A 57,671-nucleotide genomic window follows, 5' to 3' on the forward strand; every position below is an offset into this window, starting at 1 on the left:
ACCTTGGCCAATCTGGCCTACAACTTCGACCGCCTCGTCTTCCACGAAAAGCGCGCAACCGCGCCATGAGTCTGCCCGGATGACCGGGAAACGCCGTCAATGGGCACCGCCGATCGCCAAACGCCGCGCCAAATCTGCTCAAACACGGAAATCAGACGACCACAATCGCAGCCGCAGGCTCAGCGAGCCAGTTCTTGCGGGTCTTCAGCTGATAGGTCTGCCCGAAATGGTGCAGACGATGGGTTGGAAGACCAGCGACATCTCATTGCGTTCAAGGGCGACCGCTAGGTCGGTCTCTAGTCGTGCGTGTCGGACCCGAGTTTCGTCCAACTGCGGAAGATAGAAGCTGATTTGACCGCGTCCGTCAGCTTTGGCTTGGTATAGCGCCACATCGGCGCGTCGGATCAATTCCTCGGACGAAATCGGAGATCGCTTAGACCAAGTCGCTATGCCAATGCTGACGCCAACACGTAAAGAGTTCGTCCCGATAAGGTAGGGGCGGGAGAGCTGGTCAATCAGCCATACACTAAAGCCCTGGTGGTCTTTGGCCTTGCCTAATGTGCTCATCACCGCGAACTCGTCGCCGCCAAACCGCGCGGGGAAGTACCCGTCTGGAAGGGCGGCGAGCATGCGGGCGGCGACAGCGCGCAATAGGTCATCACCAACTTGGTGACCGAGCGTGTCGTTGATGTCTTTGAATTTGTCGAGGTCGAGGAAGAAGAAGGCCATATGGCTGTCCTTCTCATCCTTCTGGCCCAACACATGCTCGAGGCGCTGGCGGAAGTGCGCGCGATTGGGCAGACCGGTCAATGAGTCATGCAGTGCCATATGGGTGATCCGCGCCTCGGCTGCGCGGACGCCAGAGATATCCTCAAAGGTTGCGAGCCATCCCCCATTTGCCATCGGCGTTTGGTTGACGGCATAGCTGTGTTTGTTGGGCAGATCGGTAATAACGAGCTGGGGGCGGCGCTTGATGACGGAGGGGGCAATAGCGTCATACAGATATTGAGAGGTGCGGTTGCCTTTCTTGCGCAGGGCGTTGATGGAAAGCCCTTCTAATTCGCTCTCGTCAATGCACGTTAAAGCGCTGAAACGGCTGTTGTAGACGGCGAGTTTTCGGTGCTTATCAAACATGCAGAGCGCGTGGCTCATATTGTTGAGTGCGGCGTCAAACCGTTCGTTCTGGACGGTCACGGACTGCATTGTGCGTGTGAGTTCGGCCGTCAGGTCGCGGAGTTTGACTTGTGTTCGATCAAGTAGCCGTAGCTTGAGTGTGAGGACGCCGACGAGGAGCGCGCCGCACCCGATGAGAATGGCTTTGAGGATTTCTGAGAAGCTTGCGATATCCTGCAATTCACGCTTGTCACCGGCATAGAGCTGAGCGGAATAGCTGGACGCTTGCGCCGCAAAACTCGCCATTTTGCTGTCTAGTCGATTGAGCGCGCGAAGGCTGGTGTGGACCAGCGCCATGTTTGGGGTGTCGCCAGAGTTTAGGGCGATATCGGCGATGTCGAGCGCTTTTTTGACCTCCGTCATGGTCTCGCCATAGCCCGGATTTGTGTGCATGAAGTGCACGACGAGGCGCTCTTCCCCGACATGATCGGTGCTGCGCTCGAACTGCTGCAAGCGGCCAATAATGATATCGAGACGGAGCCGCACATCGTCTATCGACAGCTGGCTTCCGGGCAGAGAGTACATCGCCAAGGTTTGCTCGAACCGCAGAAATTCGTTCACGGTCTGGGCGACTGCAAAGGCTACTTCATAGGGTGAGAACGTGTCGTGTGCATGCTGACGTTCAGCCTCAATTGAGCTGACGTAGTAGGTCGCTGCGGCAAACAGGACTACTGTGCCAACGAGAAGCCAATTGAGCAGTCTAATAATGCCGAGCTGGTTGGCCTCATTCGATGACAAGTTTTGCAACCTGCCAAGCTGACCGTGAATAATAGTGGTGCGTGCGTAGCTCTGGCTTGAAGTCGTACGCGTAGATTATGAACAGCGGGCCTTTGTCGCGAACGCTCATAAACTCACCATCCCGCTTGAGGGCTAGGATCGGCTTGTTGGCCTTGATGTCGTCGAACGGAATCTCGGTCATGTAATCATTGAGTGCGATGGCGGTGATCTTGGTGGCGCCCGCATTCAGCTCGCCGATTAGCTCTTCGAGGGGTATGCCCTCAAAAACGGAGGTGCCATCGAACCACGGCGTACTTGTGGTGATCGATGCAGTCATCATCGCTTCTAAGCTGGCCTGATCATAAGTGATCTCGTCCGCCTCAGACGTTGCGCCGCTGTGCCCTGATATCGTGAGAATTGGGCGGGTGTTTTCGGCAGCAAAGTTTGGGGTGATGAACAATAGTGTTGCTATTAAAGCTTGGCAGGAGGTTCGTAATACTGTTTTTGCATGGCATTAACCAGTTGCTGTTGCTTGTAGTATGTCTCTATCTTCCTAACTCGAGATTAAATATGGCGGGGTAATGCGTTGTCTGTGCTTGAGATTCTATTGGTGGATTAGTTTGTTTTAATTGTCGGAATTTGTATCAGCTAGAGCGGTTTAAGGCTCTGGCTTCCGCCTAAAACGAAAACGCCCGGACAGTCTGGGACCATCCGGGCGGTAAGGTTCAGCGATCTACGGCTTTTCAGCTCTGAAAGAACGGCTGAGTGCCATGCGCTTCAATGGCGGTCGAGATGCGGCTCAGTGCAGTCACATAGGCGGCCGTACGGACGCTGATGTTCTTGTCCTTTGCCACCTGCCAGATAGCAGCGCCTTCGCGTTCCATGATGACGCGCAGGCGTTCATGGATTTCGTCGAGTGGCCAGTAGAAGCCCTGACGGTTCTGAACCCACTCGAAGTAGGAAACAGTCACGCCGCCAGCGTTCGCCAGAATATCTGGGAGGACAATGACGCCCTTCTTGTTGAGGATCGCATCTGCCTGCGCGGTGACAGGGCCGTTTGCGAGTTCAACAACGAGCTTGGCCTTGACCTGATCGGCATTGTCGATGGTGATCATGTCTTCCATCGCCGATGGAACAAGCACGTCACAGTCAACACCGACGACGTCGTCGATTGCCGTTGCCTGGCCGTCGGCGACCAAGGAAGCGACCGACTTGCCGTTCTTCTTGGCTTCGAACAGCTTTTCGATGTCGAGGCCGTTGGCGTTGTAAACGGTGCCACCGGTGTCCGAGACAGCAACGATGATGTGGCCATCGGACGCCATAAGGCGAGCCATGTGCTGGCCGGCGTTACCAAAGCCCTGGATCGCTACGCGCAACTTGTCGGCGAGACCTAGGTCGTTGGCGAGGCGACGGACGAGATAGAAGCCGCCTCGTGCAGTCGCGTCGTCACGGCCCAGCGAACCGCCGAGAGCGATTGGCTTACCGGTGATAACGGCTGGAGTAACGGCGTCGACGATCTGGTTATATTCGTCAGCCATCCAACCCATGATCATGGAGTTGGTGTAAACGTCTGGAGCCGGAATGTCGCGATCTGGACCGATGACGCGGGAGAAAGCCTGCATGTAAGCGCGGGAGAGGCGCTCTAGCTCAGACTTGGAAAGGTCGCGTGGGTTCACCTGAACCGCACCCTTACCACCGCCGTAAGGCAGGTTCATAACCGCGCACTTGAAGGTCATCCAAAACGCCAAGGTTTCGGTTTCGTCTTCAGTGGAGTGCGGGTGGAAACGAATGCCGCCTTTGGTTGGGCCACGGGTGTCATCGTAGCGGCAACGCCAGGACAGGAAAGACTTACGCGAACCATCATCCATACGGATCATGAGGCGCATCTTATGCGTTTCACGCGGGAATTTCAGCTTTTCAAGCACGTCGGCGTCGACATCGATATGCGACGCAGCCTCATCGAGACGAACAAGGGCGCGGGACAGTAGTGTATCCGTCATGTTCTTAGCTTCCTCCTAGAACACTGCAGGTAAATGGAGTGTCACAACCCCGAAAGTCCAACTCGCAATGGACTTTGAAACGAAACCCTCGGCGGCGAAGGCGGCAGGCTGAGCACCGTGCGTCTCGCGCTTAGGGCGTCGCTGGGTTTGCGACGGATCAAGACATAGAAATTCAGCTATGGCTTGGTGATGAAGGATCATGATGGACAATTCGGTGGTCGCCGTGCCGGGGCTGTGTTCGACGTGCTTTGTGAGACCGTGTTGTGGAGGGAAATACTAACCTGACCCGCGCGCCGTGCTATTCAGCGCGGCCGCGGGCTGTAATCCTTCGACGGGGATACCCCGCAAAGGCTCCACAATGATCTCTGCCATATGAGCCAACATGGCGCGAACATGTCTAAAGTATGAGACGCTGTCAACGATCAACGTACCGGCGGGTACGGAGAATTCTTAATACTATCGAGGGGTTAGGATGGCTTCACGCCGAAGAATTGAAATGACAGAAGTACTTACCTATCTTTGTTCAAGTGCAGGGGGCGACGATGGGTCGCTAAGAATATTTTTGGATTGAGGTCTGAAGCGCGGCTCCTTGCCCGACTTTGGCCGATTTGACTCCAGACTCAGGGACAATCCTTCCCTCACGTGATTGCACAGCGCTTGCGTGTCGCGCCCGAGAATGGCAACGAAAGCGACATGACAAAGATTGGTTTTCTCGGCGCGATGAATCGCGATTTGGTGGCAAAACTTTCCGGCGCGGATTTGATAAAACAAATCGGCGTTGAGGCCGTGCCATTGGTCGAGACTGCGGTCAGCGATGAGGCGGCCAACAGTGGTGCTGAAGCGTTGGCGCGGCTTGGCGCAAAAACCTTTTTGGGCGGATCTGCATTTAATGTTGCCCGCGTCGTCGGTCTGCTGAACGAAACAAACCGAAAAATCGACGGGCAATTTATCGGGATCGCTGGCGCGATTGATGGCGGTTGGCCGCATGTCGAAACCTTGGCCGCACTCGGGATTGCTCCGCGCCAGATCGCAATGCTCGAGCTGCCCCCGGCCACATGTCTCGCCATGGTTGAGCCGGGCGGACGCACGTTGCTGACGGCATTGGGCGCCAATGCGAAGGTGCGCGAATATCTGACTGCGGAGCGCGCGCGCATCGTGTCTGCCGTCGCCGAGTGTGACGTGGTGCATATCACCTCGTTTCTCGATGCCGAGGTTCCTGCGTTGCTGGCGGGCATTGTGGCCGATGCCAAGGCGGTCAATCCGGAGCTGAAGCTCTCGCTTGATCCGGGCGCTGCTTGGGTGTTCCCGGGCGGGGATGGCTTTGCGCAGATCCTCAAACAGACCGACATTTTGCACCTCAATCATGAAGAGCTTGAGCATCTCATGAAATCAAGCGCCGGGGATATTCGCGGCGTCGGTGTGCGATTGGCGCAGTCTGGCTGGATGATTGTATCCCGGCACCACGAATGGGTAGGTGTCTACCAAGGGCAGGGGGGCGAGGTTTCAGCCCAGTACGAATTGCCGAAGACGAACGATGTTGTCAGCGTCGTTGATGCAAATGGGGCGGGTGACACTTTCTGCGGGGCGTTCTTGTGGGCTTGGCTCACGGGAAGTGCTGCCATCGATGCCGCACGGTTCGGCTTTGTGTGTGCGCGCGCTAAAGTCAGTGTGTCGGGGCCGCTAACACCGGACACTCTACCGCAAGAGGCCTTCGCGTTCGAACTCGGCCCAACCCGCTAGTTTTGCTGCTTTCGTGTCCTTCAGGGTCTCGGAAGGTTTGGCTTTCTCTTCACGCGCGAGGCGGCGTTTCCAAGCGGCCTGTCGACGGTTTTCGGCTGCGGTGAGCTTATCCTGTTCGCGCCATTCACTCATTTTATCGTCGTTGAGCATGTCTTCGACGACCTTAGGCTCAAACACGTGAAAGGTGATTTTGCGGGCACGGCCGTGGAGCTTGACGGTACGGGTTCCTGCGCTTGGGAGCCGGCCATCTTTGAGCCAGCGATGGCGTTCGCTGGTGGTGATCGTGAGAATGTCCTGAATTTCGCGTGGAATTATAGCGAGTTTCTCGATGCCCACGAGATTGCGCTCAATCGTTTCTGAGGCGCGAGCGAACTCTTGTTCGTGGCCTTCCGGCATTCCCAAAATGAGAGTGCCGGGTCGTACATCCAGAAATTTGCGGAGCGTTGTGGGCAGTTTGGCGCGCATCTCCAGCATGATGCCTTTGGTGCGTACGGCAGAACCCAGTGTCGCCGCTGTTGGCAGTGACCACTCCGCGATATGGACTGCTGGTTCAGGAGATTTTCGTTTGCTGGCCATGTGGCATAGATAGGCTTTTGCGCACCTAAAACAACAGTGCCGCAGTGCGCAGATTTGTGAAGGTAGGCCTATCGCGAGCGCCAGAGCTCACGAAAGCGTTTTAATGGCTTTTGATTATCAGCTTGCCAGTCGGGATTACCCCAAGAGGCCTTCGGGGAGGGTGCCCGCGCTGAACAGTACTTTAGGCTCGTCGTATGTGTCCGCTTCCACGTCGACATCGGCGGAGTAGGCCCAGACCCCAGCGCGCGTTGGAGCGATCCGTTCGGCGGCGGCAATGGCCGCCTCGGCAGTCTTCTTTGCCTGGGGCACATCAGGTTCCAGCTTGCGGCCTTTAGCGCGGAAGCCCTGAACGTAATAGAGTGTTGGCATATTGGTCCTCGTGGTTGGCTAAGGCCTTACCACGTGTCGGCAGAGATTCCGCGCAGCATTTTCTCGGCGTCAAAAACCGCGAAGCTGGGCAAGAATAGAGCGCGTGAGGTGAGGAGATTTGGTGGGCCCACCAGGACTCGAACCTGGAACCAGACCGTTATGAGCGGTCGGCTCTAACCATTGAGCTATAGGCCCCCATGTGCGTCGCACGGGGATTTTCCTAGTTTGTGTCGGCCTGCGCGGTCAAGGGTGATTGTAGACTTGGCGCGAACTTGTGGGAATAAGTTGGGCAGCAAAGCACGGCCGCCAAAGAGTTTAGTGCTGTAGGACCACAAGTGTTGCTGCGCCCGCCAGCATGGCACCAGCGGTTTTATTGAGACGGCGCAAGGCTTTTTCGCTGCGGAACATGTCGCGTGCAGCTGATGCCAAGGCAGCATAGGCACTGCACACGAGGAGCAGGCAGACGATAACCAGAACGGTCAACTCTACGATGGCGAGGGCGTTGATCTGGCCGAGAGGGACCACTGTGGGCAGAATTGCGAGGTAGAAAATAATGGTTTTGGGATTACCCATGGTGAGCGAGAAGCCGGCCAAAAAGGTCTTCATGGCGTCTTCTTTTTTCGGACGCATCTGTTCGGAGCCAGGCTTGGCTGTCCAGAATTGATAAGCGATATAAAGCAGATAGGCCGCGCCAACCCAGCGGATGATGACAAAGATGGGCGCGAAATAGGTGGCGAGCGCGGCGAGGCCAAAGATGGCGAAGAAGAAATAGACGAGGTCACCGGCGAGGATGCCTAGGGTCATCGGGATGGCATTTTTGAATCCGCCACCGAGCGCTCTGGCGACCACTGCTGCGATGCCCGGCCCCGGAACAATCAGGGCAATCAAATAGGCAATGGTGAAAGCAAAAAGCGTAAACAGATCCATGGCGGTCATCCAATTATCCAAACATCTCTAGCGCTAGACTTTGGCCTTGCCTAGGGGGAGTTGACGTTTGGCTTGAAGGGGTTATGGTCAGAACGTCGCAACTGGACCGGTAGGTGCCCAATGGAATTTGTCCCGCAAACACGAGTTTTCCCGTTTGCTTTTGAGGACTGTTCCAACCATGCCTTCCGCTATTACCATCTCTCAGCTGAGCTATTCTGCGCCTGACGGCCGCCAGCTTTTCAATAAAATCGACCTCAGTTTCAACGCCGGCAGGACTGGCATCGTTGGGCGTAATGGTGGCGGGAAGTCCACACTTTTGGGCCTCACGATGGGCACGCTTGTGGCATCCAGTGGCACTGTTGCCGTGCACGGCCGGGTTGCCATGTTGCGGCAGGATGTCGGCGCGTCCGATGGTGAAACCATCATGGATTTGTTTGATGTCCGCGCACCGTGGCTGGCGATGCAGAGAGCCATTGCGGGCGATGCTGCGCTTGAGGACTTCGACACGATAGACTGGACGCTTGAAGCCAGGATTGAGGAAGCGTTGAGCAGCTTTGGTCTCGTGGCTACGGCTGAAACTGTGCTGGCCGAGTTGTCGGGAGGGCAACGCGTCAGGGCGGCTTTGGCTGCACTCGAGTTTGCGCAGCCCGACATCATTCTCCTCGATGAGCCGACTAACAATCTGGACCGCGAGGGACGGGCGGCTGTGTTGCATCTGCTTAAGCGCTGGCGCGGCACGGCCATTGTGGTGAGCCACGACCGCGAATTGCTCGAGGAGATGGACACGATCGTTGAGCTGACGGGACTGGGCGCCCGCAGTTACGGCGGCAATTACAGTTTTTATCGGGAGCGGAAGGCGCTGGAGCTGGCGGCGGCGCAGCATGATCTGGATGTGGCGCAGCAGCAGAAAAACGATGCCGCGCGGTCGGCACAGCAGGCTAAGGAGCGGCAAGATCGGCGCAATGCCAGTGGGCGCAAGAGTGCTGCACGGGGCGGCGCACCCAAGATCCTTCTTGGCGGGCTCAAGCGGCAGGCGGAAGGTACGTCCGGTTCTATCGATAAGCTTGGTCAGCGGCTGGCTGCGGCGGCCGATGACGCCATTAGGGCTGCTCGCGAGCAGATCGAAGTATTGACGCCGTTTGCGGTCAAACTGGCGCCGACCGGTCTGCATGCGGGCAAGGTTGTGTTGCGCGCAAGTGGATCGACGGGGGGCTATGTTCCCGATGCGCCGGTGATCCGTGGCATTGATTTTGAGATCATGGGGCCGGAACGGGTGGCGCTCGTTGGTCGCAACGGGGCGGGGAAGTCGACGGCACTGAAATTGTTGACCGGGACGCTGCCTTCAACAGCTGGGCGGGTGGAGGCTTTTGGGGCTGTGGCTATGCTCGACCAACATGTTGGTCTGCTCAATCGGGACGAGACGGTGCTGGAGAATTTTCAAAGGCTCAACCCGGACAGTACGATCAATGATGGTCGAGCAGTGTTGGCCGCGTTCAAGTTCCGCAATGATGCTGCGCTGCAAACCGTGGGGACGCTCAGTGGCGGTGAGCTTTTGCGGGCGGGACTGGCCTGTGTGCTCGGAGGGGTAGCAACGCCGATGCTACTGGTGCTGGATGAGCCGACGAACCATCTCGATATTGAAGCGATAGAGGTGGTGGAGGCGGGGCTGCGCGCGTTTGACGGGGCACTGTTGGTGGTGAGCCATGACACGGCGTTTTTGGAGAATATTGGGGTGACCCGGTGGGTGGAGATTGGTGGGTAGAGGGTGGGAGGTTTTTACCCGCACGCTCGGTCCCCCCATTCAAGCGGAATGGAGGCGACGGGGGTTTGCTCGGCATAAAAAAAGACCCCGATAGAGTGAACTATCGGGGTCTTCATCATGAATGCGAGGCCGATTAGGGCAGGCGGGATAGGCGTTCGGTGAGGAGCGCGTAGAAGCCTTCGGCATTGCCCGAGCGCAGGTAGAGCGCGTTGCGGGGCTTGTCGGTGACGTGCCAATAGTCGGCGACGGTCATGCCGACGGTTAGCTCGGATGCTGTTTCGATCGAGACGTTGCAGACGCGACCTTCGAACAGCTCTGGCTTCAAGAGGTAGGCGATGACGGTTGGGTCGTGTAGCGGAGCGCCTTCCCAGCCGTATTTCTTGAGATCGAACTGTTCTGAGAACGTCAGCATGGCGTGAACGGCTGCACCCGACTTATTGCCCAGCGCCTTAATGGCGTTGAGGCGGGCAGGGGTGGCCTGGATCATGTGCGTGACGTCGAGCGGCTGGATGGTGATCTTGGCACCGCACTTCATCACCAGATCTGCGGCTTCCGGGTCAACATAGATGTTGAACTCGGCGGCAGGGGTGATGTTGCCCACTTCAAAGTAAGCGCCGCCCATCAGGACGATTTCCTGAATGCGCTCAGCGATGGCTGGCTCTTTGACCAGCGCCATGCCGATGTTGGTCAGTGGGCCAAGCGTTGCCAAGGTGATGGTCTTTGGCGGGTTGTTCATGATGGTGTCGATGATGAAATCGACGCCGTGCTGCTCCTGCAGCGGAATGGTCGGATCGGGCAGAACCGGGCCGTTCATGCCGGTGTCGCCGTGAACATGTTCGGCAGTGACGAGGGTGCGGCGCATCGGGCGCGAGCAACCAGCGTAGACTGGGACGTCGGTGCGGCCGGAGAGTTCCACGACTTTGCGCGCGTTGATGGCGTTCTGCTTGAGACCGATGTTACCGGCAACAGCGACAATACCCAGAACGTCGAGTTCCTCTGGGGATGCCAGCGCCAACAGAATGGCAACGGCATCGTCTTGGCCGGGATCGGTGTCGATAATAATCTTACGGGACATAGATGGCTTCTCTGAACAAACCGCAGTTTGAGGTCACTTTATCGGATCGCATTGGCGGGGTCGACACACCTCAGAGGGGCGAAGACGGCTTTGACTAAGGTGTTTGCTTAGCGAGAAAAAGCTGTCGAGAGCGCGTGTAATTTCCTCCCGATTTCTGTGGTCCAATGGCGTTCGCGACTGTATTTGGCCGCTTTTTGAGCGGTGACGGCTGCACTAGAGAGGCAGAGTTTGCGACCTCTTTTTAGATTGAGGAACGAGAATGGCAGGTGAACTGGCCGGTCACGCAGGCGATGCGGCGAATCATGGGATTGATCTGATCCCAATCGTTGCTCTGTTGGCAGCTGCCGCGATTGCTGTGCCGATCTTCAAGCGATTAGGGCTTGGATCGGTATTGGGGTATCTGGCGGCAGGTCTATTGCTCGGGCCATCGGGCATTGCTCTGATTGCTGATCCAAGTTCGGTCTTGGCCGCCTCGGAACTCGGGGTGGTGCTCTTCCTGTTCATTATTGGCCTTGAGATGGAGCCGTCCAAGCTCTGGGCATTGCGCAAGCAGATTTTTGGGCTCGGCGTGATCCAAGTCGGGTTGTGCGGCGCGCTGCTTACGGGCGTTGGTATTTTGCTCGGCTTTGCGCCCGTCGTGGCCTTTGTGTTCGGCATGGGCTTCGTTCTGACCTCGACTGCGATTGTCATGCAGATTTTGGGGGAGCGAGGCGAACTCAACAGTCCGAGCGGCCAGAAGATGGTTTCCGTTCTGCTGCTCGAGGATCTGGCGATTGTGCCGCTTCTTGGCGTTGTCGCTTTGTTGGCACCACACGAAGAGATCTCGCTGACGACGCGACTGATTTCGGTTGGCGTGGCGGTTGGCGCGATTGTGCTGCTGATTTTCCTTGGTCGTCGCATCATGAACCCGTTCTTCGGCATCCTCTCGCGCGCTAAAGTGCGTGAAGTCATGACGGCTGGGGCGCTGCTTGTGGTGCTCGGCGCGGGGCTTTTGTTCCAACTGAGCGGCTTGTCCATGGCCATGGGCGCGTTCATGGCGGGCGTGTTGCTTTCAACCTCAACCTTTAGGCATCAGCTTGAAGCAGACGTGGAGCCTTTCCGTGGTCTGCTGCTTGGCCTCTTTTTCCTTGCGGTTGGGATGTCGCTCGATCTTGGGATCGTGGGTGAGAACTGGCAGATCATCGCGCTGAGCGTCGTGGCCTATATGCTGGTCAAAGCCGTGGCGATCTATGTCATCGCGCGTGTTTTGAAGTCGGATCATGCCGAAGCGCTAGAGCGCGCGGTGCTGGTGGGGCAGGGCGGTGAATTCGCCTTCGTGCTCTATACGACAGCGGTAACGGCAGGGATTATTGACGGTCCGACGAATGCCATTTTCACCGCGACCGTAATCGTCTCGATGGTGCTCACGCCATTTGCCATCATTGCTATGCAGAAGCTGATGCCCAAGCGCGTGCAGTCGCTCGATGGTGTCGAGTTGGCGGATGGCCTTAACGGCAGCGTTCTGATGATCGGTTTTGGTCGATTTGGACAGATCGCCAGTCAATCGCTGCTGGGCAAGGGGCACAAAGTGTCCATCATCGATAATGATGTCGAGATGATCCAGGCGGCGCAGCCGTTTGGCTTTAAGATCTATTACGGTGACGGAACGCGTCTTGATGTGCTGCATGCGGCAGGGGCGGGTAATGCCGATCTTGTGCTGGTGTGCGTCAACAAGAAGGACGATGCGACCAAGATTGCGCAGCTTTTGCGTCATGAATTCCCGCTGGTGAAGGTCATGGTGCGCTCCTACGACCGTGGCCATGCGATCGAGTTGCGCGAGATTGGCGTCGACTTCGAGCTGCGTGAGACGTTTGAATCGGCATTGCAATTCGGCGCTCATGCGATCCGCGTGATGGGTGCGGACGAGATCGAAATCGAAGAGATGATCGAGGGCGTGCGGGTCCGCGACCGTGCTCGATTTGAGGCTCAGGTGTTGGGCGGCGTGACGGCGGGAACGGGCTTGCTGTTGTCGAATGCCGAAGATCAGGCACGAGAAAGCGGAATAGCACCAACAGTTAAGCTGGTCGCTGCAGAGGAGAAAGAAGAGAGGGCCAACTAGCCCTCTCTAGGCAGGCGTTATTAGGGCTTTTCGTGTTGAAAAATAAGTGCAACAGTCAGTGCAGTTCTGAGGGGAACATCGCAATGAATATTGGACTGCGTCATGCCGCAAAAGCCTATTGTTTACGATGCCCCTACGCCGGAGCCACGTGCCACTACTGTTGAAGCGATACAGGCGGAAATCCTTGAGAGGCTGATTTACTCAGTCGGTAAGGACCCGATTGTTGCTCGTCCACATGACTGGTTGCGCGCTACTATCTTGGCGGTGCGCGACCGCGTTATGGATCGTTGGATGGAGAGCTCACGCGAGACGTGGCGGACCTCCAATAAGCGCGTCTATTATCTCAGCCTAGAGTTCCTCATTGGTCGCCTGATGCGCGACGCGATGAGCAATGTGGGGCTGATGGAGCCTGTGCAAGAGGCGCTTAAGAACCTCAATGTTGACCTCGGCGAGTTGATCAATCTCGAACCTGACGCCGCGCTGGGCAATGGTGGTCTCGGTCGTCTTGCGGCGTGTTTTCTGGAGTCCATGTCGTCGGTCGATATTCCGGCGTATGGCTATGGCATTCGCTATGTCCACGGCCTGTTCCGTCAGGAGATGAGTGAAGGCTGGCAGGTGGAACTGCCGGAAGACTGGCTGACGCACGGCAATCCATGGGAATTCGAGCGCCGGGAAAGCGCCTATGAGGTTGGCTTTGGCGGCAAGGTCGAACCGGTTATGGACCCCGATGGGGAAGTGCGCCAGGAATGGCACCCCAATGAACATTTGCTGGCTGTCGCCTATGATACGCCCATCGTTGGGTGGCGCGGGCAGCGCGTGAATACGCTGCGCCTTTGGAGCGCGCAGCCCATAGACCCGATCCTTCTCGATCGGTTCAATTCGGGCGATCATATTGGTGCGCTGGAAGAGAGTGGGAAGGCGAGTGCGATTACTCGCGTGCTTTATCCTGCGGACTCGACGGCAGCGGGGCAGGAGCTGCGCCTGCGCCAAGAGTTCTTCTTCTCGTCGGCGTCTTTGCAGGACATTGTGCGCCGCCATCGCCAGCAATTTGGGGATTTGGGCTCGCTACCGGATAAGGTTGCGATCCAGCTCAATGATACCCATCCGGCGATCTCCGTTGCCGAATTGATGCGCATTCTGGTCGATGAGAATGGGCTTAAATGGGCTGAAGCTTGGCGCCTGACCAAGGGCACATTTGGCTACACCAATCATACGCTGCTCCCCGAAGCGCTAGAGAGCTGGCCGGTGGCGCTGCTGGAGCGGCTGCTGCCGCGCCACATGCAGATCATCTATCAGATCAACGCCGACGTATTGTCGGAAGCGCGGACACGGGCCAAGTTTACCGATCAGCAGATTGCTGCTGTGTCGCTGATTGACGAGCATGGTGGCCGTCGCGTGCGCATGGGGCAACTGGCGTTCGTGGGTTCGCACTCGATCAATGGCGTGTCGGCGCTGCATACCGATCTGATGAAGCAGACCGTGTTTGCGGACCTGCATAAGCTTTATCCCGAGCGCATCAATAACAAGACCAATGGGATCACCCCGCGCCGCTGGTTGATGCAGTGTAATCCGGCGCTGACCAAGCTGTTGTCGGATCGGATCGGGCCTGAGTTTTTGGATCGTATCGATGCGCTTAAGGCGCTCATCCCGCATTCTGAGGACCCTGGGTTCCAAACCCAGTTTGCGGCGGTCAAACGCGCCAATAAGGAGCGGCTGGCCAAGGTCATCAAGGACCGGATGAATATTGTGGTGTCGCCGGACGCGATGTTCGACGTGCAGATCAAGCGTATTCACGAATATAAGCGCCAGCTGTTGAACATCATTCATGCGGTGGCGCTGTATGATGAAATCCGGGCGCATCCGGAGCGGGAATATGTGCCGCGCGTCAAGATTTTCGCCGGTAAGGCGGCGCCGAGCTATTGGAACGCCAAGCTGATCATCAAGCTGATCAATGACGTGGCGCGGGTGATCAACCATGATCCGGCGGTGCGCGGGCTGCTCAAGGTCGTGTTTATGCCGAACTACAACGTCAGCTTGGCTGAAGTGATCGTCCCGGCAGCGGATTTGTCCGAGCAGATCTCGACGGCGGGGATGGAGGCATCGGGCACCGGCAATATGAAGTTCATGGCCAATGGTGCGCTCACCATCGGGACCATGGACGGCGCCAATGTCGAGATGCACAAGGAAGTTGGCGACGACAATATCGTCATCTTCGGCATGACGGCGGATGAGGTGGCTGAGAAGCGCTCGCGGGCGGAAGTGCCTCGGTCGGCGATTGTCAAATCTCACGCGCTCAAGGAAGCGCTGGAGTCGATCTCATCCGGCGTGTTCTCGCCTGATGATCCGCATCGCTATCGTGACCTGATCGGCGGGCTTTACGACCATGACTGGTTCATGGTGGCGCGCGACTTCGATGCCTATGTGGCGGCGCAGGCGGAAGTCGATGCGATCTGGAAGGATCGTGCGCGTTGGAATGCTATCGCCATTCGCAATACGGCCAGTGTTGGTTTCTTCTCCTCGGACCGAACCATTCGGCAGTACGCGTCGGAGATTTGGGGAGTGCCAACGAAATAAATGCTGGCTTGGCGTCAGTAAGAATGAACACATAGCACTATTCAGCGTTAGGCTCGGGTCGGATTGGACGGTCGTGATGAGGGGAAGCGCGTGAGCTTGGGTAAGGAAGTCTGGCAAGCCGAGACACATGAAGTCGAAGCCATTGTTGCCGGTCGGCACAGTGACGCTTTCGGCTTTCTCGGCCTGCATCAGATCGAAGGTGCGTGGGTATTGCGTGCCTTTGTGCCCAATGCGGAAACGCTGACCGCCTATACGCTGGATGGGGCTGAGCTTGGTCATTTGATCCCACGTCATGGTGCGGGGTTCTTTGAGGGCAAGGTTGCGATCGATACCCCGCAACCAGTGCGTTATCGGGCCAAGAACGCGGGCGGAGAGTGGGACGTCTACGACCCCTATACGTTCGGGCCAGTGCTTGGGCCAATGGACGATTACTATATCGGAGAAGGCACGCATTTGCGGCTCTTCGATAAGCTCGGCGCGCATGAGATGGCGTTTGAGGGCATTCATGGAACGCATTTTGCGGTCTGGGCGCCCAATGCATTGCGCGTTTCGGTCGTTGGTCCGTTCAATGAATGGGATGGGCGGCGCAACCCCATGCGCAACCGTGGGGGCATTTGGGAAGTGTTCATCCCGGTGCTCGGTACGGGGACGATCTATAAGTATGAGATCGTTGGGCCAGAGGGCCAAATCTTGCCCCTCAAGGCAGATCCGTTTGCGCGGCAGGCCGAGATGCGCCCCAAAAGTGCATCGGTTGTGCCCGACCCGACGCCGTTCGTTTGGACGGACGCGCAGTTTATGGAAGAGCGCAAGGCCAAGGATTGGCGGCGCGCACCGATGTCGATTTACGAGGTGCACCTAGGCTCGTGGCGACGGCGGCCGGATGGCGGCTTTTTGAGCTATGACCAATTGGCCGAACAGCTTGTGCCTTATGTGGCGGACATGGGTTACACCCATATCGAAGTGCTGCCGATCTCCGAGCATCCCTATGATCCAAGCTGGGGTTATCAGCCGACGGGGCTCTATGCGCCAACGGCGCGTTTTGGCGATCCGGCAGGGTTTGCGCGCTTTGTGAATGCGGCGCATGAGGCGGGACTTGGGGTGATCCTCGATTGGGTGCCAGCCCATTTTCCGACCGATGAATTCGGCCTCGCCAATTTCGATGGCACGGCGCTGTACGAACATGCCGATCCGCGCCAAGGGTTTCACCCTGATTGGAACACCGCGATCTATAATCTGGGGCGCAAAGAGGTTTCGGCTTTCCTCACCAATAATGCGCTTTATTGGTTTGATCAGTTCCATATCGACGGTCTGCGGGTCGATGCGGTGGCTTCGATGCTTTACCTCGATTACTCGCGGGAGCCGGGGGAATGGGTGCCCAATGAGCATGGGGGCAATCAGAACCTTGAGACGGTCGCGTTTCTGCAGCGGGTGAATGCCGAGGTCTATCGGCAGTTTCCCGGTGGGTTCATGATCGCCGAGGAAAGCACCAGCTGGCCGGGCGTGACGGCGCCGACCTATGCCAATGGGCTGGGCTTCGGCTTCAAATGGAACATGGGCTTCATGAACGACACGCTGCGCTATATGAGCCGCAGCCCGGTGCATCGTAAGTTCCACCACGCCGATATGACCTTTGGCATGGTCTATGCCTTTAGCGAGAATTTCGTTTTGCCGCTGAGCCATGATGAGGTGGTGCATGGCAAAGGGACATTGCTCGAGAAGATGCCGGGTGATGACTGGCAACAATTTGCCAATCTGCGTGCTTATCTGGCGTTCATGTGGGGTCATCCGGGCAAGAAGCTTTTGTTCATGGGCCAAGAATTTGCCCAGCGCGCCGAGTGGAATGAAAGCAAGGCGCTAGACTGGTATCTGCTCGATCAGCCCAACCATGAGGGGATGCGCCGGCTGATTGCCGATTTGAATGCGGCCTATCGGAGCCTGCCCGCATTGCATGAGCGCGACTGCGAGCCCGAGGGGTTCAATTGGGTGATCGGCAATGATCAGCAGAATTCGGTTCTGGCCTGGGTGCGTAAGGCGCCGGGTGCGGACCCGGTTTTGGTGATCACCAATCTCACTCCCGTACCGCGCACCGGATACAAGGTGCCGCTGCCAGCTGCAGGCAGATGGGTCGAACGGATCAACACCGATGCTGGCTGGTACGCTGGCAGCAATACGGGAAATCATGGCGGCGTTGAAGCGCGGGCCGTGAAGGGGCAACACTGGCCTGCGGAGGCCGAACTTTATCTGCCCCCGCTGGCGACGCTTTTCTTAAAATTCGAGCCCGAATGAAGGGCTGTGTTTGAGTAGCGCCCGGTGGCGTTTGCCGGGCTTGAGGAGGGAGACTACTATGGCTGAATATCGGGTCCCGTCGCCTTTAGCTCGTGAGGCGATGGCCTATGTGCTGGCTGGGGGGCGAGGCACGCGGCTTATGGAATTGACGGATCGCCGCGCTAAGCCAGCTGTGTACTTTGGCGGCAAGTCGCGCATCATCGATTTCGCGCTGAGCAATGCGATCAACTCCGGCATCCGACGCATTTCGGTGGCAACGCAATATCAGGCGCATAGCTTGATCCGCCACTTGTCGCGCGGCTGGAACTTCTTGCGCACGGAGCGTAACGAGAGCTTTGACGTGCTGCCCGCATCGCAGCGCGTGGCGGAGGACATGTGGTACGCTGGCACGGCCGACGCCGTGTATCAGAACATGGACATCATCGAGGATTATGGCGCGCGCTATATCGTCATTCTGGCGGGCGACCATATCTACAAGATGGACTATGAAATCATGCTCCGTCAGCACGTCGATACCGGCGCTGATGTGACCATTGGTTGCCTCGAAGTGCCGCGTATGGAAGCCCAGGGCTTCGGCGTGATGCGCGTTGATGGGCGCGACCGCGTGGTCGATTTCGTCGAAAAGCCGAAGGACCCGCCGGGCATTCCTGATCGCCCAGACATGGCGCTGGCCTCCATGGGGATTTACGTGTTTGAGACGCGTTTCCTAATGGAGCAATTGCGTCGCGATGCGGCGACGGAAGGCTCAAGCCGCGACTTCGGCAAGGATATCATTCCTTACATCGTCAAGAACGGTACGGCATGGGCGCATCGGTTCAATCGCTCCTGCGTCCGCTCGAGCAATGAGAAGGTCGCTTACTGGCGTGACGTGGGCACGGTCGACGCCTATTGGAAGGCCAATATCGATCTGACCGACATCACCCCGCAGCTTGATCTTTATGATCGTGACTGGCCGATCTGGACCCACGCCGAAATCACCCCGCCCGCTAAGTTCGTGCATGATTATGACGGGCGTCGGGGCTCGGCGGTGAATTCTCTGGTGTCAGGGGATTGCATTATTTCAGGCGGGCATGTGCAGCGCACGCTGTTGTCCACCGGGGCGCGCGTCCATTCCTATTCGGTGCTTGATGAGGCGGTGGTGCTGCCCTATTGCGAAATCGGGCGGAATGCTCGCTTGCGCAAGGTGGTTATCGACCGCGGCGTGAGTGTTCCCGAAGGACTTGTCGTGGGCGAAGACCCGGAATTCGACGCCAAGTATTTCAGGCGAACTGAAGAAGGGGTCACGCTCGTGACGCAGGCCATGATCAACAAATATCTGGCGGATAGATGATCGAAGTTCTCTCGGTCACGGCGGAGATTTATCCGCTGATCAAAACGGGCGGGCTGGCGGACGTCGCCGGCGCGCTCCCTGCCGCTTTGGCTGAACAGGGCGTGACCATGCGCACGCTGGTGCCGGGTTATCCCGCCATTATGGCCAAGATGACCGATGGTCGGGTCGTGGCCAGTTTCGACGATTTGTTTGGCGTCAAGGCCAAGCTCATCGCCGGGCAAGCGGCAGGGCTCGATCTCATCGTTCTCGATGCGCCAGCGCTCTATGACCGACCGGGGAACCCCTATCTCGGGCCTGAAGGCTGGGATTGGCCGGATAATTGGAAACGCTTTGCGGCCCTGTCTTGGGTCGCGTCGGAGCTGGGCGCGGGGCTGGTTGAGGCCTATCGCCCGCAGGTCATCCATTGCCATGATTGGCAGGCAGGTCTTGTTCCGGCCTATGTAAAATTCGGTCCGGCATCGTCCGTTAAGACGGTTATGACCGTTCATAACATGGCGTTTCAGGGCAATTTCGGTGGTGAAATTTTTGGCCAGTTGCGCCTGCCGCCTCATGCCTTCGCCGTCGATGGCGTCGAATATTATGGCGGCGTGAGCTATCTCAAAGCGGGCATTGAATGCGCTGACTTTGTGACCACTGTTAGCCCGAGCTATGCCGCTGAAATCCGTACCCATGAGTTTGGCATGGGGCTTGAGGGCATTCTCAACAATCGCCCATCGACGGTGGACGGCGTGCTCAATGGCATTGACCTTGGGGCTTGGAACCCGGCGACCGACCCGGCGCTGACGCAGAATTATTCTGCCAATACGATCCAGTATCGCAAGGCGAACAAGACCAAGTTGCAGGAGAGCTTCGGCCTCAACAAGAGCGATGGGCCGCTGTTTGCAGTGGTGTCGCGCCTGACCTGGCAGAAGGGCATCGACCTGATCGCCGCCAATATCGATATGATGGTGGCGGCGGGGGCGCAGCTGGCTGTGCTGGGCTCAGGCGAAGTGGGGCTGGAGAACGCCATTCGGGCTGCCGCGCAGCGCCACCCGGGCAAGGTCGGGCTCGTGACCGGTTACAACGAAGCGCTCAGCCATCTCATTCAGGGCGGGGCCGATGTGATGATGGTGCCCTCACGGTTTGAACCCTGCGGTCTGACGCAGCTCTATGCGCTGCGCTACGGATGTATTCCGCTAGTGGCGCGGGTGGGCGGTCTCAATGATACCGTAATCGACGCCAATGTGGCGGCGCTCTCCGCCGATGTTGCGACGGGCGTTCAGTTTTCGCCGCCGAGCGAAGGGGCATTGGCAAACGCCATCCGCCGCACGCTGGCGCTCTACGCCGATGAAAAATCTTGGAAGAAAATGCAGAAGCGCGGGATGAAGTCGGAGGTGAGCTGGCAAGCAAGCGCACGCCGCTACGCCCAACTCTACGCTTCGCTGATCGGATATAAGCTCGATGACAATTCAGACGATTAAGACAACGCCGTATCAGGATCAGAAGCCGGGGACGTCCGGGCTGCGCAAGCGGGTCACCGTCTACAGCCAACCGAACTATGTCGAGAACTACATTCAGGCGATCTTCGATAGCCTTGAAGGTTTTGCAGGGCAGACGCTGGTGATCGGTGGGGATGGTCGTTTTTTCAACGACGTCGCCATTCAGAAGGCGATCCGCATCGCGGCGGCAAATGGCTTTGGCAAGGTGCTTGTCGGGCAGGGCGGTCTGCTCTCTACCCCGGCAGCAAGCCATGTGATCCGCCACTATAAGGCGTTTGGCGGCCTCGTCTTGTCGGCGTCGCACAATCCGGGCGGGCCGGATGGTGATTTCGGCATCAAGTACAACATTGGCAATGGTGGTCCGGCGCCGGAGAAGATTACCGACGCGGTTTATGCGCGCTCGAAGGTAATCGACAGCTATAAGAGCATCGACGCGGCGGACATTGATCTCGGCACGACTGGCACCCAGAAAGTGGGTGACATGGTGGTGGAGGTGATCGATCCGGTTGCCGACTATGCCAAGCTGATGGAGAGCCTTTTCGACTTCGACGCGATCCGCGCGATGTTCAAGGGCGGCTTCCGCATGACTTTTGATGCGATGTCGGCGGTCACGGGCCCCTATGCGCACAAGATCATTGAGGACATGCTGGGTGCGCCCAAGGGCACGGTTATCAATGGTACGCCGTCGCCGTCGTTTGACGACGGGCACCCCGATCCGAACCTTGTGTACTGTAAGGACATGCATGACCTGCTGATGACCGATGCAGGGCCAGATTTTGGTGCGGCTTCAGATGGTGACGGGGACCGTAACCTCATCATCGGCAAGAAGCGGTTTGTCACGCCTTCGGACTCGCTGGCGCTGCTGGCGGCCAATGCGCATTTGGCGCCGGGCTATAAGAAGGGCATCGCGGGGATTGCTCGCTCCATGCCGACGAGTGCGGCGGCGGATCGTGTGGCCGAGAAGCTCGGCATTGAAATGCATGAGACGCCAACGGGCTGGAAGTTCTTCGGCAATCTGCTTGATGCTGGCCGCGTGACCATTTGCGGCGAGGAAAGCGCAGGAACCGGCTCGGATCATGTTCGCGAGAAGGATGGCCTTTGGGCTGTGCTGCTGTGGCTGAACATTCTTGCCGTGCGTAAGCAGGGCGTCGATGAGATCGTGCGTGAGCACTGGAAGACCTACGGCCGCAATTATTACACCCGCCACGACTATGACGAGGTTGATGCTGGGATTGCCAACACGCTGGTTGATGATCTGCGCGCCAAGCTGCCGGGTCTGGTCGGTCAGGTGTTGGGCGATGATCTGCAGGTCGCCTATGCCGATGACTTTAGCTATCTCGATCCTGTCGATGGTTCGACCAGCGCCAAGCAGGGTGTGAGGATCGGTTTTACGGACGGGTCGCGATTGGTCCTGCGTTTGTCAGGAACCGGGACCGTTGGTGCCACGTTGCGTCTCTATATTGAACGCTATGAGGCAGCCGATGGAAACCACGATCTCGACACTCAAGTCGCCCTTGCAGAACTTATCGGGATCGCAGATGCCATCGCAGGAATCCGGAGCCGAACTGGACGGGACGCTCCCACCGTTATCACCTAATCTGGCTCTCGCATCGAAGCCTGAACTGGTGCCGGGTGCTGGTCGTATCGAGCACCTGGGCGCAACCGTGACCGCTGACGGAGTGAACTTTGCCGTTTACTCCGAAAGCGCCACGGCGATCTGGGTTTGTCTGTTCAATGAACTGGACGAAGAGATCGAGCGCTTTGAGCTTGATGTTCATCAGGACAACATCAGGGCGGCATTGATCGCCAATATTGGACCCGGAGCGCGCTATGGCTTGCGCGCAGACGGGCCGTATGAGCCCGATCAGGGCTTTTTCTTTGATCCCAACAAGCTGCTCGTTGACCCCTATGCGCGGATTTTGGATCGGGTGTTTGTGCGCTCGCCAAAGCTACGTCTGGAACGTGACGAGGCGGTGGATACCGCTCCGCTGGTGCCCAAGGCGATTGTGCCGGGGGCGAGCAATGAGCCGGCCGTGCCACGCAAGAAGGCGCCGAGCCTTTATTACGAACTCAATGTTCGTGGCTTCACCATGCGCCACCCCAGCGTGCAGGGACCGTTGCGCGGCACTATTGCGGCGCTGACAACCAAGTGGGTGGTCGACCATTTCAAGCATATCGGCGTCGATACGATCCAGCTTATGCCGACAGCGGCCTGGATTGACGAGGGGCACCTTCCGGCGCTCGGGCTGACCAATGCCTGGGGCTATAATCCCGTGGCCTATTTTGCCGTTGATCCGCGCCTCGCGCCGCGTGGGCCGCAAGAGCTGCGGGTGATGACGGACACCTATCGCAAGGCCAATATCTCGGTGATCCTCGACGTGGTCTATAACCACACCGGGGAGGGCGACCAGCAAGGGCCGATCCTCTCGATGATGGGGCTTGATCCGCAGACCTATTATCGCTTCGTGGAAGTTGATGGGAAGAAGCACCTCGTCAATGACACGGGCACGGGCAATACGCTGCGCTGTGACCATCCGGCGGTGCAGCGGTTGGTGATCGACAGCCTGCGTTACTATGTCGAGGAATGCGGGGTTTCCGGCTTCCGCTTTGATCTGGCGACCGTACTCGGGCGTGATCCGGGATTTAACCCGGACGCGGAGATGCTGCGCAAGATCAAGCAAGATCCGGTGCTGTCCAAGTGCATTCTGGTGGCTGAGCCGTGGGATCCGGGTCCGGGTGGCTATGCGGTGGGTCAGTTCGGCAAGGAGTTTGCCGAGCATAACGACACTTATCGCGACGAAATCCGTGGCTTCTGGAAGGGCGAGAGCCATGCCTTGGGCGCACTTGCCGGGAAGGTTTCGGGCTCGGCTGAGATTTTTGACGTGGCAGGGCGCAAGCCGAGCCACGGGGTCAATATGCTGGCCGTGCACGACGGGTTCACCCTGAGGGATTTGGTGAGCTACCACGACAAGCACAATGAGGCGAACGGGGAAGAGAACCGCGACGGGCACAGCCATAATCTGTCGTGGAACTGCGGCGTCGAAGGCGAAACGGACGACGCGGGGATTATCGCGGCGCGGAAGCGCGATGTGCGGGCCATGCTGGCGACGCTGTTCTTCTCGCGCGGCGTGCCGCTGATCCAGCAGGGCGATGAGATGTATCGCACCCAGCATGGCAATAATAATGCTTATGCGCAGGACAATGAGATTACTTGGGTCGATTGGGACAATGTCGACGGGGACCTCGTCAACTATGTCGCCGCGCTCAATCATTTCCGCCGGGATCACGTGGCCATCCATCACGACCACTTCCTGACCGGGCACGACAAGAATGGCGTGCGCGATGTGGTGTGGATGCACCCTGATGGTCGCGAAATGAATGAGGGCGACTGGAACGACAGCAGCGCTTCGGTGCTCGGCCAGCATTTGCGCCACAAGGATGATGAGGTGATCATCTGGTACAATCGCAAGATTGAACCCGTTGTCGCCCACATTCCAGAAGGCGAGTGGGCGGTGGGTATTCAGTCCGATACGAATGCGGATGTGCCGTTTTCAGGCGCTACGGTGACCCTGCCGCCGCGTTCGGTGGTGGTGCTCGTTCGGCCCGCCGCAGGCTAATCAAGCACTTCGATCATGCCCAAGCCCGCGTAGAACTTCTGCGCGGGTTTGTTTTTGCGTTCGACCTTGAGGTCAACGTGAGAGAGGCCGCGCGCGGCGAATAGCGCGAAGGTTTCGGCCATGAGCAAGGTGCCGATGTTCTGACGGCGATACTCTGGGGCGACCACCAGGTCTTTGACGAAGCCTGAGGTCCAGCTTTGGATGTAGCCCGCGACCGTGCCGTCAGGTCCGAGCGCGAGGATCGCTAATGCGGGATCGTATTCTTCGTCGGTAGACAGCGCTGCATACCAAGCTGAGCAGGGCTTTGCGATGTCGCGGAAGGTTGCCTTGAGGAGCTTATGGACTGCTTCAGGAGGGACGTGGGACAGCGTCGCCTTTACGAGGCCTGTCGGCCAGCTGGGGGCGGGAATGGGAGCGATCAGCGCCTTACGCAATCTGAGGTAGGGCGCTGCGCTTTTCATTACTCGGCTGCCTCGGCGGCGAAGCCACCGTGCTTTTCGATAAAGCCGATGATTTGGTCGAGGCTTTCACGACGCAGCAGGTCGGTGAAGACATAGGGGCGGCCGTCGCGGATTTTTTGCGTGTCACTGTCCATTACCGCAAGGCTGGCGCCGACATAGGGCGCTAGGTCGGTGTGGGTGATGACCAGGAGGTCGGAGCGCGAAATGGCTGGCCCTCCCTTGCGCGGGATCTTTTCTCCCTGCGCGACGGAGATCACGTAGATGGTGAGATCCGCAAGATCGGGTGAGAAGGTTGCCGCGAGGTTGTCGCCGCCACTCTCGATTAGAATGATGTCGAGATCGGGGAATTTTTCGTTGAGCGCGTCGATGGCGGCGAGGTTGAGCGAGGCGTCCTCGCGGATGGCGGTGTGCGGGCAGCCACCGGTTTCAACGCCAACGATGCGATCCTCGGAGATGGCCTGAGCCCGGGCGAGGATCAGCGCGTCTTCTTGGGTGTAGATGTCATTGGTCACGACTGCCATGGAATAGCGGTCGCGCATGGCCTTGAGGAGCATCTCGCACAAGGTGGTTTTGCCCGAGCCTACCGGTCCACCAATACCAATGCGAAGGGGACCGTGTAGGCTTTTGGACATTGCGTGCTCCGAGAGACTAGATGAGGCGAAGGAGGATGAGCGAGAGGAAGCCCAGCCCAATAAACAGGCAGAGTGGCGAATATACGCGCTTGTCGTTGAGACGGAAAATGGGTTCGGCGGTTATGGCTTGCCACTTCGGCGTGTAGCCAACGATGCCGCGGGCCAGGAAGATAACGGCAATGACGCCGCCGACAAGGTTGAGATTGGTGCCGCCACCGTCATGGTCGGCCATGGCGAGGGCGATGAAGGCTGCATAGAAAGTGCCGATGGCAACGGCCAAGGTCAGCAATGGGTTTGGCATTTTCTCAACGCCAGTAAAGCCGACGACGGTTTGCGCAAGTAGTTTGCGGTTCTTCAAGGGCCAGGACAGGCCGACGCCCCAGACGAAGTGGGAGACGGAGATCGCCAAGAGGGCGATACAAACAAAAGCGGCAATCAACATGCTCATGATCGGAATATCCTCGTGCCCAGAGTCTCGTGCTGCATCTGTGCGATGTCTGCGCAATAGGCTACCGAACCGATATCGTCCAGTGTTGCTGCCAAGCAAATTTCGGCCAATTTGAGAATTCTGGGTTCGAGGCTGGCCATGATGGCGAGGCCATCGTTCTGACCGATCGGGACGAGGCGCACGGCGACAGACACTTGGCTGTGCACTGTGCTGGTGAGGAAGGCGGTAATTGTGGCTAGGGCGTCGATGCCGTGTGCACCGGCTGTTGCCCCTATCGCGATGGGATAGGGACAGGGTTTGGGCAGGGCGAGAGGGCTTTCGGTCGGCCAGGCGGCGCTCGCCAGCACGAAGGCGTTGCCGGTTAGGACCGTCTCGGCGTGGCGCTCCCGCGCTGGGGTGAGGGCCAGGCACAAGTCGGCCAAGTCGCGCAGTGTCGCCTGATCGGCATGAGAGCGATGGGCATGCGCGAGCAGGATCGCATCGGTCTTGATGCCGCCGTGATCGAGAGTGGCGGCTACCCATTCCTCTGTCGTGGCGCGATCTCCAACTGTGCCCTGCACAATGGCTGTTTCGAGACCAGCCGACCAAGCAAATGCGCCCACAGGGAAGGCCGGGGACAACCAAGTCAGGAGCTTTTGCAGGTCTGAGGTCATGAGCGTTTGGCGAGGAGGGCGTGGCCTGCATCGGCATGCGCGTGGCTGTGATAAGCGCCGTGCTCAGCGAAGAAGGGCTCGCTCACATTGGTGACTGTCGCGCCTAAGCCTTCGAGCATGGTTTTGAGGACGTGGTCGCGCTGGATCAGGATGCGTGTTTCTTCAAGTTGGGCGGGGGTATGGCGATTGCCAATATGCCAGCCCAGACGGATGAGGTGGGTGGGGTCTTTGGCCCGAATTTCGTAGAGAAGTTCCTCGGCCGGAATAATGCTGACGGTGCGGCCGTCGTCCAGCAAGAGCAGGCTGGTGTGATCAAGGGTTGTGGTTTGCGGCAGGTCAATGAGGACTTCATCGCCTCCAGAGAGGCGCAATACCTTGCGCCGCAGGCGACGCTCAGAGTGTTCGAGCTTTATGCTGTCATAGGGCGGGGTGGCTGACGGATCGGAGGGGATGATGTCGGTCACTCGGCGCATGAACTTTCCTCGTCGTGAGCTAGCCGTTGAAGTACTTGCTCATCAGATAGGCTTGATAGACGAAATGCAGCCCCACGATCGTGAGATGGAGGGCGCGATTGCTACTGTAACACGCAATCAAAGCAACAATGATGCCAGTTCCGGCCTGCACGGCATAACCATCGCCAAAGCGTGCGCTGTAGACCCCGCCTTTGATGGCGTTGTCGATAACGTCGAAGATGGCAACGACGGCGAAGAGACCGAAGAACCAACGACGGCGTTTGAGGAAGAAGTCCTCGTAGCCAGAATATTCAGAAATGTGGTCGGGCGCGAGAATGGTGGCGATGAGAACGAGCAGCATCGCATAGATGACGAGGAAACCTGTAACGCCGAAGGTCCACTCGTGAACTGAGTAGAGGGAGAGTTCCCACCACCAGAAGAGCACCAGCTCGATGATCATGGAGAACACCCAGAGCATGTGCAGGAGTGAGGATCTTGCGCGCTTGGGGTGCTGAATGATGCCAGCGACGGTCATGATCAAACGGGCGAGACCCAGGCCGATCACTGTGCCGAGAAGTACTCGGACGTGGAGGAATATTTCGGAAGACGTCAAGTGTTCCATGGTTATCCTTGCGGCATGGCTCAATGCACGAGAGCTATATACCCAAGGACCAAGCCTAATGGCTTAGTATTGAACATTTATTATTTTGTCTGAGCGCTAGATTGTTTCAATCGCGTAGAAGAAGCTCACAATGGCCAAGCCCAGCATATGCAGCGTGATAATGGTGTAATGGACACGCCTCTTCTTCGATATCCATCCAGCGAGGCCTAGAACGATAAAGACGCCGCCAACAATCAGGTCGGCCGGTTCCAACTGTTCTTTTGGCGCTAGGAAGATTGTATCCAAGATATCAAAGACTTGGCTTGCGATGAAGAAGCCAAAGAACCAGTGGCGCCGCTCAATGAAGAATTCCTGATAGCCACCATGGTCTGGTGCTCTGTCTGAGGTTAGCAGAGCGGTCTGCATATAGAGCACGATCGCATAGCCGACATAGAAGGCGAAATAGCCGAAGTTCCAATGCGGCAGCAGAACCAGTTCAATGTGGATATACCAGAATAGGGCCAGCTCAACGAGCATGGCCCCGAGCCACAGCAGGTGGAGCAGCGATCTGGTGTGGGTCTTCGGTGTTTGAATGATATTGGCGAAGGTGAGAAGGGTCCGGGTGATCCCCAGACCGATCACCATGCCAATCACGATGCGGGTATGAGCGAAGAGGTCGACAGTGTGGCTTTCTAAGTCCATCGCCTCCCCCTCCGGTTTTTATGGAGTGTTTACGACAGCGGTGCAGCTGAGGAGTGGGTCACTATCCTCATCCTGCATCAGGTCTCGCAAGGTCGCGTCATCCCCTGTGCTCCACCATTCATATGGACCGGCGACATATCGCGCCCCCGAGCCAGATAGGGTGGTGACCATCACCAGATTTGCGCCATCTACCGGCACGATTGCGAGGAAGTTCGGCGCGGCATTGATATATTGAACGGGCAGGGTGACGCCGTTCTCGCAGGCATAGCTGACCATTTTCCGGTCAATATCGCCTGCGGTATCAATCGAGATGGTCAGCGAAACGCCAGCCGTGTTGAGCGCGGGAGCTGTCGCTGCGGGAACTTCTTCAGGGGCCACAGCGTCTTGGCTGAGAACCGCGCCAGTGCTGGCCAAGATAAGGCCGATGGCCGAAATTATGCGGATCACTGTCAAGGAACTCTCCAATCACGCGGTTGATGCGAATAGCCCAATCACGGACATACAATCATGGCTATTCGTGGATTAGACAAGTTCAGTTTCGTCGGCAAATATAGACTTCGCCGGGGATTGGTTTTTCGTGTTCGAGCCGGATCGTGTGATGCTGTTGGTCCAGCACAGCGAGCCCATTGGCGGCCAAGCACGAGCGGATGTACTGAGACGAGTGGGCGAAACGCCCGCTCGACCGGATGATTATTCCTGTGTCGTCCGCGGCTTCGGTGGTGAAGACGAAGAGACCCTTTGGGCTGAGTTTTGCGGCTACGGCTTGGAACAAGTCTTCGGCGGGGCCGATGTAGATGAGTAGATCAAGTGCGGCTATGAGGTCATAGCTCGATGCCAGCTCGGCACTTGCTTTGAGCGCGTCGACGCAGTCGCCGGTGGTGAGGGTTCGGTAGAGGCCCCGTTCTGTCGCCTTCTCAATCATACGGGGCGAGAGATCGACGCCGTCGATTGCTGCATATTTGCCTTTGAGCGCCTCTGCGATGAGCCCGGTGCCGCAGCCGAGGTCGAGTACCGATGCGAAGGGGCTGTAGGGCGTTACGGCCTCGGCCACAATTTCAGGAATGCGGTAGTGCAGCGCGCCCGTTAGGTGCTGGTCGAACATGGGCGCGTAGCTGTCGAAGAGATTTGTGACATAGGTCCGATCTGGCTGGCGCGCGTCTGACAGCGCCGACAGCATATGGCGGGCATAGCTGTTGGCCGGGTTTTGCTTGGCGACCGAGCGGAAGAGCTTGAAGGCGTCGCTCGAGCGGTCTTGGGCAAGATAGGCGTCGGCCAGATCGCAGGAGATCTGCGCGTCTTTGGGGCGGAAGACGAGGGCGCGCTCAAGCGCCTTTTCAGCGGCTTTGAAATTGCCGCGAGCGATGAGCGCGGTGGCCCAAGCGTGCAGCCGCATGGCATTGACTGGCCCGAGCGCAACGGCGCGTTCAAAGCAGGTTTCAGCAATATCGAAGGCGGTTGTTTGGAAGGCGACGCGGCCCATGATGTCATGGGCCTCTGTCAGCTCTGGCGCGATGCGGGTGAGCTCAAGGCTGAGCGGGGCGGCGCGTTTCCAATCATTGGCGGCGGTAAGCTGTTGCAGCGCCGTGAGGAGTTCTTGGGCTCGCAGCGCCTGTACGGGATTCTTGGGGAATCCTTTGGACTTAGACATGGCTCACCTCCCTCGCAACGGCAGCAATGTGCGGCAGCGAGGGGGGAGTGTCAAACAGACTTAGAAGAGAAAATACCGTTGTGCCATAGGGAGTACGGTTGCGGGCTCGCAGGTGAGCAAGACGCCATTGGCCCGCACTTCATAGGTCTCAGGATGCACTTCGATGTTCGGGGTCGCGGTGTTGAGCTTCATCGCGGCTTTGCCGATGCCCCCACGCGTGTTGGAGACCGGAAGAAGCTGTTTGTCGACGCCGAGGCGGTTGCGCAGCCCAGCGTCGTGTGCGGCTTGTGAGATGAAGACGACCGAGGAACGCGACGCCAGTTTGCCGTAGGCCGCAAACATGGGGCGATAGTGCATCGGTTGCGGTGTTGGGATGGACGCGTTTGGGTCGCCCATGGGCGCTGCTGCAATCGAGCCGCCGAGCAGGATCATTTCAGGTTTGACGCCGAAGAAGGCTGGGTTCCAGAGGACGAGGTCGGCGCGCTTGCCGACTTCGATTGAGCCGATGTGCTGGCTCATGCCGTGGGCGATGGCTGGATTGATGGTGTATTTAGCGATGTAGCGGCGGACGCGATAATTGTCGTTATCGCCGGTTTCTTCCGGCAGGCGACCGCGCTGGCGCTTCATTTTATCGGCGGTTTGCCAGGTGCGGATCAGCACTTCGCCGACGCGGCCCATGGCTTGGCTGTCGGAGGAAATGATCGAGAGGGCGCCCATGTCGTGCAGAATGTCTTCGGCCGCGATGGTTTCCTTACGGATGCGGCTTTCGGCGAAGGCGACGTCTTCCGGGATCGATTGATCGAGGTGGTGACACACCATGAGCATGTCGAGATGCTCGGCAATGGTGTTGACCGTGTAGGGACGGGTCGGATTGGTCGAGGAGGGAATGACGTTGGGCAGGCCCGCGACTTTGAGAATGTCCGGAGCGTGACCGCCGCCCGCGCCTTCGGTGTGGAAGGCGTGGATGGTGCGGCCTTTGAAGGCGCCGACCGTGTCTTCGACAAAGCCAGATTCATTGAGCGTATCGGTGTGGATCATCACCTGCACGTCGTAATCGTCAGCGACTGAGAGGCAATTGTCGATGGTGGCGGGGGTGGTGCCCCAGTCTTCGTGCAGCTTGAGGCAGGAAGCGCCGGAGAGGATCATTTCTTCGAGCGGGGCGGCAACGGCCGCATTGCCCTTGCCAGCGAGAGCAAGGTTCATCGGGAAGGCGTCGAAGCTTTCGATCATGCGTTCGATGTGCCAAGCGCCAGTGCACGTCGTGGCGAGCGTGCCATGAGCCGGGCCGGAGCCGCCGCCGAGCATGGTGGTGACGCCGCTCATCAGCGCTTCTTCGATCTGCTGGGGGCAGATGAAGTGGATATGGGCGTCCATGCCCCCCGCAGTGAGGATTTTACCCTCGCCGGCGATCGCCTCTGTTGAAGGGCCGATGATGATGTCTACGCCCGGCTGGGTGTCCGGATTGCCCGCTTTGCCAATGCCGGAGATGACGCCGTTCTTGAGGCCGACATCGGCTTTATAGATGCCGGTGTGATCGACGATCAATGCGTTGGTGATGACAGTATCAACGGCGCCCTGAGCGCGGGTGCGCTGCGATTGGCCCATACCATCACGGATGACTTTACCGCCACCGAATTTGACCTCTTCGCCATAGGTGGTGAAGTCCTTCTCCACCTCAATGAAGAGTTCCGTATCCGCCAACCGGACTTTATCGCCGGTGGTCGGGCCGTACATGTCGGCATAGCTGGCGCGCGAGATACGTGCTGGCATTTTATGTCCCGTATGAGCCCGGAACAGAAGCTTCCCAAGGCTCAGATTGGCCGGTTTGGCGGCTGAAAACAAGAGAGCTGGCTTGCGCCAGCTCTGATTTAATTCACGGTCGTGTCTTTGAAGGTTTCGTAGAAGGTGATCGCTTCATCGATGATGTCGTCGAGCAAGGGCTCGCCCTGCGCGATGTGTGGGTCTTTGCGCTGGGTCGCGGCCACGAGGGCGGTGGAGAGCGTTTGGATGGCGTAGGCCTGTTTGCTCAAGCCTTCGGCATGGGCCTTTTCGCCCTGCTGCTGGAACGTCAGGAGCAAGGCGTCATATTGCTCACGAGTGCACGCGGCCTTCGCTTCGCTCCATTTTTTGTGTCCGAGACCTTCAGAGACGGTGAGCGCGAGAGAGCCAATCATGGCCATGGCTTCGCCGTCGTTGAAGCCATTTTCCTTCAAGTCCTCGATCACGGCAATGAAATGACGCTTGAAGAACGCTTCTTTATTGTTTTCGTTGATTGTTTCCTGGGTCATTTTCTTTGCCGGTCGTGTGCAGCGCACATCGAGTTAAAGGAGTTGGGCGTTTACAGGGCGCCCATGACGGATTGGCGAAAGCCATAGATTTTGCGGTCGCCGGAGATTGGCACGAGTTTGACCTCTCGCGCCTGTCCGGGTTCGAAACGCACCGCCGTGCCCGCTGGTATGTCGAGGCGCATGCCACGCGCCTGCTGACGATCAAACAGCAGCCCAGGGTTCGTTTCGTAGAAGTGATAGTGCGAGCCAACTTGGATGGGCCGATCACCCGCATTTGCAACTTCGAGGGTGATCTGCACTGCGCCACGATTGAGCTCAATCTCGCCGCTTGCAGGAATGACTTCACCGGGGATCATCACGACTCCTTATGCAAATGCAAGCCACGCACCCGCGGATGCTGTGGCTGCGCCGACCAGACGCGTCGCAAGGGGAGCAGACAGTCGCGCAAACAACTGAGCGGCCCCAATACCGACGGCGTGCAAAATAGCAGTTGCGACAATAAAGCCTAGCGCGAATTGCGAAGCGCCTGCCGCACCCAATTCCCCACCATGCGCGTGGCCGTGGAAGAAGGCGAAGAAGGCGACAAGGCCAGCCACTGCGACTGGTGGAACGGGGAGGGCCAAGGCAATGCCGAGGCCGATGAAGATCACCGAGGCAAGAATGACCGGCTCAACCATGGGGAGGGGCATGCCGAGGATAGCTGTGAGGAAGCCGAGCGCCATGGTGCCAACGAACGCGGCTGGAACAAGCCAGATGGTGCGACCTGATTGCTGTGCCGCCCACAGCCCAACGGCTACCATGGCCAGGATATGGTCAAGGCCGAGCAGAGGGTGGCTGAAGCCTGCAGCGAAGGAGCCATGAGCCTCCGGGTCGAGATGGGCGAATGCCGGGACGGTAGCGATGGTTGTGAGGGCGAGGGCAAGAAGAAGGCGTTTGAGCATGGTACAGCCTTATCGGATGGGTTGATGCACGGTGACGAGCTTGGTGCCGTCGGGGAATGTCGCTTCGACCTGAATGTCATGGATCATCTCGGGAATGCCCTCCATCACCTGATCGCGGGTGATAACGTGAGCGCCCGCTTCCATGAGCTCTGAGACGGGGCGGCCATCGCGAGCGCCTTCGACCACGAAATCGGTGATCAGGGCGATCGCTTCGGGGTGGTTGAGTTTGACCCCACGCTCAAGGCGGCGACGCGCCACGATGGCAGCCATAGCAATGAGCAACTTGTCTTTTTCGCGAGGCGTGAGGTTCATGGGCGTTTCCTAGAGATGCCAAAGGCGGGGTAGGGTCCCGGTTGCGGTGAGATTTGCGAGGATAGGAACGATGTTTCGGCGCAATTCTATGCCTGAGGGCGCGGCCGCACGCAGGACTATGCGCTCGCCATTGGCCGATATGGCAGTGCGACTGTGTGGAGCGATGATGGCGCGGAGGCGGTCAGCGATACGGTCGGCTTCATCGCTGGTCTTGGTAATGTGTACAATCGAGGCGAAGGCGCGCGCTCCGGACAAGAGGGCGTTAGCATCGCGCTCTGCAGCAGTGCCGGTCAGTTTGGTGGCTTCGGCGTGGATCAGCCGCCCACAGCGATAGATCCGCCAGTTGTCGGAGAGCTCCGCGTCGCGAGCATCTTCGCCCATCGCCTCGCGACCGAGCAATATCGCTTCAATGGCGGTGAGGGTCGCTCCTTCGGCCAGATGTATGTTGAGGCGGCGGGAGAGCTTGCTGGCCTCAAACAGGATCGTCTCTTGCGGGAGCCAATCGAGATGGGCGTTTTGACCAACTTCAAGAGTGGTCTGGATACGGGCCGTTTGGCCGGTGGAGCGATAGCTGCGTTCGCAAGCTTGGGTGGTCAGAACGAGGTGGCCATCTGCTTCGACGGACGCTTCCCACTCAATTTGATCGCCACCGGTGATGCCGCCAGCGGTGTTGATGAGTACGGCTTCCAGCGATTGTGAATGAGTTTTTGGCAGGCGGATCTTGGCGCAGCCATCTTGGTACAAGCTGGCTAAATGCGTCCGACCGCCGAATTGTTTCGTCGAAACCCGGCCAATGCCGCGAGCTCGTTGAAGGTCAGCATAGATCAGTTTTTCTGCCGTGATCGCACTCATCGGAACGTTTTGACCGCACTACCATTTATCGGACGAGCAAGAGCTCTTGTACGAAACACCATACAGGACACTAAAATGCATATGAAATCAGCAATTTCAATTTTTGCACTAACTGTTGGCATGATGGTCGTTCCAGCGATGGCGCAAGACGCCAAGACCATCTCTGGTAATCCCGTGATTGAAGGCGATGTGGCTGCTGTGCAGGCCAAATGCGATGAAATCGCTCTCGCTGCAGGGGCTTCCTCAGAAATGAACTCGACTGATAAGAATACTCTGAGCGACGCTGCCGCTGGGGCGCTGCCGAATGCAGAGCCAACCGATGGCGACAAGCCGCCTGCCGAGGGTTTAGCTCAGGCCACAACCACGATTGATCTCAGCGGGATCACGCTTGAGCAGTGCAAGGACGGTGGTTGGGTTCAGTAACCCATCACACTCCGTTAAAAACGCCCGGTTTCGACCGGGCGTTTTTATTGGCATCTGCAGTTTCACGGTTTTACGGGATGTTTAGCGCCAGCGTGGCCTTCGGAAATCTACCAATCCCCGACCCAAAATAGGCTGGCGATCTGTCGGCCTGAAGAGGGTGAAGTGAGTGAGGCTGACGCTCCTTGCTCAGTTCCCAGGAGCGCGAAGTTTCGACTTCGCGCTCTTTTACTAAGGGTATAGTGAATTGAGAATTCAATCTGAATTGCATTTGAATTAAGTTGAATTGAGTGTCGTTACTCTTTGATTTCTGTGTTTTTAGCTTAGACCTTCGTGATGCAACATAAGTATTCATGCGGATTTATCCGTATAGCGTGTTTCGCGCTTACGGGAGTTGATCATGACGAAAATGGGCATTGTCCTACTGTCTGCGGCGCTGATGGTAGGATCGGTTATTCCGGCACATTCTCAGGGACTTTTGGGAGGTCTTCTTGGTGGCGGCGGAAGTGATAGCGGTGGCGGTGGCTTGCTCAGCGGTGTCACGGACACACTGAGCTCGGTCACCGAGACTGTTACCGGCGGTTTGGGCGGAGGCGGAGGCTCCAGCTCGGATTCCGGTGGTGGCCTCAATGTTGGCGGCCTCGTTGGCGTTAGTTCTGGCGATGCGGATACGGGGGCGTTGATTGACGTCGGTCTTGGTGGTGGCGGTGGCGGTTTGCTCGACGCCAACATCGGCAATGGCGCCGTTACGGCCAATGTGAACACTAGCGGTGGCATCAATGCAAATGTTGGTCTGGGTGGAACGACGCTTGTCGACGTTGGCCTGCTAGGGCCTGACGTGGTGAGTATCGGTATCCTTCCGGGTGGACCTGGAGGCCCTGGTGGTCCTGGCGGGCCGGGTACTCCCGGTAATCCGGGCAATCCGGGCGCACCTGGTGCTGGTGGCGGGATGCAGGTCATCAACTTTGGTGCGCTTGGCGCCGGCGGTTTAAACGGCAGCGGCGGCCCCGGTGCTGCAGGGATCGTCTGCAATGGCGTTTCGAGCGGTCAGCTCGCACAGATGATGCAGGGCACTAAGTTTGACGGTTGGAACCGTGCGAGCAATGTGCAGGTGCAGAAGGTCAATGTCTGTCCAGAACTGCGCAACTGGCTGAAGTCGGCCATGGCCCAGACCGGCATGGCCCCAAATCTTCAATATGCCGTTTCGGGGGATGCTCTGCTCAATGCTTCGCTGAGCCGTACCTCGCACAAGCCAGACCGAGTGTTTGCAGTTCATCGCAATGGCTCGCAGCTGACGATGTTCGTTTATTAAAAGAGCAAAACGGCAACAAAAGAGGGTCGGCCTATGGCCGGCCCTTCTCGGTTTTGTGGTCTTCAAAAAGGCAGCACAAAGCGCAGGAAATAGGCAGCAAAAGATTTTCGCGGCGATTTTGTTTGAAAATGCTTGCACAGGTTCAGAGCCTAGGTTTTTCTGATGGCGCACTAACCTTTTGGCCAATGGCGTGCAGGGCAATGAGCATGTAGCACTTGCCTCCACTGAGTTTTCAGTTACCCGGCTCGGGTGATAAGGGCGCCCGGGCTTAACGCCCCGATTTGTTCAACGGAGGGAACGGGAACAGATCGGGGCGGGTTTTCTTGAAAACCAAAATCATCCTCACTTCTCAAACTCGCGCAGCCAGCACTTGCGTCTGCCTCGTCAGGGCATGAGAATAGCCGACCTGTTTCGGGGGAGGGTAAGTTTCGTGGCCGATACCAGTGCAATTGTGGGCGGTGGCCCCAAGAAGGTGCTCTATACGCTCTCAACCATCGGCAAGATGGGGGTGGGCAAAGCCACCAAGGCACTGACGGCCAAGAACACCTGCAAGGCTTGCGCCTATGGCATGGGTGGCCAGCACGGCGGCATGACCAACGAACTCGATGAGTTTCCATCGGTTTGCAACAAGAGTGTGCAGGCGCAGTCGACCGATATCCAGCCCGCCATTCCACATCCAATATTTGAACACAGCATTGCCGAGTTGGGCGAGCTGACCGGCAAAGAAATGGAACATCTGGGGCGTTTGGGGACGCCGTTGTTCCGTCGCGCCGGATCAGACAGGTTTGTCCCGATTGATTGGGACACTGCGCTTGAGCATGCAGCACACCGTTTGGCCGAGACCGACCCGCGGCGCACCTTCTTTTATTCGTCCGGCCGCAGCTCGAATGAGGCGGGGTTCCTGTTCCAATTGCTGGCGCGGGCCTATGGAACCAACAATGTCAACAATTGCTCCTATTATTGCCATCAGGCGACCAGCGAGGGCCTTGCGACGACAATCGGCAAGGGCACGGCAACCGTTGAATTAGAGGATTTGACCGGGACCGATTTGATCTTTGTCATCGGGGCCAATCCATCGTCTAACCACCCGCGCTTTATTCATATGCTCAAGAACTGCCGCGTGCGGGGCGGGCAGGTGATTGTGATCAACCCGGCCAAGGAGCCGGGTCTGGTCAAGTTTGCGGTGCCGAAATCGCCGATGTCCATGCTCAAGGGCGGGAGCGATATTGCGTCAGACTATTTGCAGCCGCGCATCGGCTCGGACATCGCGCTGTTCAAGGGACTGGCTAAGGCCGTGCTTGAGCAGGGGACCGAGGACGCGGATTTTATTCGAGCCCACGGTGCTGATTTCGAGGTTTTCAGGAGCGATCTTGAGGCACTGAGCTGGGACGAGATCGTTTCGGCCTGCGGGATTGCACGAGGAGAGATCGAACGTGTGGCGGCCAATTATGGGCGAGCCAAACACGCGGTTTTTGCCTGGGGCATGGGGATGACCCACCATGTTCATGGCGTTGCCAATGTTGAGGCGATTTCAAATCTTGCTCTGGTGCGCGGCATGTTGGGCAAACGCTTCGCGGGCCTGTTGCCACTGCGCGGGCACTCCAATGTGCAGGGCATCGGCACGATTGGTGTGAAGCCTGTTTTGGCCAAGGATGTGTTGGCCAAAATGGAGGAGGCTTTTGGCGTCACCTTCCCTGAGGAGAAGGGGCTCGACACCATGGCGTGCATGAAGCGCGCCGAGGCGGGGGAAATTGATGCCGCTGTGATTATGGGCGGCAATCTGTGGGCGGCGACGCCAGACACAGCGTTTTCCAGCCGGGCCATGGGCAATATTGGGTTCAAGCTGTTTCTGACTACCACGCTCAATCAGGGCCATGTTCATGGGCTGGGCGATGGTGAGGTGATGATCTTGCCGGTGACGGCGCGCGACGAAGAATGGGAACCGACAACGCAAGAGTCGATGTTCAACTTCGTTCGCCTCTCGGATGGCGGCATAGAACGCATCGAGACTGTGCGACCAGAAAGCTGGATTTTGGGGCAATTGGGACAGCGGATATTGCCCGGCAGTCCAATTGATTTTGACGGCTTTTCCAAGCACAGCAAAATTCGCGACGCCATTGCTGCCATTGTTCCGGGCATGGAGGGCTTGGCCGATATTGATGTCGCTAAGCGCGAATTCCATATCCAGAACCGGGTCATGCACACGCCTAGTTTCGGCACGGTGGATGGCAAGGCGCATTTTGTGGTGACGCCAATTCCGGCGATGAGGTCAGATCAGTTGATTCTCGCGACCGTGCGCAGCGAGGGGCAGTTCAATTCCATTATCTATGAGGAAGAGGACAGCTATCGCGGCAAGTCGGGGCGCTATTCGGTGTTTCTTAATGCGCAAGACATGGCGCGTTTTGGGGTCAGCGAAGGGGAGCGAATTGCCGTTTCTTCAGAGGCCGGCGAGATGGTGGGCTTTGCCACCAGCTTTGATCTGCCGGCAGGAAGCGCCATGGCTTATTACCCCGAGGCCAATGTGCTCGTGGGGACGGAAGTTGATCCGCGCAGTAAGACGCCCGCTTTTAAATCAGTTCCGATTAGCATTCGGCCGGTATTGTAGAGAAGTATTTTAGTAGCGCAGACAGTCTCTTGTCATCTGATGTAGATTTTTGATTTTTATTTCTAAATTTATTTACATAAGTCGGTCAGGTTAGCTCTATCGGAGGGTTTATTGAACGACGTTTCAAACAAGCAGCTGGTAGAGCTCGCCCGAGAGTGTTGGGACCATGGACGTGTTGGCCGCTCGTTCGAGGGGCTGGAGCAAGCGCGCGTGTTGCTGACACAGGCCCAAGCTGCAGGCGACCTCGAGGCTGAGGCGGAATGCAACCGGTGTATCGGATGGTTCTGCTTGCAGCTGGGCTATCCTCACGAAGGCATGCAGGCCGCGGACGCTGCCCGCAATTATTTCTCGCAGACGGAGAACGATTGGGGCCATGCCCTGTCTCTGGCAGTTTACTCGTGGCTGATTTTGGAATTGGGCCTGAGCGACATTAGCTTTGAGACCGCCAGTGAGGCTGTGGTTATCGCCTCGCGAACGGCTGATCCTGCACTTCATGCGTTCGCGCTGAATTGTAAGGCCGTAGCGCTGGTCATCTGCAATGAGAGAGCCTTGGCATCGCAGATGCTGAAAGAGGCGCTTGATCTCGCCTATGCGTCCGGCGACGAGAGCACGATTGCCCTGACGTTGGTCAACCGATCTTACGCCACCCTCTCGGCAATATTGGTCGCCGACAAGATCGATCCCGGTATGAATGGCGAGCAGGTCATCGATGATGCGACCAGAACCCTAAGGGCTGCCGCCGATGTGTCGCGGGCCGCCGGTGACCTTTGGAATTTGTCGGTGGCGCTGTGTAACAGTGCAGAACTGTTGGCGTATTGCGGCCACTTCGACCGGGCGCTGAAAGATTTAGTGGAAGCTGAGACCTTGCCTGGCAAGCATGGCCCGCGAGCGCGAACGCATATGCTCTACACAAGGGGCGAGGTGTTTCGGAATATGGGGCGCATTGACGAGGCGCTTGCCGCTTATGTCGAGTCCGAGCGGATCGCATCGCAACATTCCATCAGTGATCAGATCGTTCAAAGCTTGCAGCGCTTGGCTGATATTTGGGAGCTCAAGGGCGATTTCGCACGCGCCTTGTCGTTCCATCGCAGTTTTCATGCGGCCTATATCCGGCAGAGTGATGATCGGACGCGGCAACGCGCTGTCGTGGTCGATATGCAGTTGACGAACGACAAATTGCGCAAGCGAACGGAAGAGCTTGAGATGCAGGCGGGTGTCGATCCGCTCACGGAGATCCCGAATAGGCGTGCGTTTAACAGTGCCTTCGAGACCATCGGCCATGAGAAGTCGTCGTTAGCCATCCTCGACATCGACCACTTCAAACTCGTCAACGACCAATACTCGCATATTGTCGGGGATGAGGTTCTGCGTAGGGTCGCACAACTGCTGCGCACGATCGATCCGGCCATGCGGCCTTACCGCATCGGGGGCGAAGAGTTCGGACTGCTATTTCCAAATGTGTCGTTGGAAGCTGCGGCGCCACTTGCCTGGCAAATTACGGCCGCTGTGCGGGATACGGACTTTAGTGATCTGGCCCCGGGATTGAAGGTCACGGTGAGCATTGGCCTGGTTGAGACGGGCATTTTGAGCGGACCACAGCTGCTGGCAGAGGCGGACAGGCGGCTCTATGTTGCCAAGAAGGCCGGGCGTGATCAGGTCATTGCAGATGGCCGTTCGTCCGTCGCCGCGCTGCCGGCGGAGTAGTGCCCGCTGTTACGCGGGCACTGGGATTGTTGCTAAGCGAAGTTTTCGACGAGCTTTGTGGCCTCTTGTCTGAGGCGTGCGAGATCGTCTTCGGTGAAGCCCTCGTGTGGCTCATAATCCAAGAGGACCAGTGCGCCGAGCGGGGTGGTGCCGTTGGCGACCGTTAACGGGACTGCGGCGTAGAAGTCTATTCCATTGGTCACGAGATATGAGTTGTCGCCGATGCGTTCGTCAGGCGTAGCTGCGTGGACGATCAGTGGAGCGTTGTCGGTAACAACCAGCTGGGTGAGTTTGGCAGCATCGCCATCGTCGAGGTGACGATCATCATCGATCAGATTGATGAGCGCTGCTGGGACGCCGAAGCGCTCGGCAATCGCGTCAAGTTCCTGACCCAGAGCATCATCACCGCGACCAAGACCGGCGAAGGGTTGCGGTACTTCTTCCCAAGGCTCGATGCTTTTTGGTGTTGCGACTTCCGAGATGCCATCTACGGCGCTGTGGAAGTCGCGGTAGACGTTATCGACATGGAGCGATTCAGCGGTTTCGTCGGCGGCAAGCGCATTGGTGAGGATAGCTATGAGGCGCACATTGGGGCTCATGCGGCGAATACGGCGAGCGACATAGCGGCATTGAGCGCGCACATCGCGTCCCATGAACACCAGTACGAGGGTTTCGACCGGATCGAGGTCTAGCCGGCCAATGGATTCCTGACGGATGGCGCCGGGAGGAAGAATGGTGGCGGGAATGGTCCGCTCAGCCAGCTCTAGGCCGATGAGGCGTGCGGCTGCTTCGTCAATTTCGGTGCGGCCGCCGACGATGAGGACGGAGGCATTATCGGCAAACTCGTGCTCGAAGACGTCGGCGATGACGGTTTCAAATGAGGTGATGAGCTGGCGACGTTGGGGTAGGGACTCTGGGCGGTCTGATAGCTCGGTAGTCCCCAGACGCAGGGCCGGGAGCATGACATCGTCGATGAGCGCGGCACGGCCATTTTCTTCGAGATAGTCGTCGCTGAGATCAATCGCGTCTTCGGTGTCGCCTTTAAGCATGCGCTGGTAGAGGCGTTCGGCGGGCGAGAGCACGGGTTCACTGCCGAGAAGGGTTTCGAGGAATTGGAACTGCGGCAGGTGTCGCCCGATCACGACGAGACAGACGGTCATGGGTGTGGCGAGGATCAGGCCTACAGGACCCCAGAGCGTGGCCCAGAACATGGCGGAGAGCAGAATGGCCAGCGGGGAGACGCCCGTGCTGGTGCCATAGAGGCGCGGCTCGATGACATTGGCGGTGGTGAGGTCGATGATGAGGAAGAGGCCGACCGACATCAGCAACATGTTCCAGCCCGGATCGACCGCGAAGGCGAGGGCGAAGGGGAGCACGGCAACGATCAGCGCGCCAACGAAAGGGATGTAACGGAACAGCACGATCATCATGCCCCACAGAGGGGCGCTCGGCACGCCGATGAGCCAGAGGCCAATGCCAAAGATGACGCCGTAGGTGATGTTCACGCACAACTGGATGATGAGATAGCGGCCAACGCGACGGCTGGCGTCGGTGATGGCAAGGTTGGTGAGCGAATAGCGACCGGCGCTGACAAGGCGAATGAAGCGATCTTGCAGATCCGCACGGCCCATCAACAGGAAGATCAGGAAGACGGTGACGATGGCAATGGTCGCGACAGGGCCAACGATGGAGCCCATCACCGAGGTGACGATGCTGAGGGGGCCCAGTTCATTGGAGATGGAGACCGGGATCGGCTTCATCTGGCCGGTGACGGCTGGCGCGTCGCTACTGCCGCCGAAGCCTGCGTCGATATTGGAGATCATGCCATTGAACTGATCCAGCCAGGTCAGGCCGCTGAACTGGCTTTGCAGGCCTTCAATCTTACCTTGAATGGTCTGGCGATAGCCCGGCAGTTCTTGCGCCAGATGGGCGATTTGCGAGCCAGCGAGGAGCGCAAAACCGGCCAAAAGGGTCATGGCCAAAAGGACGGCCAAAATAACCGCGACAGGGTCGGGAAGACCCAGTCTGCGGTTGAGCATGGACACGACCGGGTTGAGGGCAAACGCGAGAAGGATCGCCAAAACCAGAGGAACAAAAATGCCTGCGCCGAAGAAAAGCAATGCGGCGATGAGGCAGAAAGTGGCGACACTTTCAAAAGCGGAGGGGCGACGTGAATGCGTCGCGGGAGGCGTTAGAAGTTCTGACATGCTGACAATCCCTAAGTGTCAGCATAACAAAGGCGTGATGACTTCGTTCCGCTTAATCTAAGTCAATTCTGGCGCGCCGAGCAGAAGTGATCGGCGCGCCAACTTGGCGTTTTACTCTGTGGCTTCTGGGCCGATAGTGAGAACTGTTGGCGTCGCGCTAAAGATGCGTTTGGCGACGGCCTGTACGCGTTCTGGGGTTACCGCCTCAATCAACTCGGTCCGAGTGTCGACGTAATCGAGGGGCAGGTTCAGCAATTGGTTGCTGACCATGGTGCCGACGAGACCGCCGGTGGACCCAAGATTGTTGATGGCGTAGGAGCCGACCAGATAGCGCTTATAGAGATCGACCTGCTCTTGGGTCGGGCCCTCTTCGGCGATCTGCTTGAAGATGTCATTGATCACCGTTTGCGCTTCGGCCGCGTTTTGTGGCTCGGTGGAGGTGCCGAAGGTGATGAGGTTGGAATAGCGGAAATTGGCAAGGCCGCCGCTCACGCCATAGGACAGGCCGCGCTTTTCACGCACTTCGGTGTTGAGGATGGAGCTGATCCCACCACCCGCCAGCATCTCAACGAGCACCTGAGCCGGGTAATAGTCCGGGTCTTCGATGGCGATGCCGGGATAGGTGATGCGCAGGCTCGTTTGAGGGAGCGGGTAAGCCACGGCGAGAGTTTCGCCAATGTTCACCTCGGCCGTTGCAACCGTCGGCAGCGTGCTCTTTTCAGGCAGTGCGCCAAAAGCCTTATCGATGATCGCGCCGGCCTCAGCTTCGGTCACGGCGCCGATGATGCCGATCTTGAGCGTGTCGCGCGAGAGACCAGCCTTGTAAAAGGCGCGCAGGTCTTCTGGCACAATCGCGGTCAGCGTTTCCTCGGTGCCGATGGTCGGGCGAGCATAGGGGTGGTCGCCATAAATGGCGGTGTTCCACAAAAGCGAAGCGCGATAGCTCGGGTCTTCGGCACTGCGTCGAATGTTTTCAATGGCGATGCGGCGCACGCGATCGAGATCGTCTTGCGCGAACCGAGGCTCGTTGAGCACTTCGGCCATGAGCGCAAAAGCCTCGTCGGCGTGGTCGCTCGTGGTGCGGGCGCTTCCCCAGAAGTAATCCTTGTCGGCAGATAGCTGGAGATCAAGCCCTACCTCTTCGACCTTGGCGGCGAGTTGGTTTGGATCAAGCTGCGCGGTAGCTTCGGTCATGACAGCGGCGGTAAGGCCGGCCACGCCCGCTTTTTCCGCAGGCTCCTTGGTCGCTCCGGCTTCAAATGCGAAGGACATGGAGATGATGGGGAAGGTCTGATCTTCCACCATCCATGCGGAGATGCCGCCAGGCGTGGTGAACTGCTTGAACTTTGATTCAGCGACAGCCGGGAGTGTGAGCGTGCCCAGCAAAACGGGGGCGAGCACGGCGGCGAGACGGACAGATTTGGGCATTGGGAAGGCGATCACTGCACTGTCTCCTCGGTTGCTGGGGCCAGGCTTGGGGCAGGCTCTGTGGGCGCAGGGGCATCACCGGTTGCAGCTGGCACCTTGGGCAGGAGATAGCCCGTGACGGAGATGTCGGGGCGCAGGTATTTGGCGGCGACAGCCTGAATATCGGCCGAGGTGACGGCGCGGATCTGGTTGGGGCGGTTGTTGATCTCGTCGATGGTCATGCCGTTGACGAGCCAAGAGCCATAGTAATTGCCCACGCCCGCAGCGCTATCGAGGCGGAAAATCATATTGCGCAGATAGCGGTTTTTGACGCGATCCAACTCGGCATCGGTGACGCCGTTCTCGATGATTTTTTCGATTTCGCCATAGGCTTTGGCTTCGAGCGCCTTGAGGTCGATGCCCTGTTGGGGCGAAGCGGTCAGGCTGAACGTGCCATAGTCAAAAGCGCCCCCATCGTAAAAGGTCGCGGCGTAAGAGGCGTCGCTGGAATTGATATAAAGTTCCTGATTGAGACGGCTGAGCGTGCCGGTGCTCAGGATGGCGCTGAGAACGTCGAGTGCCTCCGCTTCGCCCGGCTCTGCCGTGCGGTAAGAGGGCACAATCCAAGACTGAACAAAGCTTGGCGTTGCTACGCGGTCATCCAAAAGGGTCACCGTGCGCGTGGTCTCTTGGGTAGGCTCTTGCGGGCGAACGCGCTCCGGCAGGTCTGGCCCGCGCGGAACTTTGCCATAGGTCTCTTCGGCCAACTTGAGTGCTGCATCTGGGGTCACGTCTCCGGCAATCACAACGATTGCATTGTTGGGAGCATAGAACCGCTCATAGACGCCGAGGGCATCTTTTTGATCGAGCTGCGCGATCTCGTGGGCCCAGCCGATAATGGGAATGCGATAGGGGTGGTTCTGGAAGAGGGTGGCGTCGATCTCTTCGCTCAGAACACTGCCGGGATCAAAGTCGACGACCTGTCGACGCTCGTTCTCCACAACGGAGCGCTCGGAGGCGATCACCTCCTCGGGCAGAAGCAGATTGCGCATGCGGTCGGCCTCGATCTCCATGATCTGTGGCAGCACATCGGCGGGCACGGCCTGGAGATAGGCGGTGGTGTCATAGGTGGTGAAGGCGTTGTGGTCGCCGCCGGATTCGCTGACCAAACGATCGAGTGTGCCTCCGGGGAATTTCTCGGTGCCTTTGAACATCAGGTGTTCAAGGAAGTGGGCAATGCCGGACTGACCAACCGGATCATCGGCTGAGCCAACTTTGTACCAAGCCGTTTGCGTGACGACGGGAGCGCGGTGATCGGGAATCACCACCAGCTGTAGGCCATTATCCAGGGTGTAATGACTGATATCGGGAACGATCTGGAGATCTTCGGCAAATGCCGGAGACACCAGAAAAACAGAGATTAGGGGCCAGGATATGGTCCTGTTCATTGACTTATAAGCTCCGACTTCAAATTACGCCGACATTCCGAGCAAGCGCGGCATTTGGCTTTTGCTGCGGCGGTTGCTTAGCTGGTGGGTATCACTTAAATGAGGCACAAATTTCCATTCGAGGAACGCGGCGATGGCCAGACAGTTCATTTATCACATGCACGGCATGTCCAAGGCTTATGCCGGGGGCAAGAAGGTTCTGGATAACATCCACCTCTCGTTCTACCCCGATGCGAAGATCGGCATCCTTGGCCCGAACGGCTCGGGTAAGTCTACGCTTCTCAAGATCATGGCCGGTATCGACACCGAATTCACCGGTGAAGCCTGGGCTGCCGATGGCGCCAAGGTTGGCTATCTTGAGCAGGAACCACAGCTCGATCCAAACCTCGACGTTCTGGGCAATGTCATGCTCGGCGTTAAGGAGAAGAAGGCTGTCATCGATCGTTATAACGAATTGATGATGGACTATTCGGACGAGACCGCTGACGAAGCGGCCAAGCTCCAGGACGTTATCGACAGCCAGAACCTCTGGGATCTGGAAAGCCAGGTCGAAGTGGCTATGGAAGCCCTTGGTTGCCCTCCGGGCGACTCTTCGGTGGCCAATCTTTCGGGTGGTGAAAAGCGCCGCGTGGCTCTGTGCGCGCTGCTGCTCTCCAAGCCAGATCTGCTGCTGCTCGACGAACCGACCAACCACTTGGACGCTGAAACGACCGCATGGCTCGAACGTCACCTTCGTGAATTCGAAGGCGCTGTGCTGATCATCACCCACGATCGCTACTTCCTCGATAACGTGACCGGTTGGATTCTCGAACTCGACCGTGGCCGTGGCGTGCCTTACGAAGGCAATTACTCCGCTTACCTCGATGCCAAGGCCAAGCGCTTTGCGCAGGAAAAGAGCGAAGACGCGGCTCGCGCCAAGGTTCTGGAACGCGAAAAGGAATGGATGGGCATGTCGCCTCAGGCACGCCAGTCCAAGTCCAAGGCGCGTATCAAGGCCTATGACGAACTGGTCAAGATCAACGATGCGCGTACTCAGTCGCACACCGCTCAGATCATCATTCCGCCAGGCGAACGCCTTGGCCACAATGTTATCGACGTAGAAGGCATCTCCAAGTCGTTTGGCGATCGTCTGCTCATCGACAACCTTTCGTTCAAGCTGCCTCCGGGCGGTATCGTCGGGATCATCGGCCCGAACGGCGCGGGTAAGACCACGCTGTTCAAGATGCTCACCGGTCAAGAAAAGCCAGACTCGGGCACCATCACGGTCGCTGAAAACGTTGACCTTGGTTATGTCGATCAGAGCCGCGATGCGCTCGATGGCAATAAGACCGTTTGGGAAGAAATTTCTGGCGGCGACGACGTACTGATGCTCGGCAAGCGCGAAATGAACTCGCGCGCTTACACCTCCACCTTCAACTTTAAGGGTGGCGATCAGCAGCAGAAGGTTGGCAATCTTTCGGGTGGTCAGCGTAACCGCGTTCACCTTGCAAAGATGCTCAAGGCGGGCTCGAACGTTCTCCTCCTCGACGAACCGACCAACGATCTCGACACCGAAACTCTTGCAGCGCTTGAAGAAGCATTGGAAGAATTCGCAGGTTGCGCAGTGATCATCAGCCACGATCGTATGTTCCTCGATCGTCTGGCGACCCACATGCTGGCCTTTGAAGGCAATAGCCATGTTGAATGGTTTGAAGGCAACTTCCAGGACTATGAAGCGGACAAGGTCCGTCGTCTTGGCGCCGATGCCGTCAATCCAAAGCGCGCGACCTACAAGCCGCTGACCCGCTAAGTCTGTTCAAGACGAGCAACACATTCAGCCGGTCCCGAATTTCGGGGCCGGTTTTTTGTTGGATGAGCAACCCCGGCGAGACTTGGCCTCGATAAAAGGGGTGGTGAAAAGGGTGAGGTTTCCGCCTCGCCGGAGTGACAGACCATCCTCACCTCTGGGCGATCTGGCCAATGACGAGGCCCGTCATCGCAAGAAGCTGTCGCCCAATTGCGCTGCCGCATTTGGGCTTGGCTGTGGCAGCGCTGGCAGCGGCCGCCACGATCTTGGCCCTAGGGTATCACGCTGACTACCAGGTCCAGAGGTTGGATCAGCAATGGGCGACCCCATTGCATCTGCCATTGCGTCCCGTTCACTCGTCATGACCGTGCTCATGGGCACAACGGGCATGAAACTAACTTAGGTTATGTTGGCGGGGATAAGTCTAGAAAAGTTCTCCGGCCTCCACCTAGAGAAAAAAGCAGTGTTCTCTTCATTGGGCCTTAAGCAATGTGAGGGAAAGCTGCTCTTGTTTGCCGGTTTCGTATGGCAGTTCTGCTTATGGCGGGAACCAATGTTAGACGTAAACGTCTTCCGGTTTCGGACTATTTTTGTAAGGGGCTGACGCGCGCATGGATGTGACGGTCTTTTCCCGCGTCTTTGAGGCGCTCCCCAGTCCCTACCTCCTTCTCAATCGCGAGCTGCGCATTGTGGCTGTGAACGCGGCCTATTTGGAGGCCGCCGAACGCAAGCGCGAAAACGTCGTGGGGCGGATGGTGCGCGACCTGTTCCCTAATCCGGGAGAAGGGCGCGATAAACTCCAGCAATCCTATGAGCGCGTCTTGGAGACGGGGCTGCGTCAGACACTTCCTTACCTGCATTACCCCATCGCTGGCGCGGACGGCACGATCCGCGACAAGTATTGGACCGCCGTCCAAGTGCCTATTTTTGGCGAGGATGGTGAGGTGGAATACATCTTGCAGCAGGCGGTGGATGTGTCCGAGTTGGCGAGTGCCGATGGTGATGGGGCGCTGGCGGTCGCAGCGTTTCCGGCGGCCTCACAGTTGATCGAACGCACGCGTGAGACTGAAAAAACGGCCGAAGAGTTTCGCAGGCTCTTTCAGCAGGCACCGGGCTTTGTGGTGGTGGTGTCGGGCCCGAACCACGAAATCAAATTCGCCTCCGATGGGTTCGCGACGATGGTGAACAATCGCGCGACTTTGGGCATGGCTGGCGCGGACGCCCTGCCGGAAATGATTGAGCAAGGGTTCTTCCTGTTGCTCGACCGGGTCTATCACGAGGGATATTTCCATAGTGCCGAGGCGGCGAAGGTGATCATCAACAATGATCCGAGCCAGCCGCCTTTGGAGCGCTATCTCGATTTCACTTTTAACCCGATCAAGGATCGTGACGGCCATATCACCGGTGTGTTTGTGCATGGGATTGATCGAACCGAGGCCGTTAAAGCGCAGCGGCGGCAGCGCCTGCTGATCGATGAGCTGAACCATCGGGTCAAGAACACGATGGCGACGGTGCAATCGATCGCGCGGCAGACCTTGCGGACGACCGATGACCTCGACACGGCCCGATCTAATTTTGAATCTCGGCTGATTGCGCTCTCAAAGGCCCATACGATTTTGAGCCAGCGCAGTTGGCGCGACACGGAAATCGGCCAATTGGTGCGAGAGGAGCTCTCGGCGTTTGACGATGAGCGCGTGCGCTATGGCGGGCCGATCATCCCGATCAACGCCAAGTCGACGATTGCGCTGGCGTTGGTGTTGCATGAACTGGCGACCAATGCCGCCAAGCATGGCGCTCTGTCCTCGGCCGATGGTGTGTTGTCGGTCAGTTGGGAGCAGGGCGCCAACACGGAATTGATGATCAACTGGGTGGAACGCGGCGGCCCACGTGTGGCGGAGCCGACGCGAACCGGATTTGGCTCGCGCCTCTTGCGCACGGTCGTGACCGGTGAATTGGGTGGGACGCTCAACCAGCGTTATGCCGCTGAGGGATTTTCGGCACTGTTGTCGGTGCCCCCAGCAGCTTATGGCGCGCAGGAGGGCGATTTTGGCTAATCCATCCGGCAAGATTTTTGTGGTCGAGGACGAAACGCTCGTCCTCTTCAATCTCGAAGACATTTTGGAGGATTTGGGGTTCACAATCGTGGGTGAAGCGATGTGGATCGACCAAGCCCAATCGCTGGCGGCGTCGGTTGAACAGCCCGATGCTGCGATATTGGACGTCAATATCGGTGGTTCCTCGGTGTTCCCCGTGGCGAAGATTTTGGCCGACCGGGGCGTGCCGATCCTCTTTGCAACGGGGTACGGACGCGAGGGGCTGTCGGCGGAATGGCAGGACAGTCCTGTGGTTTCAAAGCCTTACACTCAGGCCGACATTTCGAACGCGCTTAACACCCTGCTCAAGCTCAATTAAGGGGCTGTTTTACCATTGCGGCAGGAGGATGCGAAAACCCTTTGAGGCCGCTGGACTTTCTACGGTAAGCTGTGCAAAACCACCGCGGTTGCGGAGCCTTGGCTTTCTGGGGGATTTGATGAAGAGGTTTTTGACGGGAGCGGCATTGCTGTTCTGCTGCGCTCTCGCAGTGCCCGCGCTGGGGGCTTCTGGGGAATGCTCTTTGACTGGCTACGACAGCTTCGCGTGTGACGTGGCAGTCGACGGTGGCGGCATTACCTTTGCTCTGCCAAACGGCGACACTTTCGTTTTCGCCCATGAGGCCGATGGCGCTGGTCTTGGTTATGTGATCGCCGCAGATAGTCAGCCCGGTCGGTCGCCCGCACAATTGGGGCGCTTTTTTCCGGTAGCGGATCGAGACGGTTGCTGGTTTGCGCCGATCAAAGAGATTACCTTCTGCGCCAGTATCGCAGAGTGAGTTCCTAAAATGACCGCAGAACCCTTTTCTATCGACATTGGTGGCGCAACCATCGAGGGGGTAGAACAGGGGGACGGGCTCCCGATCATTTTCCTGCACGCCGGTGTTTGCGACAAACGCATGTGGGCCGAGCAGATGAGCGCGGTGGCGGATGCCGGTTGGCACGCCATTGCCTATGATCGACGGGGCTATGGCGAGACCACCAGCACCGACGAAGCTTTCAACCATCTCGACGATCTCGAAGCCTTGCTCGACGCGCTCGATATTCACGCGGCGCTGTTTGTCGGCTGCTCGATGGGCGGTGGCCTCGCCATCGACTTTGCGCTGGCGCATCCGGGACGCGTGTTGGGTCTGGTGCTGATTGGGACTTCGGTGACAGGCGCGCCATGGACGGCGACGGCGGAAGAACGCGCCATTGAAATGGCCGAAGAAGACGCATGGGATCGCGGTGATCTCGACATGCTCAATAAGGTTATCACCCATCAATGGCTGGATGGACCTCGGGCGAAAAGCGGCCGTGTGGGCGGGGATGCGCGGGCGCTGTTTATGGAGATGAACGGCAATATTTTGCGCAAGCCGGAGCTGACGGGAGAGATCGCGCGGCCAAAGGCGTGGGATCGCACAGAGGATCTGACGGCGCCAGCGCTGCTGATCGTTGGCGATGAGGATTTTACGGCGCTGGTTGAGCGCCACGAAACCTTGTCGGAAACCATGCCCAATGCATTTGCCGTGGTGCTTGAGGGCGTGGCGCATATTCCAAGCGTTGAACGACCGGACTTGGTCAATTCACTGCTCTTGCAGTTTTTGGACGTGCTGAGCGGGGTGGATGACGAAGATGAGGACGAGGACGCGGTTTAGGCGTTCGCGTTTGAGGGTTTAGTCCCCCCACCCTCAATCCCTCCCCTCGAGGGGGAGGGAGGCAGATCGGGTGTGTGGCGAGGCTGGTGTGTCACCTTCGTCAATCCAGCCATTCGAGCGTAGCAGTCATGGCTTTCTGCCCTCAGATTATCCAAACGGGATGATCTGACTTCGGACGGTGGCGGACATACCCCCACCTAGCCTCCCCCGGGTCGGGGGAGGGATGGCAGCGAGTGTGCCGAAGGTTTGAGTTAGACGGGAATAATGCCGTCGAAATGCTTGCCGACTTGGTCGGTGGGGATGTTGGTCAGGTCTTTGTCCAACTCAGCGATAATGGTCTTTTTAACGTGCTCGGACATCGCCTTGCGCAGATTGCCCAAGGCAATCGGGGCGGCGGCGATGACGAGGCGTTGGAATTCGTTTTTGAGAGCGCGTTTATCGAGGCGGGCGGCAACTTCCTTGATGAAATCGGCTTCGCGCAATTGGGCGGGGCTTTTGTCTGAGGTTTTGCCCTTGCCCTCTTTATCGGTGTTGATGTCTTGCGCTTGCAGGGGCTCTATCGACCAATCGAGGGCGCCAATTGTGGTGAGACCCTTATTGGGGCCGTTGTATTCGACAACGCGGGCTTGCGTGCCGTTGGCAATCAGGATCCAGGTGACAGTTTTCATCTGTTTCTCCTCTCTATGGTCCCGCGTTCAAGTGCGGTCACTGAGTACAACGTGGGATAGAGTCAAAAGTTTGCCAAGGGTGGCAAAGTTTATACCGGAGGCGCGCGGGGCCAATTGATGGCGTGCTGTGAGCCTGTTACTGCCAAGGGGCACGGGTCCGTGCCGGGGTAGTTCTATGTCTTCGCCAAATCGTGTTCGTGGTCCACAGCCTGCCAAGGCGAACGACAATAGTGGGGTTCTCGCCGCGGTCGGGGCCTATTCCACCTGGGGCGTTTTGCCGGTGTTGTTCCACTTTCTTGAGCCCGCGGGCTCGGTGTTGGTGGTGGCAGAGCGGGCGCTTTGGTCGGTGCTGTTTGTCGGGCTCTTGCTCGCCTTCACCACTGGATTTGGCGAAGTTAAGGCGGTTTTGGCCAATCGGCGAACCTTGGCGGTTTTGGCCAGCTCGGCGCTGCTGCTGTTTGGCAATTGGCTGATCTATGTGTGGGCGGTCGAAAGCGGGCAGGTGCTGGAGGTCAGCTTTGGCTACTTCATCAACCCCATCGTCAACGTCGCCATTGGCATCGCGCTTTTGGGAGAAAAACAGAACCGCGTGCAGTATTCGGCGATTGCGGTGGCGTGTCTCGCGATTGCTATTCAGTGGGTGGCGCTGGGCAAGGTGCCTCTTGTTGCGCTCAGCCTAGCCCTGAGTTTTGCGGCCTATGGCTATATTCGCAAGACTGCGCAGGTGGGCTCAACTTCAGGGCTGTTTGTTGAGACGATTGTCGTGTCGCCCATCGCCATGGTGCTGGTAGGGCTTTATTTTGCGGCGAACGGGGCGGGGGTTCATGCTGATCCCAAGCTGATGACGCTCTTGGTAATGAGCGGTCCGGCGACAGCTTTGCCGTTGATTATGTTTGCATATGGCATTCGCCGCCTGCGCATGACGACGATTGGCATGCTGCAGTATCTCTCGCCTTCCATCACCTTTGTGCTGGCGATTACCTATTTTGGTGAGAGCATTGATCCGGTGCGATTTGCCAGCTTTGCCCTGATCTGGTTCGCCTTGGCGATCTACTCGTGGGACGGTTTGAGACGCTACCGTCGCAGCAAGGCCTAGGCGGCGGTTGGCGGTTGGGCCTGGCGGATCTGATGGGCAATGGCTTCAAAGGTTTTGCCAAAGGGCGTGGCTTCGCGCCAGACGAGCCGCAACTGACGGGTTGCGGTTGGGTCATTGAGACGATGGACCGCAATGCGCGGGTTATGGCCTTCTTTGCGCATCGCAATTTCAGGCAGCAGGGTGACGCCCTGGCCTGAGGCGACGAACTCCACAATGGTTGAGAGCGAGGTCGCGGAAAACGTGCTCTTGCCACGGCCCGGCAGGCCGCAGGCGGCAATGGCCTGATCGCGGAAGCAATGGCCCTCATCAAGCAGGAGCATGCGTTCAGGAGCGATGGTGTCGAGCGAAACCGGCTGCTGGACAATTTCATTGCTGGGCGTGGCCAGAACGAAGTGATCTTCAAATAGGGCATGAACCACAAGGCGTGGGCCGGTTTGTGGTGGCTCGGTGGCGATCAGCGCGAGATCAAGACGTCCGTCCTGGACACTGGTGAGCAAATTATCGGTTTGCGCTTCGGAAATCGCAAAGCGCAAATCGGGCATGGTCTGGCCCAGCGCTGGGAAAATTTCGGGCAGCAGGTAAGGCGCGACCGTGGGGATAAGACCAAAGCGGAGAGGGCGATCGGGGCGGTCGGCGTGACGCAAGGCGAAAGCGTCGAGCGCTTCGGCACTGCGGAGGGCCTCTTCGGCGAGCAGAACGAACTCTTGACCGAATGGGGTGACGCGAACGCCCGTTTTCAACCGGTCGAACAAAGGCGTGCCACACAGGGCCTCTAGGGCGAGGATCTGTTGAGACAGGGCAGGTTGGGTGACTGCGCAGGTTTCCGCAGCACGGCCAAAATGGCCAGCGCGGGCGACTGCAACGGCGTAACGCATCTGTTTCAACGAGATTTGCATGATAAGATAATCTTATCATGATTGGTAGAATTATCAATTGGCCTTATGGCGTGCGAATCCGTATATGTGGGGCCAATAAAAAGGAGCCCCGCTGTGGAAGATAACGTATTCCCTGACCAGAAAGACGCAGCACCGACAGGCAAGTGCCCGGTGAATCATGGCAAGCAGCAGGCCGGTACGCAGAACCGCGACTGGTGGCCAAACCAGCTCGACCTCTCGGTCCTGCACCAGCATTCTGCTCAAGCGAACCCGCTTGGCGAAGAATTCGACTACGCTGAAGAGTTTGCAAAGCTCGACTACGAAGGCCTCAAGGCAGACCTTCGCGCGCTGATGACCGACAGCCAGGAATGGTGGCCAGCCGACTGGGGTCACTATGGCCCGTTCATGATCCGTATGGCTTGGCACTCCGCTGGCACCTACCGTGTTCAGGACGGTCGTGGTGGCGGTGGCGAAGGCCAGCAGCGTTTCGCGCCGCTGAACTCTTGGCCAGATAACGTCAACCTTGATAAGGCCCGCCGTCTGCTGTGGCCAATCAAGCGCAAGTACGGCAACCGTATTTCCTGGGCTGACTTGTTCATCCTGACCGGTAACGTTGCGCTCGAATCCATGGGCTTCAAGACCTTTGGTTTCGCTGGCGGCCGCGTTGACACCTGGGTTCCAGAACTGGACATCTACTGGGGTCAGGAAGGCGAATGGCTTTCGGACGCTGAGCGTTACACCGGCGAGCGCAAGCTCGACGACGCCCTCTCCGCTGTGCAGATGGGCCTGATCTATGTGAACCCAGAAGGTCCGGCTGGTAACGCCGATCCGCTGGATTCTGCTCGTGACATTCGTGACACCTTCGCCCGTATGGCGATGGACGACTACGAAACCGTTGCACTGATCGTTGGTGGTCACAGCTTCGGCAAGACCCACGGTGCGGGCGACGCATCGCTGGTTGAAGCTGAGCCAGAAGGCGCGCCAATCGAAGCACAGGGCCTCGGCTGGAACAGCAAGTTTGGTTCGGGCAAGGGTGCAGACACCATTTCGTCGGGTCTCGAAGTCATCTGGACGCAGACCCCGACCCAGTGGAGCAACAAGTTCCTTGAAAACCTTTATGGTTTTGAATGGGAACTGACCACTTCGCCAGCTGGTGCAAAGCAGTGGACGCCAAAGAACGGCGCCGGTGCTGGCACTGTTCCGGATGCGCATATCGAAGGCAAGAGCTGGGCTCCAGCGATGCTGACCTCCGATCTGGCGCTCCGCATGGACCCAGCTTACGACAAGATCTCCCGTCACTTCCTGGCGAACCCAGATGAACTGGCTGACGCATTTGCGCGCGCTTGGTTCAAGCTGACCCACCGCGACATGGGCCCGAAGGCTCGTTACCTCGGCGCGGAAGTTCCATCGGAAGAACTGATCTGGCAGGACCCGCTTCCAGCGCGTGACTTTGCGCTGATCGACAATGCTGACATCGTGGCTCTTAAGGGCGACATCGAAGCCGCTGGTCTTTCGGTATCGGCTATGGTTTCGACCGCTTGGGCTTCGGCTTCGACCTATCGTGGTTCGGACATGCGCGGCGGTGCAAACGGCGCTCGCGTTCGTCTCGCGCCGCAGAAGGACTGGGAAGTCAACCAGCCAGAACAGCTTGCAGAAGTGCTTGCTGCGCTCGAAGAAATTCAGGCTGAATTCAACGAGTCCCAGACCGGCTCCAAGCGTGTTTCGCTTGCTGACCTGATCGTTCTGGCCGGTGTTGTCGGTGTTGAACTGGCAGCGCTCGACGCTGGCGTTGTTATCGAAGTTCCGTTCACCCCAGGCCGCGTTGACGCGACCGACGAACAGACCGACGCTGACAGCTTCAAGTGGCTCGAACCACAGGCAGACGGTTTCCGTAACTTCTACCGCAAGCAGCGCCTGTCGCCAGAATCTGCACTGGTTGACCGTGCACAGCTGCTCGGCCTTTCCGCTCCGGAAATGACCGCACTGGTTGGTGGTCTGCGTGTGCTCAAGGCTGGCGTCAATGAACATGGCGTCTTCACCGACAGCCCAGAAGCGCTGACCAACGACTACTTCGTCAACCTGCTGGACATGTCCACCAAGTGGACCCCAGCTGGCGACAATGTCTATCAGGGCGTTGATCGTGTGACTGGCGAAGCGCGTTGGACCGCGACCCGCGCTGACCTCATCTTTGGTTCGCACAGCCAGCTGCGCGCAATCGCAGAGGTGTACGGCCAGGCGGACAATGCTGAGAAGTTCGTTCGTGACTTCGTGGCGGCTTGGACCAAGGTGATGAACGCAGACCGTTTCGATCTGCGCTAATCGCTAGAGCTTTGCTCTAAGTATGAAGGCCCCGGTGCTCAGCATCGGGGCCTTTTTGCTTCTAATCGGTGCGTTTCAGCCAGCCAGCCATGCGCTGCCACACAGTGGCTGAAGGCGTGTCGAGTGGCGCTGGAGCGTCACATGAATAACGCTCTGACATTTGTTTGATGGCGCCGTTCGATCTGGCGCTAATCATGGCGCTCCAAAGGGGTGTATTTCCATAGTCGTAATTGGTTTTGGTCATGATCACTCCTTTGTGGTATTTGCGTTTGAGTGATGAAGACTATTGTGTGATTGTTAGCTCACTGTTTGATTTTTGAATTTTGTTTGTGATGGGGTCGGTTTTAGGAGGGGGGATGCCTTCATACGAAGGTGTTGATTTTGAAACTTCGATGCGGTCGGCACGACGTGCGGATGGCTGTGTCGTGGTGTTCACCCGACAAGAACGCACCTTGCTGCTGACCCTGACACGGAGAGCAGGAGCCGTGGTGACACGGAGTGAGTTGGCTCAATCCCTCAGTCAAACTGGTCGCGAGGCGGGCGAGCGGAATGTCGATTTTCTCGTCAATAAGCTGCGCCGGCATTTGAAGGACGACGCAAGGGAGCCCCGGTTTGTCGCCACGCAATATGGCGAAGGCTATGTGTGGGTGGCGCAAGAGACGCGCAAAACTTCAGACGCATTTCTTGTGCTCGGACCGCTTCAAGGAGAGGTGGGGGCGCCTCTGGCGCAGGAGCTTGTCGCTCAAGTCCATCGACAACTCGCCAGTCTTCTCGGAGGTGGCCGCGCTGTGGTCATCGACGCAAGTGGAGGCGAAAAGGGGCAGCATCAATATGGCTTGGCGCTGGCCTGTATTGCCGATGAGGGGCGCGTTCATGGCGTGCTCACGCTGACCGGTCGCGATAGTCCGCGTGCTTTGGCCAGCGTGCGTCTGGTCGTTGAGCGGGGTCATGCCTTGCCAAAAGCTATTGAGTTGGCGCGTTGGGTGCGGAGCTCCATTTGACAAAATATGGCTCAACCCGACCATACAGCGCCGATCAGCGCGAGCGATGTTCCTCTGGAAATCCGCTTGAGTCAGGCGAACCGCGCGCTCATGGCGCCTGTAGCGCATTGGCGAGAGGGCGAGCGCGAGCTCAAGGCAGCGCGGGGGCATGCGCCCAATGACTCAACATTGGCGATGCTTTGGGCGTTCAATCGCATGGTGCAAAGCATTGATTGGCCCCCTGATGCGGCGCTATCTGCGCCGGGCGCAGTGGAGGCTTTGCAGGATGAGATCGAGAGCCTGGTTTTTGGGCATCTGCAGGCCACGGAAGACAATCCGTTGTTGAAGTTGGCGGCCGCCAAGATGTTGTTTTTCATCAATCGCGGTCATCATGAATTTGCAGAGCAATTGGCGGAAGAAGCGTTTGCGGAATCGACCGCTTTCGCCGCCGCCTATGCCACAAGGGCGCAGCTCTATATGTGTGCGGGGAAACTCGAGGAGGCGCTAAGGCTCTATGACCTCGGGCTGGAACTGGCAGAGTTTGGTACAGAGTTTTACGCCTATCTCCTGATCCTAAAATGCACCGCTCTTATGGCCGGAGGACGGCGCGCCGAGGTGCAGGCGACAACGTTGGAGTTGTTTCAGGCGTGGCCTCATGCCCAAGCCATTGCGTTGTTTTTTATCTCGCCCTTGCAGAGCATGACGCCCGAGCAAGAAACCATGCTGGCGACATTAACGCCTGAGCGCGCCACGGCGATGATCCAGCACCTGCATTATACCTCAGCGCGTCATTTTCTATCTGTCGAGCATAGGCGGCAGGTGCTGTCAGGGTTGACGGCGGCTTTGCATGAGCAGTTTCCTGAGGTTAACCTCATGCCGCCGGAAGTGCTCGCGGAACTCCATTTGCTACAATTTTATTCAAATGCTGGAGTGAAGCTTTAGCAGCCACAAGCAGATAGGGGTTCAATCTCTCCCAAAAAGCCACACTCGGAGATAGGGCGCATGGGCGAGAATGATAATGGGCAAAGAGCGTTCGCAAGTTTTCGCGTGTTGACGACCGACAGCGATACGTCTGAACGCACAATGCTGTTCCGGAACATGGCGCAGCTGTTTTCGTTTGTGTCTGATCGCTGCGACGACGATCAGGTCAATCAGTATGACGAAGCGCTCTGCCGCTTGGCTGAATATGTCGAGATCGAAGCGCGGGCGCATGTAGCGAAAATTCTGGCTCCACTGGAGCGCGCACCCGGCACGGTGGTGCTTCGGCTCGCGAATGACGCGATTGAGGTGGCCCACCCTCTGCTCGAGTTCTCGACGGTTCTCAGTGATGACGATCTGATCGACATCATCGCCAACCAAAGCGAGGAACATCGCATCGCCATTGCTAGCCGCAATGGCGTCAATG

General features: G+C 58.0%; 51 protein-coding genes and 1 tRNA gene (1 of these 52 running past the window's edge). 23 read left to right on the top strand and 29 right to left on the bottom strand.

All coding sequences use genetic code 11. The annotated features are described in order from the left end of the window. Positions 1-204 precede the first annotated feature (204 nt). The 3 genes from HKD40_RS07315 to HKD40_RS07325 form a co-directional block, all read right to left on the bottom strand. The gene (locus HKD40_RS07315) at positions 205-1,911 is read right to left on the bottom strand and encodes a diguanylate cyclase (RefSeq protein ID WP_169195089.1); all 1,707 of its coding nucleotides are present in this window, start codon (positions 1,909-1,911) and stop codon (positions 205-207) included. Next, positions 1,898-2,350 (bottom strand): oxidoreductase, encoded by a 453-nt coding sequence (locus HKD40_RS07320; protein ID WP_210257053.1) that lies wholly within the window; start codon positions 2,348-2,350, stop codon positions 1,898-1,900. Before HKD40_RS07320 ends, HKD40_RS07315 begins: the two co-directional genes overlap by 14 nt. Positions 2,351-2,633: 283 nt before the next feature. Further along, positions 2,634-3,890: a Glu/Leu/Phe/Val dehydrogenase gene (locus tag HKD40_RS07325; protein ID WP_169195090.1), complete on the bottom strand. Its 1,257-nt coding sequence runs from the start codon at positions 3,888-3,890 to the stop codon at positions 2,634-2,636. Positions 3,891-4,583: 693 nt separating this feature from the next. Here HKD40_RS07325 and HKD40_RS07330 point away from each other — a divergent pair. Continuing rightward, the gene (locus HKD40_RS07330; RefSeq protein WP_169195091.1) at positions 4,584-5,630 is read left to right on the top strand and encodes a carbohydrate kinase family protein; all 1,047 of its coding nucleotides are present in this window, start codon (positions 4,584-4,586) and stop codon (positions 5,628-5,630) included. Here HKD40_RS07330 and HKD40_RS07335 read toward each other — a convergent pair. From HKD40_RS07335 to HKD40_RS07350, 4 genes are all read right to left on the bottom strand, one after another. Beyond that, positions 5,586-6,206 (bottom strand): hypothetical protein, encoded by a 621-nt coding sequence (locus HKD40_RS07335; RefSeq protein WP_169195092.1) that lies wholly within the window; start codon positions 6,204-6,206, stop codon positions 5,586-5,588. The two genes, HKD40_RS07330 and HKD40_RS07335, sit on opposite strands and share 45 nt — an antisense overlap. 135 nt (positions 6,207-6,341) lie before the next feature. Then, on the bottom strand, positions 6,342-6,575 hold the full coding sequence (locus HKD40_RS07340) for a hypothetical protein (RefSeq protein WP_169195093.1): 234 nt from the start codon (positions 6,573-6,575) through the stop codon (positions 6,342-6,344). Between the two features lie 119 nt (positions 6,576-6,694). Beyond that, a tRNA-Ile gene (locus tag HKD40_RS07345) sits at positions 6,695-6,770 on the bottom strand. A gap of 120 nt (positions 6,771-6,890) precedes the next feature. Further along, positions 6,891-7,511, bottom strand: a complete 621-nt coding sequence (locus tag HKD40_RS07350) for a LysE family translocator (protein ID WP_169195094.1) — start codon at positions 7,509-7,511, stop codon at positions 6,891-6,893. Positions 7,512-7,680: 169 nt separating this feature from the next. Here HKD40_RS07350 and HKD40_RS07355 point away from each other — a divergent pair, with 169 nt between their 5' ends. Further along, the gene (locus tag HKD40_RS07355; RefSeq protein WP_169195095.1) at positions 7,681-9,264 is read left to right on the top strand and encodes an ABC-F family ATP-binding cassette domain-containing protein; all 1,584 of its coding nucleotides are present in this window, start codon (positions 7,681-7,683) and stop codon (positions 9,262-9,264) included. 133 nt (positions 9,265-9,397) lie between these two features. Here the strand turns inward: HKD40_RS07355 and HKD40_RS07360 are convergent, their stop codons facing one another. Beyond that, positions 9,398-10,339: a nucleoside hydrolase gene (locus HKD40_RS07360; protein WP_169195096.1), complete on the bottom strand. Its 942-nt coding sequence runs from the start codon at positions 10,337-10,339 to the stop codon at positions 9,398-9,400. Between the two features lie 259 nt (positions 10,340-10,598). Here HKD40_RS07360 and HKD40_RS07365 point away from each other — a divergent pair, with 259 nt between their 5' ends. The 7 genes from HKD40_RS07365 (at position 10,599) to glgX (ending at position 23,722) form a co-directional block, all read left to right on the top strand. Next, positions 10,599-12,437 carry a monovalent cation:proton antiporter-2 (CPA2) family protein gene (locus tag HKD40_RS07365; protein ID WP_169195097.1) on the top strand — a complete coding sequence of 613 codons (1,839 nt, stop codon included), beginning with the start codon at positions 10,599-10,601 and terminating at the stop codon, positions 12,435-12,437. Between the two features lie 102 nt (positions 12,438-12,539). Next, the gene (locus HKD40_RS07370; protein ID WP_169195098.1) at positions 12,540-15,011 is read left to right on the top strand and encodes a glycogen/starch/alpha-glucan phosphorylase; all 2,472 of its coding nucleotides are present in this window, start codon (positions 12,540-12,542) and stop codon (positions 15,009-15,011) included. Between the two features lie 90 nt (positions 15,012-15,101). Further along, positions 15,102-17,297 carry a 1,4-alpha-glucan branching protein GlgB gene (gene glgB, locus HKD40_RS07375; RefSeq protein ID WP_169195099.1) on the top strand — a complete coding sequence of 732 codons (2,196 nt, stop codon included), beginning with the start codon at positions 15,102-15,104 and terminating at the stop codon, positions 17,295-17,297. Positions 17,298-17,355: 58 nt separating this feature from the next. Continuing rightward, positions 17,356-18,627 (top strand): glucose-1-phosphate adenylyltransferase, encoded by a 1,272-nt coding sequence (gene glgC, locus HKD40_RS07380; RefSeq protein ID WP_169195100.1) that lies wholly within the window; start codon positions 17,356-17,358, stop codon positions 18,625-18,627. Further along, on the top strand, positions 18,627-20,087 hold the full coding sequence (glgA, locus tag HKD40_RS07385) for a glycogen synthase GlgA (RefSeq protein ID WP_169195261.1): 1,461 nt from the start codon (positions 18,627-18,629) through the stop codon (positions 20,085-20,087). Before glgC ends, glgA begins: the two co-directional genes overlap by 1 nt. Then, entirely contained in the window at positions 20,068-21,702 is a 1,635-nt protein-coding gene (locus HKD40_RS07390) for an alpha-D-glucose phosphate-specific phosphoglucomutase (RefSeq protein ID WP_169195101.1), read from the top strand. Before glgA ends, HKD40_RS07390 begins: the two co-directional genes overlap by 20 nt. Next, positions 21,587-23,722: a glycogen debranching protein GlgX gene (gene glgX, locus HKD40_RS07395; protein ID WP_248305961.1), complete on the top strand. Its 2,136-nt coding sequence runs from the start codon at positions 21,587-21,589 to the stop codon at positions 23,720-23,722. The genes HKD40_RS07390 and glgX overlap by 116 nt, the downstream gene beginning before the upstream one ends. On the opposite strand, the gene HKD40_RS07400 is transcribed toward glgX, so the two are convergent. From HKD40_RS07400 to HKD40_RS07470, 15 genes are all read right to left on the bottom strand, one after another. Then, positions 23,719-24,183, bottom strand: coding sequence for a GNAT family N-acetyltransferase (locus tag HKD40_RS07400; RefSeq protein WP_169195102.1), 465 nt, complete (start codon positions 24,181-24,183; stop codon positions 23,719-23,721). The genes glgX and HKD40_RS07400 overlap by 4 nt on opposite strands. Beyond that, entirely contained in the window at positions 24,183-24,815 is a 633-nt protein-coding gene (gene ureG / locus HKD40_RS07405) for an urease accessory protein UreG (RefSeq protein ID WP_169195103.1), read from the bottom strand. The genes HKD40_RS07400 and ureG overlap by 1 nt, the downstream gene beginning before the upstream one ends. A 16-nt stretch (positions 24,816-24,831) precedes the next feature. Beyond that, a complete protein-coding gene (locus tag HKD40_RS07410) occupies positions 24,832-25,263 on the bottom strand; it encodes a DUF3995 domain-containing protein (RefSeq protein WP_169195104.1) in 432 nt (143 codons plus the stop codon). Continuing rightward, entirely contained in the window at positions 25,260-25,916 is a 657-nt protein-coding gene (locus tag HKD40_RS07415; protein WP_169195105.1) for an urease accessory protein UreF, read from the bottom strand. Before HKD40_RS07415 ends, HKD40_RS07410 begins: the two co-directional genes overlap by 4 nt. After that, entirely contained in the window at positions 25,913-26,389 is a 477-nt protein-coding gene (locus HKD40_RS07420) for an urease accessory protein UreE (protein ID WP_169195106.1), read from the bottom strand. The genes HKD40_RS07415 and HKD40_RS07420 overlap by 4 nt, the downstream gene beginning before the upstream one ends. Positions 26,390-26,408: 19 nt before the next feature. Then, positions 26,409-26,990 carry a hypothetical protein gene (locus tag HKD40_RS07425; protein ID WP_169195107.1) on the bottom strand — a complete coding sequence of 194 codons (582 nt, stop codon included), beginning with the start codon at positions 26,988-26,990 and terminating at the stop codon, positions 26,409-26,411. A gap of 96 nt (positions 26,991-27,086) precedes the next feature. Further along, positions 27,087-27,671 (bottom strand): hypothetical protein, encoded by a 585-nt coding sequence (locus HKD40_RS07430; RefSeq protein WP_169195108.1) that lies wholly within the window; start codon positions 27,669-27,671, stop codon positions 27,087-27,089. Positions 27,672-27,689: 18 nt separating this feature from the next. Further along, positions 27,690-28,118, bottom strand: coding sequence for an MliC family protein (locus tag HKD40_RS07435; RefSeq protein WP_248306612.1), 429 nt, complete (start codon positions 28,116-28,118; stop codon positions 27,690-27,692). An 85-nt stretch (positions 28,119-28,203) separates the two neighbouring features. After that, positions 28,204-29,319, bottom strand: coding sequence for a methyltransferase domain-containing protein (locus HKD40_RS07440; RefSeq protein ID WP_169195110.1), 1,116 nt, complete (start codon positions 29,317-29,319; stop codon positions 28,204-28,206). A 60-nt stretch (positions 29,320-29,379) separates the two neighbouring features. After that, on the bottom strand, positions 29,380-31,089 hold the full coding sequence (gene ureC, locus HKD40_RS07445) for an urease subunit alpha (RefSeq protein ID WP_169195111.1): 1,710 nt from the start codon (positions 31,087-31,089) through the stop codon (positions 29,380-29,382). 98 nt (positions 31,090-31,187) lie between these two features. After that, complete coding sequence (locus tag HKD40_RS07450; RefSeq protein WP_169195112.1) at positions 31,188-31,607, bottom strand: hypothetical protein; 420 nt, start codon at positions 31,605-31,607, stop codon at positions 31,188-31,190. Between the two features lie 50 nt (positions 31,608-31,657). Continuing rightward, positions 31,658-31,963: an urease subunit beta gene (locus HKD40_RS07455; protein WP_169195113.1), complete on the bottom strand. Its 306-nt coding sequence runs from the start codon at positions 31,961-31,963 to the stop codon at positions 31,658-31,660. A 9-nt stretch (positions 31,964-31,972) separates the two neighbouring features. Beyond that, positions 31,973-32,548 carry a HupE/UreJ family protein gene (locus HKD40_RS07460; protein ID WP_169195114.1) on the bottom strand — a complete coding sequence of 192 codons (576 nt, stop codon included), beginning with the start codon at positions 32,546-32,548 and terminating at the stop codon, positions 31,973-31,975. Positions 32,549-32,557: 9 nt separating this feature from the next. Then, a complete protein-coding gene (locus tag HKD40_RS07465; protein ID WP_169195115.1) occupies positions 32,558-32,860 on the bottom strand; it encodes an urease subunit gamma in 303 nt (100 codons plus the stop codon). Between the two features lie 9 nt (positions 32,861-32,869). After that, complete coding sequence (locus tag HKD40_RS07470; RefSeq protein ID WP_169195116.1) at positions 32,870-33,712, bottom strand: urease accessory protein UreD; 843 nt, start codon at positions 33,710-33,712, stop codon at positions 32,870-32,872. A gap of 75 nt (positions 33,713-33,787) precedes the next feature. On the opposite strand from HKD40_RS07470, the gene HKD40_RS07475 reads away from it, so the two are divergent. The 4 genes from HKD40_RS07475 (at position 33,788) to HKD40_RS07490 (ending at position 39,753) form a co-directional block, all read left to right on the top strand. Next, entirely contained in the window at positions 33,788-34,135 is a 348-nt protein-coding gene (locus tag HKD40_RS07475; RefSeq protein ID WP_169195117.1) for a hypothetical protein, read from the top strand. Positions 34,136-34,532: 397 nt separating this feature from the next. Next, positions 34,533-35,444: a hypothetical protein gene (locus HKD40_RS07480; RefSeq protein WP_169195118.1), complete on the top strand. Its 912-nt coding sequence runs from the start codon at positions 34,533-34,535 to the stop codon at positions 35,442-35,444. Between the two features lie 430 nt (positions 35,445-35,874). After that, positions 35,875-38,049 carry an FdhF/YdeP family oxidoreductase gene (locus HKD40_RS07485; protein WP_349236794.1) on the top strand — a complete coding sequence of 725 codons (2,175 nt, stop codon included), beginning with the start codon at positions 35,875-35,877 and terminating at the stop codon, positions 38,047-38,049. Between the two features lie 111 nt (positions 38,050-38,160). Next, complete coding sequence (locus HKD40_RS07490) at positions 38,161-39,753, top strand: GGDEF domain-containing protein (RefSeq protein WP_169195119.1); 1,593 nt, start codon at positions 38,161-38,163, stop codon at positions 39,751-39,753. Between the two features lie 32 nt (positions 39,754-39,785). Here HKD40_RS07490 and HKD40_RS07495 read toward each other — a convergent pair whose 3' ends face one another. The 3 genes from HKD40_RS07495 to HKD40_RS07505 form a co-directional block, all read right to left on the bottom strand. Further along, on the bottom strand, positions 39,786-41,960 hold the full coding sequence (locus tag HKD40_RS07495; RefSeq protein ID WP_169195120.1) for an AI-2E family transporter: 2,175 nt from the start codon (positions 41,958-41,960) through the stop codon (positions 39,786-39,788). 111 nt (positions 41,961-42,071) lie between these two features. Next, on the bottom strand, positions 42,072-43,403 hold the full coding sequence (locus tag HKD40_RS07500; RefSeq protein WP_169195121.1) for a pitrilysin family protein: 1,332 nt from the start codon (positions 43,401-43,403) through the stop codon (positions 42,072-42,074). After that, entirely contained in the window at positions 43,400-44,815 is a 1,416-nt protein-coding gene (locus HKD40_RS07505) for a pitrilysin family protein (RefSeq protein WP_169195122.1), read from the bottom strand. Before HKD40_RS07505 ends, HKD40_RS07500 begins: the two co-directional genes overlap by 4 nt. A 133-nt stretch (positions 44,816-44,948) precedes the next feature. Between HKD40_RS07505 and ettA the strand changes: the two genes are divergently transcribed. The 5 genes from ettA to HKD40_RS07530 all read left to right on the top strand — a co-directional run bounded on the left by ettA (position 44,949) and on the right by HKD40_RS07530 (position 50,328). Next, positions 44,949-46,604, top strand: coding sequence for an energy-dependent translational throttle protein EttA (gene ettA, locus HKD40_RS07510; protein WP_169195123.1), 1,656 nt, complete (start codon positions 44,949-44,951; stop codon positions 46,602-46,604). 608 nt (positions 46,605-47,212) lie between these two features. Then, positions 47,213-48,655 carry an HWE histidine kinase domain-containing protein gene (locus HKD40_RS07515; protein ID WP_169195124.1) on the top strand — a complete coding sequence of 481 codons (1,443 nt, stop codon included), beginning with the start codon at positions 47,213-47,215 and terminating at the stop codon, positions 48,653-48,655. Beyond that, positions 48,648-49,013, top strand: coding sequence for a response regulator (locus tag HKD40_RS07520; protein WP_248305962.1), 366 nt, complete (start codon positions 48,648-48,650; stop codon positions 49,011-49,013). The genes HKD40_RS07515 and HKD40_RS07520 overlap by 8 nt, the downstream gene beginning before the upstream one ends. Positions 49,014-49,131: 118 nt before the next feature. Continuing rightward, on the top strand, positions 49,132-49,470 hold the full coding sequence (locus HKD40_RS07525; RefSeq protein ID WP_169195126.1) for a hypothetical protein: 339 nt from the start codon (positions 49,132-49,134) through the stop codon (positions 49,468-49,470). A gap of 9 nt (positions 49,471-49,479) precedes the next feature. Further along, complete coding sequence (locus HKD40_RS07530) at positions 49,480-50,328, top strand: alpha/beta hydrolase (protein ID WP_169195127.1); 849 nt, start codon at positions 49,480-49,482, stop codon at positions 50,326-50,328. A 251-nt stretch (positions 50,329-50,579) separates the two neighbouring features. Here the strand turns inward: HKD40_RS07530 and HKD40_RS07535 are convergent, their stop codons facing one another. Next, complete coding sequence (locus HKD40_RS07535; RefSeq protein ID WP_169195128.1) at positions 50,580-50,996, bottom strand: host attachment protein; 417 nt, start codon at positions 50,994-50,996, stop codon at positions 50,580-50,582. Positions 50,997-51,171: 175 nt separating this feature from the next. Between HKD40_RS07535 and rarD the strand changes: the two genes are divergently transcribed. After that, positions 51,172-52,092: an EamA family transporter RarD gene (gene rarD, locus HKD40_RS07540; protein WP_169195129.1), complete on the top strand. Its 921-nt coding sequence runs from the start codon at positions 51,172-51,174 to the stop codon at positions 52,090-52,092. On the opposite strand, the gene HKD40_RS07545 is transcribed toward rarD, so the two are convergent. Beyond that, positions 52,089-52,988 (bottom strand): hydrogen peroxide-inducible genes activator, encoded by a 900-nt coding sequence (locus tag HKD40_RS07545; RefSeq protein ID WP_169195130.1) that lies wholly within the window; start codon positions 52,986-52,988, stop codon positions 52,089-52,091. The two genes, rarD and HKD40_RS07545, sit on opposite strands and share 4 nt — an antisense overlap. Before the next feature lie 93 nt (positions 52,989-53,081). Here HKD40_RS07545 and katG point away from each other — a divergent pair, with 93 nt between their 5' ends. Next, the gene (gene katG / locus HKD40_RS07550) at positions 53,082-55,286 is read left to right on the top strand and encodes a catalase/peroxidase HPI (RefSeq protein WP_282567600.1); all 2,205 of its coding nucleotides are present in this window, start codon (positions 53,082-53,084) and stop codon (positions 55,284-55,286) included. A 61-nt stretch (positions 55,287-55,347) separates the two neighbouring features. Here the strand turns inward: katG and HKD40_RS07555 are convergent, their stop codons facing one another. Further along, on the bottom strand, positions 55,348-55,530 hold the full coding sequence (locus tag HKD40_RS07555; protein ID WP_169195132.1) for a hypothetical protein: 183 nt from the start codon (positions 55,528-55,530) through the stop codon (positions 55,348-55,350). A gap of 112 nt (positions 55,531-55,642) precedes the next feature. On the opposite strand from HKD40_RS07555, the gene HKD40_RS07560 reads away from it, so the two are divergent. The 3 genes from HKD40_RS07560 to HKD40_RS07570 form a co-directional block, all read left to right on the top strand. Beyond that, positions 55,643-56,287: a helix-turn-helix domain-containing protein gene (locus HKD40_RS07560; protein ID WP_169195133.1), complete on the top strand. Its 645-nt coding sequence runs from the start codon at positions 55,643-55,645 to the stop codon at positions 56,285-56,287. A gap of 168 nt (positions 56,288-56,455) precedes the next feature. Further along, positions 56,456-57,208 (top strand): hypothetical protein, encoded by a 753-nt coding sequence (locus HKD40_RS07565; RefSeq protein WP_169195134.1) that lies wholly within the window; start codon positions 56,456-56,458, stop codon positions 57,206-57,208. 60 nt (positions 57,209-57,268) lie between these two features. Next, positions 57,269-57,671 carry the beginning of a DUF2336 domain-containing protein gene (locus HKD40_RS07570; RefSeq protein WP_169195135.1) on the top strand. Its footprint extends 722 nt past the window's final position, so only the first 403 of its 1,125 coding nucleotides appear in the window; the start codon lies at positions 57,269-57,271; its stop codon lies beyond the right edge, outside the window.

This window comes from Devosia sp. MC1541 (assembly GCF_012847305.1).
Lineage (GTDB): Bacteria > Pseudomonadota > Alphaproteobacteria > Rhizobiales > Devosiaceae > Devosia.

Excerpts from the sequence above, each read along its gene's own strand:
- HKD40_RS07325 (WP_169195090.1), bottom strand. The coding sequence starts at position 3,890 with ATGACGGATACACTACTGTCCCGCGCCCTTGTTCGTCTCGATGAGGCT.
- HKD40_RS07330 (WP_169195091.1), top strand. The coding sequence starts at position 4,584 with ATGACAAAGATTGGTTTTCTCGGCGCGATGAATCGCGATTTGGTGGCA.
- HKD40_RS07335 (WP_169195092.1), bottom strand. The coding sequence starts at position 6,206 with ATGGCCAGCAAACGAAAATCTCCTGAACCAGCAGTCCATATCGCGGAG.
- HKD40_RS07340 (WP_169195093.1), bottom strand. The coding sequence starts at position 6,575 with ATGCCAACACTCTATTACGTTCAGGGCTTCCGCGCTAAAGGCCGCAAG.
- HKD40_RS07350 (WP_169195094.1), bottom strand. The coding sequence starts at position 7,511 with ATGACCGCCATGGATCTGTTTACGCTTTTTGCTTTCACCATTGCCTAT.
- HKD40_RS07355 (WP_169195095.1), top strand. The coding sequence starts at position 7,681 with ATGCCTTCCGCTATTACCATCTCTCAGCTGAGCTATTCTGCGCCTGAC.
- HKD40_RS07360 (WP_169195096.1), bottom strand. The coding sequence starts at position 10,339 with ATGTCCCGTAAGATTATTATCGACACCGATCCCGGCCAAGACGATGCC.
- HKD40_RS07365 (WP_169195097.1), top strand. The coding sequence starts at position 10,599 with ATGGCAGGTGAACTGGCCGGTCACGCAGGCGATGCGGCGAATCATGGG.
- HKD40_RS07370 (WP_169195098.1), top strand. The coding sequence starts at position 12,540 with ATGCCGCAAAAGCCTATTGTTTACGATGCCCCTACGCCGGAGCCACGT.
- glgC (WP_169195100.1), top strand. The coding sequence starts at position 17,356 with ATGGCTGAATATCGGGTCCCGTCGCCTTTAGCTCGTGAGGCGATGGCC.
- HKD40_RS07390 (WP_169195101.1), top strand. The coding sequence starts at position 20,068 with ATGACAATTCAGACGATTAAGACAACGCCGTATCAGGATCAGAAGCCG.
- glgX (WP_248305961.1), top strand. The coding sequence starts at position 21,587 with ATGGAAACCACGATCTCGACACTCAAGTCGCCCTTGCAGAACTTATCG.
- HKD40_RS07400 (WP_169195102.1), bottom strand. The coding sequence starts at position 24,183 with ATGAAAAGCGCAGCGCCCTACCTCAGATTGCGTAAGGCGCTGATCGCT.
- ureG (WP_169195103.1), bottom strand. The coding sequence starts at position 24,815 with ATGTCCAAAAGCCTACACGGTCCCCTTCGCATTGGTATTGGTGGACCG.
- HKD40_RS07410 (WP_169195104.1), bottom strand. The coding sequence starts at position 25,263 with ATGAGCATGTTGATTGCCGCTTTTGTTTGTATCGCCCTCTTGGCGATC.
- HKD40_RS07415 (WP_169195105.1), bottom strand. The coding sequence starts at position 25,916 with ATGACCTCAGACCTGCAAAAGCTCCTGACTTGGTTGTCCCCGGCCTTC.
- HKD40_RS07420 (WP_169195106.1), bottom strand. The coding sequence starts at position 26,389 with ATGCGCCGAGTGACCGACATCATCCCCTCCGATCCGTCAGCCACCCCG.
- HKD40_RS07425 (WP_169195107.1), bottom strand. The coding sequence starts at position 26,990 with ATGGAACACTTGACGTCTTCCGAAATATTCCTCCACGTCCGAGTACTT.
- HKD40_RS07430 (WP_169195108.1), bottom strand. The coding sequence starts at position 27,671 with ATGGACTTAGAAAGCCACACTGTCGACCTCTTCGCTCATACCCGCATC.
- HKD40_RS07440 (WP_169195110.1), bottom strand. The coding sequence starts at position 29,319 with ATGTCTAAGTCCAAAGGATTCCCCAAGAATCCCGTACAGGCGCTGCGA.
- ureC (WP_169195111.1), bottom strand. The coding sequence starts at position 31,089 with ATGCCAGCACGTATCTCGCGCGCCAGCTATGCCGACATGTACGGCCCG.
- HKD40_RS07450 (WP_169195112.1), bottom strand. The coding sequence starts at position 31,607 with ATGACCCAGGAAACAATCAACGAAAACAATAAAGAAGCGTTCTTCAAG.
- HKD40_RS07455 (WP_169195113.1), bottom strand. The coding sequence starts at position 31,963 with ATGATCCCCGGTGAAGTCATTCCTGCAAGCGGCGAGATTGAGCTCAAT.
- HKD40_RS07460 (WP_169195114.1), bottom strand. The coding sequence starts at position 32,548 with ATGCTCAAACGCCTTCTTCTTGCCCTCGCCCTCACAACCATCGCTACC.
- HKD40_RS07465 (WP_169195115.1), bottom strand. The coding sequence starts at position 32,860 with ATGAACCTCACGCCTCGCGAAAAAGACAAGTTGCTCATTGCTATGGCT.
- HKD40_RS07470 (WP_169195116.1), bottom strand. The coding sequence starts at position 33,712 with ATGAGTGCGATCACGGCAGAAAAACTGATCTATGCTGACCTTCAACGA.
- HKD40_RS07475 (WP_169195117.1), top strand. The coding sequence starts at position 33,788 with ATGCATATGAAATCAGCAATTTCAATTTTTGCACTAACTGTTGGCATG.
- HKD40_RS07480 (WP_169195118.1), top strand. The coding sequence starts at position 34,533 with ATGACGAAAATGGGCATTGTCCTACTGTCTGCGGCGCTGATGGTAGGA.
- HKD40_RS07495 (WP_169195120.1), bottom strand. The coding sequence starts at position 41,960 with ATGTCAGAACTTCTAACGCCTCCCGCGACGCATTCACGTCGCCCCTCC.
- HKD40_RS07505 (WP_169195122.1), bottom strand. The coding sequence starts at position 44,815 with ATGAACAGGACCATATCCTGGCCCCTAATCTCTGTTTTTCTGGTGTCT.
- ettA (WP_169195123.1), top strand. The coding sequence starts at position 44,949 with ATGGCCAGACAGTTCATTTATCACATGCACGGCATGTCCAAGGCTTAT.
- HKD40_RS07515 (WP_169195124.1), top strand. The coding sequence starts at position 47,213 with ATGGATGTGACGGTCTTTTCCCGCGTCTTTGAGGCGCTCCCCAGTCCC.
- HKD40_RS07525 (WP_169195126.1), top strand. The coding sequence starts at position 49,132 with ATGAAGAGGTTTTTGACGGGAGCGGCATTGCTGTTCTGCTGCGCTCTC.
- HKD40_RS07530 (WP_169195127.1), top strand. The coding sequence starts at position 49,480 with ATGACCGCAGAACCCTTTTCTATCGACATTGGTGGCGCAACCATCGAG.
- HKD40_RS07535 (WP_169195128.1), bottom strand. The coding sequence starts at position 50,996 with ATGAAAACTGTCACCTGGATCCTGATTGCCAACGGCACGCAAGCCCGC.
- rarD (WP_169195129.1), top strand. The coding sequence starts at position 51,172 with ATGTCTTCGCCAAATCGTGTTCGTGGTCCACAGCCTGCCAAGGCGAAC.
- HKD40_RS07545 (WP_169195130.1), bottom strand. The coding sequence starts at position 52,988 with ATGCAAATCTCGTTGAAACAGATGCGTTACGCCGTTGCAGTCGCCCGC.
- HKD40_RS07555 (WP_169195132.1), bottom strand. The coding sequence starts at position 55,530 with ATGACCAAAACCAATTACGACTATGGAAATACACCCCTTTGGAGCGCC.
- HKD40_RS07560 (WP_169195133.1), top strand. The coding sequence starts at position 55,643 with ATGCCTTCATACGAAGGTGTTGATTTTGAAACTTCGATGCGGTCGGCA.